The following is a 57671-nucleotide window of genomic DNA, read 5'->3' as shown; positions in this document are numbered from 1 at the left end:
ATTCTTTTATGTCGGTATGAATTAAAGGGGTAGGTTAAACATTTTTTCACGACGCCAGTCAGACGTTGTGAAGGTTTTAATGGATACCGCGTGAATGACACCTTCGTTGATAATTTTCGCTAAAGGGGCATAAATTGTTTGTTGTTTTTTCACTCGGCTTAAATCACCTAAAAAGTCAGCAATGGCAATTACTTTACATTGTGAACCATCAAATGCTACATGAATCTCATCTAATTCAACGGCATCGGTAATTAATTTTTCTATCTCTTTTACTTCCACTTTTTGCTCCAAATAGCGTGTAGATTAAGGGGTTTCTATCGGCAATAACGTATCAACTGCACTTAACGTTGCCAGCTTTAATAAATCTTCAGGTAAATTAATCAAACTGATATGACAAGCTTTGCTAGTCGCCAGTTCAATTAATAATAAAATCCATGCTAACCCTGCGGTGTCAACTTGACTCACCTTAGCTAAGTCAATAATAATTCGTTTATTATTGACTAATTTACGATACTTTTTATCAAATGCAGGCGTTATTGTAGCACGGGTTAACGCACCACTAAAAATCGCTTTTTGCTCTGCTTGTTGGACTTCTATCATTTTAATCTGCTAACAACCTTATCATATGCTACTTTGTCTGTATGCTTGGCAAAAATTAAATTTTATGATTTAAAAACAATACTTTTTGCACTTTTTTCTTTCAGCATTTCAGTGACATAAGCTAGCCCTTTTTGACGGATCAAACCACTTAACTCTGCTTGTTTGCTGTCAAGTAAGCTAACACCTTCTGCTACCATATCATAAGCTTTCCAGTCGCCGGTTTTTTTATGCTTGCGCACACGAAAGGAAATATTAATGGGACCACGGCCTGGCTCCATTACACTAGTATCAACAGACACTACGCGATGTTCAGCAAAATTTTCTGCCGGTGCAAATTCGACCTTTTGGTTATCATACAAGGTAAAAACCTGCGCATAAGCTGTGATAAGATACTCACGAAATGCCGGTACAAACTCAGCTCGGTCAGCCTGATTGGTTTTCTTAAAGTTACTACCAATGACTTTATAGGCGGCATATTGATAATTTATGTACGGCATTAATTCTTCACGAACGATCGTTTTCAATAAATTAGGCTCTGCACGTATCGCCACTTGTTCATTGGCAAAGCGCTTAAAAGTGATCTCGGCAACCGTTTTAATCATTTGATAAGGGTCTTTTTTATCAACATCTCCTGTCGCGCTAGCCGGTATCGACAAACCTAGCAGTGCTAAACAAAAAAAGCATTTTTTCATTGCATTATTTATCATTATTAATCACCACTGCCTTGGCTAAATAAAAACTGACCAATCAGTTCTTCTAATATCAATGCAGGCTTGGTATCTTCAATATAATCACCTGGTTTTAAAATTTCAACCGAGCTGTGAATAAAGCCAGGTAACAAACCTATGTATTGTTCACCTAATAAACCCGCCGTTAATATTGACACTGAAGTCGCTTCTGAGAAGTTATTATACTCAGTAAAAATCTCCAAAGTCACTAAAGGCGTATAATCTGCACTGTCTAACGAAATTGCACTGACACGGCCGATGACAACACCCCCCACTTTGATTGGCGAGCGAACTTTCAAGCCGCCAATATTGTCAAATTTGGCATATAACTGATATGTGTTGCCAGTGCCTGTAATACCGCTGTCAGCTACTTTTAGTGCTAGCATTAACAATGCAGCAATACCAATTGCAGCAAATAGTCCGACCAATAATTCTATTTTTTTCGACACCATGTCTTCCACCAAATTCAAATAATATTTAACTAAATAACCGCTATAAGTTTTTTACAAAGATTAACTTGTAAACATTAACGCGGTTAATACAAAATCTAATCCTAAAACTAATAGTGACGATTGCACTACGGTTGACGTTGTTGCTCGGCTAATACCTTCAGAGGTTGGCTCGCAAGCATAACCTTTATAAACTGCGATCCAAGTCACCACAAAAGCAAAGACTAAGCTTTTAATAATGCCATTTAAAATGTCTTTTTCGAATGACACTTGTGACTGCATTACCGACCAAAACGTACCGCTGTCAACACCTAACCAATCAACACCAACTAGATGAGCACCTAGAATACCCACCGCAGAAAATATAGCAGCTAACAGTGGCAAACTGATAAAGCCAGCCCAAAAGCGTGGGGCAATAACACGACGCAAAGGATCTACTGCCATCATTTCAAGACTAGAAAGTTGCTCTGTTGCTTTCATCAAACCTATTTCAGCAGTCAGTGCAGACCCAGCTCGACCAGCAAAAAGTAAGGCGGCAACCACTGGACCTAACTCACGTAATAACGATAAGGCTACCATGGGTCCTAAGCTGGCTTCAGCGCCAAAATCAACCAGAATAGTATAGCCCTGTAAAGCCAACACCATACCGATAAACAAACCCGAAACAACGATGATAACTAAAGATAATACGCCAACAGAGTACAATTGGCTCAACAACAAAGGAAAACCTTTGCGTGGGTTCGGAATATGAAAGAGTGCTGATGCTAGCATCAACAAAGCTCTACCTAAGCCTGAGATTTGTTCGATAATGCTATGACCCAATATTTGCAGCTGATTCACTTCTCAACACCTCGACCAATTAACTCTTCACTGTATGACGCCGCAGGATAATGAAATGGCACAGGGCCATCAGCTTCACCTTTAACAAACTGCTGCACTAAAGGTGAGGTGTGCGCGTAGATTTCTTCCGGCGTGCCTTGGCCAATAATTTTTTGCTCAGCAATAATATAAATATAATCTGCAATACTCATCGCTTCTGGGACATCATGAGAAACCACCACAGAGGTTAATCCCAATGCATCACCTAGTTGATGAATGAGCCGGACAATCACGCCCATAGAAATAGGGTCTTGGCCAGCAAAGGGCTCATCGTAAAGAATAAGTTCAGGGTCAAGCGCAATTGAGCGAGCTAATGCTGCTCGACGCGCCATACCACCAGAGAGCTCGCTTGGACGTAAATTTCTTGCACCACGCAAACCCACCGCCTCTAATTTCATTAGCACCATTTTTTCAATGATGTCTTCTGATAACTGAGTATGCTCGCGTATAGGAAAGGCAATATTGTCGTAAACACTCATGTCAGTAAACAAGGCACCGCTTTGAAATAGCATACTCATACGTTTACGTATTTCATATAACGCACTACGAGACAATTTTGGAATGTCGTGACCATCGAAAAGGATTTGCCCAGACTCTGGTTTAATTTGACCACCAATTAAGCGCAATAACGTTGTTTTACCAATACCACTTGGGCCCATTATCGCGGTAACTTTACCTTTAGGAATAGACAAACTAATGCCATCATAAATAACACGCTCGTTACGCTTAAAGGTCATGTTTTTGATATCAACTAAAATTTCAGACATATCGCTTGGAATAACATCACTGTTAATTATTGTTTTATGTAGTAGAATTCTACCGCAGCACAACACCTCAGTCATCACAAATTCACAACTATTTGGTGCGAAAAGAGTAACCAAAAGTATATAAGTGTAACGCAAGTGTAAAGTTAGCGTAATGAATAAGCCTTTTTTTTAGCTTAGTTATTTTATTGTCAATCCACGTGCCAATAATATCAGAAAAAGTTTATAATGCTTTTCGCTCACGTAATGTTAGCAAAATGAGTATTAATTGAGTGTCATCGGTTACCATCAGTGGTTTATAATTCCTCTTTGTCTTTCATCAATTAGCACAAACACTATTTATTTATCTTAGCCAAACAGGAGCTTTGAATGTTCATCCAAATTTTGATCTTATTACTTTCACTAATTACTTTAGTGTGGAGTGCAGACAAGTTTGTATTTGGTGCCTCAGCATTAGCACGAAATCTGGGTATTTCTCCCATGATAATTGGCTTAACTATTGTTGCTATGGGCTCTTCAGCACCTGAAATCATGATAGCGGTCACCGCTTCTTTACAGGGTAATGTAGATACTGCCGTTGGCAATGCCATTGGCTCAAATATTACCAACATTGCCTTAGTGTTAGGCTTAACGGCACTGTTTCATCCTTTATCGGTTTCCTCAACGACCATTAAACGTGAAATCCCGCTTATTTTAGTTGTTACGGCTATCGCGACATATATGCTAGCCAACAGCAACTTTAGTTTTAATGAAGGCTTAATACTGATTATCGGTTTTGTACTTTATATCGCTACCTTGCTTATTGTCACGTTAAGGCGATCAAAACAAAACCCTATCGACGATAAAATGGTGTTAGAAGCAGAACAAGAAGTGCCTGATGGGGTCAGTACCAAACACTCGGTAATTTGGTTAGTGGTCGGTATGATATTACTGCCACTCAGTGCTAGTTTTTTAGTTGACTCATCGATATTTATAGCCAAAGCTTTTGGTATTAGTGATTTAGTCATCGGCTTAACGGTCATTGCTATTGGCACTAGCCTACCTGAGTTAGCGGCCAGTATTATGAGTATCATTAAAAAAGAAGATGATTTAGCGCTTGGTAATATTATTGGCTCGAATATCTTTAATATACTTGCGGTTTTATCGCTAGCTGGCTTAATTGCGCCGGGCGATATCGATCATGCCGCCGCGGTGCGTGACGCACCATTTATGCTGGCAACAACCTTCTTATTATTTATACTTTGTTTTAGTCGAGGTGGAAAATTTCGCATCACGCGGGCGAAAGGGTTACTATTATTAGCCGTATTTATTGGTTATCAAGTACTACTTTTTAGTCAAATTAACAGGTAACAAGTGGTTTATAGCAATGAAAAACTTTAAACAATTAGCACTAAATGTCATTAACATTGAGCAGCAAGCTATTGCACAATTGTCGCAATTTATTGACGACGACTTTGCTCAAGCTTGTGAGTTAATGTTTAATTGTCGAGGCCGCGTTATCGTGATCGGTATGGGAAAGTCAGGGCATATTGGAGGCAAAATTGCCGCAACCTTAGCAAGTACCGGCACACCGGCATTTTTTGTTCACCCAGGTGAGGCAAGCCATGGCGATCTAGGTATGGTGACTGTTGATGATGTGGTACTGACCATTTCTAATTCGGGTGAAACTGGCGAAGTCTTGGCGATTATTCCGGTCTTAAAGCGTATTGGCACAAAACTCATCGCCATGACGGGTAATCCTGACTCTACGCTGGCTAAACTTGCCGATAGCCATGTTTGTGTAAAAGTAGCACAAGAAGCTTGCCCATTAGGCTTGGCACCGACCTCTAGCACCACAGCAACCTTGGTAATGGGCGATGCCCTAGCGGTGGCTTTATTGAATGCGCGCGGCTTTACTGCAGATGATTTTGCCTTATCTCACCCCGGTGGTAGCTTAGGTAAAAGACTATTATTACGCTTGGCCGATATCATGCACAAAGACGAACGCCTACCAAGAGTAAGCCAAGTAGCTAAAATAAAAGATGCCTTAGTTGAAATGTCACTAAAAGGCTTGGGTATGACCGCTGTTGTTGACGCAAACAATAGCTTAATAGGCCTGTTTACTGATGGTGATTTACGCCGTATTTTAGATGAAGAAATTAATATTCACCAAGACAGTATTACTAGCGTAATGACAAAAAATCCTTTAGTGGCTAAGCAGGATATGCTGGCGGCTGAGGCATTAAAGATCATGGAAGATAAAAAAATTAACGGTTTAATTATTGTTAACGATAATAACCAACCCATTGGCGCTATGAACATGCATGACTTATTAAAATCTGGAGTGCTCTAAAGTTGAACAGCTTATACGGAAAAGTAGCGCCAAGTATTTGGCAAAAAGCGCAAAAAATCAAACTCTTGGTTTGCGATATAGACGGCGTTTTTTCAGATGGTCGTATTTATTTAGGTAATAATGGTGAGGAATTAAAAGCCTTTCATACTAAAGATGGTTATGGCGTTAAAGCCTTAGGTGCAAGTGGCGTTGATGTAGCCGTGATTACGGGCAGAACTTCATCCATCGTGCAAACACGTATGAGCGCATTAAATGTTAAGCACATAGTGCAAGGTGAAGAAAATAAGCTACCCGCTTTAAAAACTATGCTCGCCACATTAAAGTTAATACCTGAACAAGTGGCTTATATCGGCGACGATATGCCAGATTTTGACTGCCTTAATTATGTTGGTTTTAGTATTGCGGTTAATGACGCCCACCCCGCCATTTTGAAATCTTGTGACTACATCACCTATACCCGAGGTGGGTTCGGTGCCGTGCGCGAAACTTGCGATCTTATTATGCAAAGCCAAAATACCCTAGCTGATGCTACGGGTGCTAGCGTATGAATCGCATATACCTTGTCAGTCTAAGCTTATTTCTATTGGCCTTAACCACTTATGGCTTACTTGAATGGTATGGCGCGAAGGAAGAAACCAGCAACATCCTCGATACCGCTAATAACCCTGAATTTATTGCTGAAAACCTTAACAGTGATGTTTATAAAACCACGGGGGCATTATCTTATAATGTAGAAGCAAAACGCATGGAACATTATGCTGAATTAGGGGTCACACACTTTGAATATCCACGCTATACCTTATATCCAAGGAACAACAAACCTACTTGGCAAATAACCGCCAATGAAGGCACCTTATATAATAACAATCGCGTAAAATTAGCAAACCGCGTACGTTTAATCGCCACTGATCAAGAAAGTTTGATACAGGAAGTGCATGGTAAAAATTTAGAAATGGACTTAAAAACTAATATTATCAGCTCAGAGCAAACTATCTTAATATTAGGTAAAGGATTTACTATGTATGGCTCAGGATTAATTGTAGACTTAAACACAACACAGATGACATTGACCGAACATGTACAAACTATTTATAAAAAAATTAAAAAATAACTTATATTACTTCACTACTTTAGCATTATTAGTGCCTGTGGCAAGTGCAGAAAAATTTGACGTAGAACAAGAGATTAAAATATCTTCTTCACGCCAAGCGGCCGATCTCAAAAATAAAATATTCAGTTATATTGATAATGTCATTATTACTCAAGGCACACTAACCATACATGCCGAGTTAGTCCAGGTTATTACCCAAGAAAAAAGTGACAACAAAATTTATATTGCCAAAGGCTCACCGGCGACCTTTGAACAAACGCTTCAAGATGGTAGTCCAATCAATTTGCAAGCCAATGAAATTCGTTATGAACCGAGTATGAATAACGTCGTTATTTCAGGCAATGCCCTCCTTAGCCAAGAAGGCAGTAAAGTGAGTGGCAGTAAAATCACCTACAATTTTGCCACAGAATATGTCAATGCCGAAAGCCTAGAAAACGCTAAAGTTGAAACTGTCTTACAGCCAAAGAAAAAAATTGAATTGCCTATAAAATCAAAGGATAAGCAAGAGTAAATGTCAACTTCTACATTATCAGCAACCGGCCTTGCCAAGTCTTATAAAGGCAGAAAAGTTGTTAAAAACGTTAGTATGCACGTCTCAGCTGGACAAATTGTTGGCTTATTAGGGCCAAATGGCGCAGGTAAAACCACCTCTTTTTATATGATTGTTGGCTTGGTAAAGAACGACAGTGGTGCAATTGTCTTAAATGATGAAGATATAACCTTACTGCCGATGCACGAGCGCGCGAGAAAAGGTATCGGTTATTTACCACAAGAAGCGTCTATTTTTCGTAAGTTATCTGTTCATGACAACATTATGGCTATTTTACAAACACGTAAATCACTTAATGATGTTGACCGACAAGAAAAACTTGAACATTTATTAGAAGAGTTCAACATAGGCCATATAAAAGATAACTTAGGCATGAGTTTATCTGGCGGTGAGCGCCGACGAGTTGAAATAGCACGGGCATTAGCCGCAGATCCTAAATTTATACTACTGGATGAACCCTTTGCCGGTGTTGACCCAATTTCGGTAGGTGATATAAAAAAAATTATCCTACACTTAAAAGATCGTGGCATAGGTATTTTGATCACAGATCACAATGTGCGAGAAACACTCGACGTTTGTGAACATGCCTACATTGTTAGTCATGGCGAGCTTATCGCTGAAGGTAATTCAAAGCAAATTCTTGCAAATCAACATGTAAGAGATGTATACCTTGGCGAACAATTCACGCTATAGTGAATAAAGCCAATTGAATTAATGAATTTGAATAGGGAAAAGAAAACGTAAATGCGTCCTACTCTGCAACTCCGTATCGGACAACAGTTAACGATGACCCCGCAATTGCAGCAGGCGATCAAACTGTTGCAATTATCAACTTTGGATCTGCAACTAGAGATTCAAGAAGCACTTGAAAGTAACCCTTTGCTTGAGGTTGACGAAACACACGATAACAATTCAGAAAGTACCCCTGACCATTTAGAAGCAGGATATTCGGTAACTGCAGGCGAAAAATCTGCAGCATCCTCTGATGGTAGCGAAGACTCCACTCCCTCGATAGACGAAATTAGCTCCTCTGAAGGTTTAGCAAAAACAGACATCCCCGAAGAACTCAATAGTGATAGCACATGGGATGATAACTTCAGTGCCGGTGTCAGTAGTGGTGGTGTCGGCCATGCCTCAGAAGATTATACTTATCAAGGTGAAACGAAAGACTCATTACAAGACCATCTAATTTGGCAGATGGAACTAACGCCTTTTAGTGACACTGACAGAACCATTGCCATTGCCATTATTGAAGCCATAGATGAAGCCGGTTATTTAACCGTTTCAGCCGAAGAAATCTTAGAGAGTGTCGGTATTGATGGTGTCGAACTTGATGAGATTGAGGTAGTGTTAAAGCGTATTAACGTATTTGACCCCGTTGGTGTTGCCGCCCGTTCAATTCCAGAGTGCTTGCGTATTCAGCTCAATCAATTTGCTACAGATACCCCTTGGTTAGCAGAAAGCAAAATCGCTGTCAGCGAGTATATTGACTTGCTCGGTAATCGCGATTATCGTCAATTGATGCGTAAATTACGCTTGAAAGAAGAGCAATTACGCGAAGTTATTCGCCTAATACAAAGTTTAGATCCCCGTCCAGGTGATAGTGTCATCAAAAGTGAAGAACAATATGTTATCCCAGACGTGTCCGTTGAAAAGAAAAACGGCCGGTGGACAGTAGAGCTCAATCCTGACACTGCACCTAAACTATCGGTTAATCAGCAATACGCCGCTATGTCTCGTTCAATGAAGTCATCTACTGATAATCAATTTATTCGCTCTAACTTGCAAGAAGCTAAATGGTTTATTAAAAGCTTAGAAAGCCGTAACGAAACGCTTTTAAAGGTTTCAAATTGCATTGTGCAACGCCAACAAGGCTTTTTTGAACACGGACCTGAATCGATGCGTCCTATGGTATTGAACGATATTGCCGAAGCTGTAGATATGCATGAATCAACCATTTCTCGTGTTACAACACAAAAATATATGCACACGCCTAGAGGAATTTTTGAGCTTAAGTACTTTTTTTCTAGCCACGTAAGTACCGAAAACGGCGGTGAATGTTCATCAACTGCTATTCGAGAATTAATTAAAAAGCTAGTGGCTGCCGAAGTGCCTGCAAAACCACTCAGCGACAATAAAATGGCAGAAATTTTAGCAGAGCAAGGTATACAAGTGGCAAGGCGTACCATTGCTAAATATCGAGAGTCACTTTCTATACCGCCATCAAATCAACGTAAAAGCCTATTGTAGGCAATTTTATTTAGCCAATAAAGAGGATTGAAATATATGCAAATTAATCTTACTGGACACCATGTCGATGTTACCGATTCATTGCGTGATTATGTCAATGGCAAGTTTGAAAAACTAGAGCGTCATTTTGATCATATCAATAATGTACATGTGGTGTTAACGGTAGAAAAACAGAATCAGATTGCCGAATCAACAGTGCACTTAAGTGGCACCGAAGTTCATGCTAAGGCACAACATAGTGACATGTATGCATCGATTGATGCATTAATTGATAAGCTAGATCGCCAAATATTGAAATATAAAGGCAAAATCAACAAACATTAGCGTCATTTCGCTATAGGTCTTAGAAGTTTATGAAGTTGCAAGACATCTTAACCCCGGACTGCACTATTTGTGCAGCACCGGGTGCCAGTAAAAAACGTATATTAGAATATTTAAGTCGCTTGGCCGCCGATAAACTCGACAGCCATGATACTTTTCAGCTCTTAGAAAGTTTAGTTAAACGCGAAAGAATGGGCTCAACAGGCATAGGTAATGGCATTGCTATACCACATGGCCGCCTAGAAAATGCTACGCCTACGAAACCTATTGCTGTCGTTATTACCACAGAACAAGCGATTAATTTTGACGCTATTGATCATCGCCCTGTTGATATTTTTATCGCCTTATTCGTGCCTGAAGAAGAATGCCAGAGCCACTTGAGTACGCTGCAAAGTATCGCAAAAATCTTTCGTGACAAGCAATTTTGCAAGCAAGTGCGTAAATGCAAAAGTAATCAAGAACTGTTTCAGTTAATACAACAAGCGAGTTAAACACGGATGAAATTAATTATTGTAAGTGGCCGTTCAGGCTCAGGGAAAAGTGTTGCACTGCGTGTTTTAGAGGATTTAGGTTATTATTGTGTTGATAATATCCCTGTCAACTTGTTACCCGCACTAACCCATACGGTGATTAATGATTATGAAAATGTTGCCGTAAGTCTCGATGTTCGTAACCTGCCAGCCGATCCTAACGACGTACCCGAAATTATTGAATACCTGCCCAATGCAGTAGAATTGAGCATACTGTATTTAGATGCTGATGATAGTGACCTTATTCGCCGGTTCAGTGAAACGCGGCGTTTACATCCGTTAATCAAGCAAAATATTGCTCTAGACCAAGCGATTGCCTTGGAGAAAAAATTACTTGAGCCCATCGCCAGTCGGGCAGACCTATACATCAATACCAGTCAACTGACACCGCACCAACTCGCTGATTTAGTTAGAGAGCGAATTTTGGGTAAAACGTCTGGTTCAATGGTGGTTGTCTTTGAATCATTTGGTTTTAAACATGGTGTACCACAAGATGCAGATTATGTTTTTGATGCACGTTTCTTACCTAACCCATTTTGGGATAAAGAGCTAAAAGGCTACACAGGTTTAGACAAACCGGTACAAGACTTTCTTGCTAGCCAGCCTATTGTGACTAAATTTGTTTGGCAAATTAACAGTTTTATGATGACCTGGTTACCCCACTTAGAACGTAATAATCGCAGTTATATCACCATTGCCATTGGTTGCACGGGTGGCAAGCATCGTTCGGTCTATATTGCCGAATTACTGGCAAATAATATGCGTAAAGAGCGCAAAGATGTGCAATCTCGCCACCGTGACTTAACCGTTGAAGGCACATAAGCTAAGATGAGCAAGCCTAAGAGCCGTAATGTACTCATCATCAATAAACTTGGGCTACATGCCCGAGCGGCTTCTAAGCTTGCCCAATTAAGCCAAAAATTTACCGCTAAAGTCATCATTGAATTAGACGAAAACCGAGCAGACGCGAATAGTATTATGGGGCTAATGCTGCTGGCAGGCGCCCAAGGTAAAACCGTCAAGGTTATTGCCTCTGGCCAAGATGCTGAACAAGCCCTAGCAGAAATTTGCCAACTCTTTAGTAACAAATTTAATGAAGCTGAATAGTAACAGAGAGCTTCTTCGTGGCTAAGCACGTGCTTAAGTCAATAAAAAAGCTGCTAAAATGGCTAGATTACGGTAAACTCTACGCGGATAATTATTAACGAACCCTAGTGACTAAAATAATATACTAGCCAATTTAGCGCTACATTAAAGCCTTTAGAACAAGCGAAATAACTCAAGCATACCCGTTTTCAACTTTGTCTCCTGAGTCGCACTACCGTCCAGATCTATCGATGCTTATATTTATTTGCTATAACAAAACTTAATAGTTATCTCTCATAATAGGATCTGTTTAACTTTCTGGGTTAACATTGAACTCGCTTCAGTGGCTTTAGATAAACCCAAAGATAATAGAGTTAGTTTGCAATGGCTATGACGTGCTCATACGTCTATGTAGCCAGCGACACATCATGTGTTTGCTGAGCCTACATACTAAACAAACTGCACTAAAGTAAGTTCAACAATCCCTAATAATTTTCAGTTTTCGTTTTACAACGGCAAAAGGTGAATATATGCCGGAAGTTTCTAAACAAGAATACAATCATCAGCGCCTTCAGCAGGTTAATGATGCCCTCGATAGTGGTATGTTTGTCCATGTTCGCAAGTTATTGCAAGACATGCCTGCTTACGATCTTGCCTTATTATTAGAGTCATCACCAAGCAAAAGCCGTGTCGCACTTTGGCAGCTTATTGATGCCGATCATCACGGTGATGTGCTCGAAGAGCTAAACGAAGAAGTTCGAAAAGGCATTCTGAAAAATATTCATCCAGAGAAGCTAGCTGTTGTTGCAGAGGGAATGGATGTTGATGATTTAGCTGAAGTTTTCAGAACACTGCCTGACACAGTTTATCAGGAAGTGCTTAATGCAATGGATTGGCAAGATCGCCATCGTGTTGAAGCTGCACTTTCATTTGAGGAAGACACGGCCGGCGGTATCATGAATACCGATACCATCTCTATTCGTCCTGATGTTACGGTAGATGTGGTGCTACGTTATTTACGACTACGCGGTAAATTACCTGAAGCAACTGACTCTTTTTATGTGGTTGACAGAGCCGATCATTTCCTCGGTTCAGTGTCTTTATCTGCCATTGTTACTGCCAAAGCAGAAACCATTATCTCAGACCTAATCAATAAAGATATTCAAGCCATTACCGCTGATATGCATGAAAAAGATGTCGCGCAGCTATTTGAGCGCTACGATTGGTTTTCTGCCCCTGTTGTCGATCACGAAGCACGACTACTGGGTCGTATTACCATCGATGATGTTATTGATATTATTCGTGAGGAAGCCGAGCATTCTATGATGAGTATGGCCGGTCTAGATGATGAGGCTGACACCTTTGCTCCAGTCTTGAAAAGTACCCAACGCCGTTCTATTTGGTTAGGTGTGAACTTAATCACCGCTCTTATGGCTGTCGCAGTGTCGAGCATGTTTGAAGGTATTTTAAATCAACTGGCTATTTTGGCGGTGTTAAACTCTTTGGTGCCTAGCATGGGCGGCGTCGCCGGCAACCAAACTTTAACCTTAGTTATCCGCGCTATGGCCTTAGGCCATGTCGGTGAAAGTAACTCGCGAATTTTGCTCTATAAAGAATTGGCCATTGGGTTTTTTAATGGTCTAATTTGGGCGGTGTTAATCGCTTCGGTTGTGGCGATTTGGCAGCAAAACTTAATGCTAGGCGCCATCATTGCCTTTGCCATGTTAATGAATATGACCGCGGCTGGCATTGCCGGTGTTACCGTGCCCTTAATGTTGAAAAAAATGAATATAGATCCTGCATTAGCTGGTAGTGTTATTTTGACAACGGTTACTGATGTCGTGGGTATATTTGCATTTTTAGGCACAGCGACCCTGTTACTTGGTAAGTAAGGACTTGGGCAGTAATCACTAGTTATTTAACTCTGTTAATCACTAAGCGATATTGACAAAAAAGCGAGCTACTTAAGCTCGCTTTTTAGATTTTATTCGAAGCAGATTAATAACGCTTAGCTGCCCGCTACTTGCATCTGGTTAACAATAATAGAGCCGGTGCGAATACTGCCTCGCATATCGGTATCCTCACCAATAGCAACAATACCAGCAAAAATATCCTGTAATTTACCCGCAATGGTAATTTCATCAACTGGATAAGCTATTTCACCATTTTCCACCCAAAAACCTGCTGCACCACGAGAATAGTCACCCGTCACTACATTCACGCCTTGCCCCATCAACTCGGTTACTAACAAACCTGTGCCTAAATTTTTTAGCATCGCATCAAAATCACCGCCTTGGCCTGCGTCTTTCATGCCGAGTTGCCAATTATGAATACCACCAGCATGACCGGTTGTTTTCATACCTAACTTACGCGCTGAATAGCTAGTTAACAGGTAAGTGGCTAAACAGCCATCCGTAATAATCTCACGATCTAGGGTAGCGACACCTTCGGCATCAAAAGCACTACTTGCCAAGGCCTTTTTCAAATGAGGGCGCTCACTGATGCTTAAAAATTCAGGAAAAACTTTTTGGCCAATGGCGTCCATCAAAAACGAAGATTCTCGGTACAAATTACCACCACTAATCGCGGCAATAAAATGGCCAAATAGGCTATTGGCAACATCAGCTCGAAACATCACAGGTACTTTAGCGGTCGCTAACTTACGAGCACCTAAGCGCGATAATGTTTCTTTAGCCGCTTGTTGCCCTATGTTGGCTGCACTTTCCATCGCGTCAAATTCACGACTCACAGTATAAGCATAGTCCCGCTGCATGTCGTCACCTTCTTTGGCAATCATCACACAACTTAAATTATGGCGAGTACTCGGATAGCCCACCAGCTGCCCCTGACTATTGCCGTAAACTTTAAAACCTTCAAAGCTCTCTAATGTGGCGCCATCTGAATTAGTAATACGTTTATCATAGCCAAGCGCGGTGTCTTCACAGGCTTTTGCTAAACTAATCGCTTGCTCTGTGGTTAACGCTTTCGGGTGATATAAATCTAAATCTTCAGGCGTCATCGACAATAAATCTTTATCTGCCATACCTGAGCATTCATCAACAGAGGTATATTTAGCAATATTTACCGCGGCTTCTATTGCTTGTTTTAAAGCTTTTTCAGATAAATCAGCTGTAGAAGCGCTACCTTTACGACCGTCTTTGTAAACGGTTATGCCAAGCCCACCATCACTGGTGAATTCAACATTTTCAACCTCGCCTAAACGGGTACTCACGCTCAGACCTTGTTGGCGACTCATCGCAACTTCAGCACCATCGGCTCCGAGTGATTTGGCCATTGTCATGGCGTCATTAACACGTTTTTTCACATGTTCTATTTGCATTTGAATACTATCTGAATCGCTCATAGGTAAATTATTTCTCACATTTTATCGATACATGCAACAGGAATGTTTTTGCTGATACTGCTTTGTTGTATACTATAGGTAATTATCACTTGATTGCTTAACATTATGCCCCACTCTGCCAACGATATCGATGAATTAGAAGAAGAATTACTGAGTAAATCAGAAATAAAACGAGAAATGCATCGACTGCAAGACTTTGGCCTAATCATAGTCAAAATGTCGAAGCACCAACGCAGCAAGCTACCACTGACCGATGAACTGAAAGCCGCTATGCTGCTAGCAGATAAAATAACCAATAAGCATGAAGCTTTGCGTCGCCATGTCCGTCATGTCGCGAAAATGCTGTCTGAAATGGATCTTGAGCCGATTAAACAGGCAATGGATGTTATGGCCAATAAACATCAACAAGAGTCGGTCAAATTTGAAAAGCTCGAAAAAATGCGTGACGACTTGATAGCAGACGGTAATGACACCATTGAAGCCTTGTTAGCTGAAGCCGACAGCATGGAAAGGCAAAAGCTGAGACAATTAGTTCGTCAGGCAAAAAAAGAGCACAGTGCTGAAAAAATCGGCAAACATTACCGTGACTTGTTTACTTACTTAAAAGAACACGTAGTTTTTAAGTAAGGCTTAAATCGCTATTAAAAAATAATAGCCGGGTAACGACACAAAAAAAGCGCCTTAATTTAAGGCTACATCAAGGCGCTTTTTTTGTTGAAATGCACGACTATAAAATATTAAACCTACTAAATACTTTATAGAGTTCAGTACCTTGATTGACACTCGCCGAAGCAAAATGCAAAATCGGTATGACACTATGATCTAACGTTATATAGTGCAATGGGTCACCATCACCATAATTATCCATACGTAGAATACGCGCTAAGGGCTCTCCTGCCGCTAAAGGCTGACCAAATTGAGCCAAGTAATCAACCATCCCGCCCATGGGTGAATATAGTGCCTTATAATCGGCTAACATACAGCTATAACGCATCATGGTTTTCGGCTGGTAATCTTGGCTATTGATCACCCCTTGATACTGTAGATAACTTAAAATACCTAAAGCATCTTCACGGGCAACCTCTAAATCAATCTGCTCTTGTGAGCCCAACTCAACGGTAAAACTCTCTTTGATAATAACACTTTGGTCTTGATTAGCCTCAGTTTTAGTTATAGGAAAGTCACGACCAAGGGCAGCAAAGGTCCGCTGTAACTGCCACCAAGGACAAAAAGTGGCTTCATCTAAGGCACCATCAAAGTCGTTAGGAATCAATAAAGTATGTGGAATATCAAAGTATTTTGCACTGGCTATGGCATATTCAGGGCAATACAAGTGTTTACTGGAAATCGGCCCAGTGTGCAGATCTAAAACAATATCAGCTTGATGTGCTAGGCGTTGCAGTTGAAAGGCAATACGTTGCCCTGTCGTCAGGCCATAAATATTATGATTTAACTTTTCAGTTATTTGCTGCAGCAGTAATACTTTAAACGCTCGCTCAATTTCAGCGCTAGTCGCGGTTAAATGCGCTTGTACAAACGGCGCAATAATATCAGCATCGAAATGAAACATCCGGTTCCAATTAACGCCGGTAATGGGATCAAATCGTCCTAAGGTATATTCCCCATTTTTATGATTACAAGCGACAGGGTTGGCATAAGGCACGAGCGTAATGCTACCATTTAATTCAAGGGTTTTTAATTGCTCTAACAACTGAAAAATAACCGCATTGCCCTGCACTTCTGCGCCATGCATATTAGCCTGTATATAAACATCAGGCCCCTGCTGTTTACCCTTAATACGATACACCGGCACGGTAAGCGCAGCACCACTGGCCATTTCACCCACATGCATCACTTCTTTACTGATTAAATTCATAAATAATCTCTTACCAATCGAACGACTTTATTGACTAGGTTAACGTAAATACCAAGCGGCAGGCTCTGCTGCACGTACTTGCTCAACTTTGCCTTGCTGTAAAACATATTCAGCCGCAATTTGATGACAAAGAAAAAACGGCATACTTTCAGTAAAGCCATAAGCGCCTGCTAAACCTAAAATTAATTGATCACCCACATCAACGTCACTGGCTATTGCCAAGGTACCCAATTTATCTAAACTGGTACAAAGCGGGCCATGTAGATCAAAATAACAAGGGCTTGCTGCTGACTCTCTCAGCATGGCGACAGGAAAAGGCTGTTCAGTAATTGCCGGGCGAATTAAATGATTAATGCCACCGGCAAGTACTAATTGTTGCTGCTGAAAGTTTTTTTTACGGTCAACAACCGAAGTCACGTAATAACCCATGTCAGCAACGGCAAAACGACCTAGCTCTAGCCAGAGTTCGCTAACACCTGCCTGTGCTTTTATTTTGGCTAAGTCAGCAACAATTTTTTTCCAGCTTAGGCCTTGCCCTGTTTGCAGGTAATCGACACCTAGGCCACCGCCCAAATCTAAGACTTCTAACCTCATGCCCAATTGTTCTGCGAGCGATAACAATGGCGTGACCATTTGTGACCAAAGCTCATACATTCGAGCATTGCAGAGCATATTTCCCCATTGGAAAATATGCAAGCCATTAATATTTAACGCCGGAAAGTGACTAACTTTTATGGTTTGCCACTCTTGGCAAGATAAACCAAAAGGCGTCACTTCATTACCTCCTAAAGGATTTTTTTCACCTTCTTGCCACTGTAATTGTACTCTTAATAATACTTGTGGTTGGCAAGCCAATTCTATTGCTGCTTCATTAAGCCATTGCAACTGGTTCAAACTCTCCACGACAAAAGTGCGCACACCTTGGCTTAAAAAGGCTTTCATTTGTCGCTTTGATTTGGCCGGACCGGTATTGAGAATGCAATCGGCTTGAACATTTTGTGCTAATACTTGCGTTAATTCGCCTTGACTCGCCACATCAAAATTAAAACCTTGCTGCGCTAAGGTGCTTATTACACGCGACAAGGGATTAGCCTTAACAGCAAACCAGAGTTTAATCACCTCTTGTTGCATTAACACCGACAAGTGTTGCTCAAGGTAGTCTAAATCATAAAGAAAAAAACCGTCTTCATCTTGCTCAGCTTCCACACTGTTTTTAAGTGTTTCACTGTGCTGTGCTAGCGCTGCAAGTACAGCAGGTCTAAGCCAGTTTGGCCTAGTTGTCGAATTTAACATGGCAGTCATTTTTTGATCCTAACGCAGTACAGATTCAAGTGCTAAAGCGGCATTACTTTTTTCATCTCGATATTTAACAATTAATGCGCAAGCCATGTTAAGTCCTTGCTGCTGAGCCCAATCACCCGCAACCGGTCGTGTACCCGGCACCACAACCGCATTTTCAGGAATGTCAGAACCTTTTTCCAATATCACATTATTAACACAGTCATAAACAGCTACCGAGGCCGACAAAGATACGCCTGGGGCTAACACCGCTCCTTTTTTCACGACAATGCCTTCGACAATAATCACGCCAGCACTTAAAAAGGCGTTATCTTCAATAATCACCGGACTAGCACCAATCGGCTCAAGCACACCACCAATTTGTACCGCGGCAGAAACGTGAACATTTTTGCCTATTTGTGCGCATGAGCCAATCAAAGCATGGCTGTCAATCATAGTCCCGCTATCAACAAAAGCGCCAACATTAATATAGGCCGGTGGCATAATAATTACACCTGGCGCCACATAGGCACCACAACGAACCGATGAACCACCCGGCACCATTCTTACCTTATCAGCAACGGTGAACTCGCGTGCAGGTAAGTTATCCTTATCCACAAAGCCACGATAAATACCATCGAACTCAGTGTTTTCTCCGGCTTTAAATACCGCTAAAATGGCTTGTTTAACAGCGGTATTGACTTGCCAAGTGCCATCGCTATTTTGTTCTGCTGCACGAACTTTACCGGTTTCTAAGTCTGTTAATGTTTGTTGCCAAGTCATGATTTTATTGCTCGTAAGTTAATTAAATCTAAAGGGTGAGGGGTTTGTGCACTTAAAAGGTAATCAGTAGTGTGATGCTGAGCTAGAGGCTTGCTGCTGTTACTCACTAACCATTGCTGAATTTGTTGATGAATGTCGAGTAAACCGTGTTGCGCTGAAAGTTCTGCTTGGCATAAGGGTAGACGAAGTTTTGCCGAGCCAATAATATTCAGCTCAGCCATTAACACTTTTACCGGGATCGGACTAGACACTTGAAATAATGCCGATATCGCTTTATGCCAAAGCGGAAAAAGTCCTTCATGTTGATGAGCTAAGGCCATAGCAACATATTGCCTAGTAGCTTCTGGCCAAACGTTAGCGCAAACGGACACCAAACCTTTAACATTGGCACTCGCAAGGTATGGCATCATGGCGTCTTCACCACTATACAAGTCAATGTTAGGGCAATGCTCTCTATAGGCCAGCAGTTTATTAAGATCGCCACTGGCTTCTTTCAGTGCCCAACAGTTTTTATGGTCTTGTAATTGTTGTAAGGCCGAAAAGGAAATTTCAACACTGCTACGTGAAGGCACGTTATAAAGCATACAAGGGACGTTTGCGGCATCGAGTAAACGTTTAAACCAAGCGGCTTGCCCTACGGGCCCCGGCTTGGCATAAATAGGGCTAGTAAGTAAGTAAGCCTTTACCGGCAATTTATTGCATTTAGCTATCCAGGCCAGTTGCTCATTAAGATTGTAGCCGCCAACAGCAACCATTATCGGCACTTGTAACGTCATCGCACAAACGTATTGCACTATACTTAAATGCTCTTGCGCGGTTAACGCTAAACCCTCGCCCGTGCTGCCCAGTAATAAAATGCCATTGTGGGCCGCATTTTGTTGTAACACTAGGTTACGTAAACTAACATAGTCAATGCCGCTATCATCAAATAATGGCGTGATCAATGCGGTCCAAACCAAAGGTCGGTCTGTTATCAGGTGATTTTCTATCAGTTTTTTTTGATTCATTTCTCTCGAACTCTTGTCGTTCGGAGAACTTTTAGGCGCTTGTACAGACAAAATTTCTAGGATGAAATTGGCCTTTACAAAGGCCAGAAGCTCTCCACCTAATTAGGTGACAGTTGCAAGGATTCAACCTAGTAGCCATCGAACGTATCCAATGACTATAAAACTTAATGGTTATATATTAACAACTAAGCCTTAACAACCGGCAATTGCCTTATCAAGCAAACAATTACCTCGGCGTTAAACCCCCTCATTATTGTTCACTAGAGTTTGATCTCTTCACAATAACTACCTGGTTAACGCTCCTCTTCTGGCCCTTTATTGGCGATGATTAATTTTTTACGATTAATTACACTGGAATAAGGGACAACAATATTAAAACATTTAAATATAAGCGCAGTCAATAGACGGCTAGACGTATGCCGATTTTTATATTTAATAGATTGATTTTACTGGTTTTATTTATTTTTATAATAAGTAAACACGATCTTGTCCCCAATAACTAGAGTGCCCATCACTAAAATAAGCTTCGCCCGATAAGTTGAACTGGGTCAAAATAGCTTACTCCCTGTGGACTAAAGATGGCGAGATAATTAAATTCGCGTAAACTACGCAGCACTATGACATATTCACTACGGCTGTATTAATGAATACTCGCTAAGTTTGCCCTGTCATTATTATAATTTTTTTTTAAAGTAACGCCGGTATTTTCAGATAACTCGACCCATAAATATCGTCAATAAATCGCCCCTATAAATAATAGTTAGCTTAATTACAGGTATCTTCATGGCAATAAGTAACATTAACCAATTATTAAACCGCAATATTGAAGCACTAGCCGCAACGAGACCTCTATTGGTTAATATCGCAGATGACGGTTTTATTAGCCATTACTTAAGTCAGCATAGCGCTGCTCATATTGATAGTTACCACACTAATTATGCTGAATATATAACTTGTCAGCAATTGAAAAATACCCGTGTACAGGCACATTTTGGCGTCGAGTATATCGCCAAAACTAAACATGATATGGCGATCATTCATTTTCCAAAAAGTAAGGCTGAATTTAGTTTTACCTTAGCTATGCTCGCTAACTCAATGACAGACGATGCGGCCATAGTCATTGTTGGTGAAAATAAAGCGGGGGTAAAGTCAGCCAAAAAACTTGGTATTGATTACCTAGAATATTGCCAAAATGTTGACGCTGCAAGACATTGCTTAATGTACATTGGCAAATTAAAACTCTCACTGCCTCGCTTTGATCTACAAAAGTTTTATAAATACTACCCAATACAGGTACAAGATAAAGTACTAAAAATTGCCACTTTGCCAGGCGTATTTAGCCAAAATGCACTAGATATGGGTACAGAGGTTTTATTAGCACACTTACCTGATTTTATTTCAGGTAAAGTATTAGACTTTGGCTGTGGTGCAGGGGTTATTGCCGCTTATATCGGCACAGTTTACCCAAAAACAACATTGACCTTGGTTGATGTGAGTGCGTTAGCCTTACACTCAGCGCAAAAAACCCTGTCTTTAAACCAGTTAACCGGGCAATATATTGCCTCAGATAGCTTATCTAATGTTCAAGAACGCTATGATTTTGTCATTTCCAACCCACCATTTCATCAGGGCGTAAAAACGCACTACGGCGCTACCGAACAATTTTTAGCCGAGATAAAGCAAAATTCAGCCAGCAAAGCCTGCATCACCATAGTCGCTAATAGTTTTTTGAAATACTTACCGATCATGGAAAAGGCTATTGGTAAAACAAAAACTTTAGCGATTAAAAAAGGATTTGCGGTTTATCAGTGTTATCTTAATGGGAAAAAGTAATTAAGCATGTGTGATTGTTCAAAGCCATAAGATTTTTGACAAGCACTTTATAGCAACAATTAATTGAGTTTAGTACTGTATGTCAACAATCAAACCTGATTGGTCTCTTCGTCGTATCTGCTTAAGCACCGTCATTAGTGCCATCACATTATTATCACTATTGAGTCTCTCAATCATTACCCAACAATTTAACAACAGTTATCATGACAGTGCAGCCACTGAAATAAAACACTGGGCCAATGTTTTAGCTGATGAAAGTCTACCCTATTTAGTTAACTCAGAACGATTAGCACTAAAAGATAATTTTTCATTACCCCAGCACATTCCTAATTTAAATTACTTACACCTTTATAAATTTAATAGCGACACTGAAAAATTGACCTCTTTTTATAGTTACAAACGTAATGAACAGCGGGCTAGCATTGCGAAAACAGCGCTTGAAGTTAAAAATTTATTGACACCAAGATTCAAAGAAAAACACCTTGATTACATGCAACCTATTAAAGTTAAAGAAAAAATCATCGGTTATATTTATTTGCAGAGTAGCAGCGAGTACCTCACACAGCTGACTGATAAATTATTAATCATCAGCATTATCATTGTTTTTATAGTATTTATTATCGCCATTTTTATTGCGCTCAAGCTTGAACACTATATCAGTGCGCCATTCTCTTCTTTAACTAACACCGTACAAATTGCCGCTCGACAAAAAAAATTTCAACAGCAGTGTGAAAGTATGCCATATCGTGAAGCTGACATTTTAGCTCTTAATATTAATATGTTATTTGCTCGAATAGATAAACACATCACACAATTAGATACCCAGGGGCGACAGAGTCTTGAGCACTCACAAGCATTAGAAAATAAAATTAACAAACGTACCGACGCCCTTAAAGAATCTAACCAAGAGTTACTCTCTACGTTAGAGAAACTCCATCAATTTCAAAGCCAATTGGTTGAAAGCGAAAAAATGGCCTCTCTAGGAGATATGGTTGCCGGCGTTGCACATGAAGTCAACACACCGATAGGTTTAGGGGTAACGGCCTCAACACTATTAGCGGATAGGCTAGATGAAATTAAATATGCTTTTGATAATAAAACCCTAAGATCGAGCCAATTAAAGAAGTTTTTGCATGACAGTTGCGAAAATGTCGCCATTATCTATCGTAATCTAAATCGTGCCGCCGACCTGATATCAAGCTTCAAAAAAGTCGCCGTAGACCAAACAAGTGAAGATCTACGTACTTTCGACGTTAAGCAACTTTTGAACGAAGTTTTACTCAGCCTCAAACCACAACTCAATATTTTACCCTATATTATTGATATTGATTGCCCTAATGATCTAACCATTAGTAGTAAACCAGGACCAATTAATCAAATTCTTATTAATTTGATCATGAACTCCATCATTCACGGTTTTGAAGGTAAAGATAAGGGCCTCATTTCAATCACAGTTATGCCACTGAGCAACCAACTCAACATCCTCTATAAAGATGATGGCATTGGCGTTGCTGAATCAATAAAGCATAAGGTCTTTGAACCATTTACTACCACAAAGCGAGGTGAAGGCGGTAGTGGTTTAGGTTTGCATTTAGTTTATAATTTAGTGACTCAAGCACTTGGTGGCTCAATAGTACTAAGCAGCGAATTAGATCATGGCGTTAACATAGAAATTAACTTTCCTATAAATAAGTAGCCAATTAACTCGCTATTGGTTAAATTTCAATATAGTTTATAGTTATATTGATGACAATCTAGGGCGTTAAGTGAACATTCATTCACTAGCACTTAGCATAATTTGGCGCCTCCATTATTTTAAAAGTGATAAAAAGCAGTAATTAGCCTGCTATTGATTGTTTTTTAACGATAGCTTCTATACCATGTGCCGATTATTTATTAGCCATCGAATAGTCTATAATTATATGGTCAGGAATAAACACTAATTAGTAGAAATAAAATTAAAATTTGAAAAAATCAAACCTTAGAGAATTGGACAATGAACATGCAAAAACCTCATATATTAATCGTAGAAGACGAAGACGTCACCCGCTTTAATTTAAGAAATTTATTTGAAGCTGAAGGCTATCAGGTCTCCGAAGCAATAGATGGTGATAGCATGGAAAGCGCACTAACCAACAACGTAATAAATTTAATTATTATGGATATTAATTTACCAGGTAAAAATGGACTATTGCTTGCGCGAGAATTAACTCGCCAGAGCGACTTAGGCTTAATTTTTCTGACCGGTCGCGACAGTGATATTGACAAAATTCTTGGGCTAGAAATTGGCGCTGACGATTATCTAACTAAACCTTTTAATCCACGTGAACTTACTATTCGTGCGCGCAACATACTCAGCCGTATGTTATCTAGCAATGTGGAAAAAAACGATGCACTTATTAGCTTTAATCAGTGGTCTCTTGATGGTAATGCTCGAAAAATGACCACACCTGATAATCGAGAAATATCTATTCCTCGTGGTGAATACCGCGCGCTACGTCTACTTATCGCTAATGCAGGGCAAATTGTTACCCGTCAACAATTGATAAAAGAAATGACCGGTCGAGACTTACGTATTAATGACCGAACAGTTGATGTGACCATTCGTCGCTTACGTAAGCATTTTGAATCAGTAGAAAGTTCACCAGAGTTGATCAACACTATTCATGGTGAAGGTTATCGATTTATTGGCCAACTAGATTAATAACGCTATTAGCAGGGTAAAAACTGATTCACCTACTAATATAGTGACTTGTCCGGTTATTGCTCAGTAAACCACTGTTGAAAAGCACTAATGGCTTGTTGGTTTAACAAGCTCAGTGCTTGCAAGTGCTGGGCCTTTATTTCACTGTCTTCAGCCGATTTTTCTATCAAGATAAGTTTCTGGTGCACTTTAGTTAAACCTGCGCTAGCCGCTGCCCCTTTCATTTTATGGCATTGCTCCTGCCATGCCTTTTGATCAACCGTAACAACGGCATGATTAATCGCCGTTAAATATAACGCAGACTGCTGAATATATAAATCTAACATTTGTGCAATCACAGCTAGGTCTAATGCTTCTAAATAGCCATTAATCAAGATCAAATCTATGTGCCGAGTTGTTGCCATGAAGTCTCCTTATGTGACGCCAGCTTCTCACTACGTCGAATTAAAATTTTAATGTTATTTATATAATATCAAACAACATTTCAACTTGAAGTTGTGACTTATACACCCCCTGTTTATAACAGATATTAAATACAACTACCATATACTAGAACAATATCAACATAGCTATGACAAACATTGCTTTTAGGGGGTATTTCGTTCAAAATAGCCGCCTTTTTCCGGACCAATGCATTAGATTCCACTTTGTTAACTACTTGTGGAGACTGTCACCATTTTTACGACAGTAATGCTAATTATAATTTTACTAGCTACTGAAGTTACCATAGATAACCCTTTACCTAGTGCACAGCGAACAGCGGAGTCAAAATGCCAACATTAATGCCTGATATAGCAAATCACACCACAGCACAAACTGAGGGGACTTTGGATTGGGTCGGCATGAGTAATATAGAAATGCCTATCATGATTGCCTCAAAAGGCCAATCAGAACGTATGGTATCAGCCTACGTAGATGCGTTTGTTAACCTTAAAGAGCCACAAGCGAAAGGCATACATATGTCGCGTTTATATCTGCTCCTTGATGAATTATCAAACTCAAATGTTTTAAACCATCAAAGTTTAGTGACCTTATTAGACGGCTTTATTAGTAGCCACCAAGAGCTAAGCGATAATGCCCAAGTTAAGTTTAGCTTTGACTATCATCTGCGCCGCAAATCACTGATTAGTGGTAAACAAGGCTGGAAAGCTTATCCCGTTACTATTACTGGGCGATTAAATAAAGGTAAGTTGGATATCGAGCTTTCTCTTGACGTGCGTTACTCTTCAACTTGCCCTTGTTCTGCAGCCTTGGCTCGTCAGCTTATTCAGCAAGCCTTTAAAGAAAAATTCATTGGTCAAGCTGATGTGGATTTAACCGACGTACACGAATGGCTTGGTACTACCGAAGGTATTATGGCAACGCCACATAGTCAACGCTCTGTTGCTGAAATTAAAGTTAAACTTAATCGATCAACCACTGAATTTCCCATTACAGATCTTGTCGACTTAATTGAAAATTCACTGAAGACACCCGTTCAAGCGGCAGTAAAGCGTGAAGACGAACAAGAATTTGCCCGCTTAAATGGTCAGAACTTGATGTTTTGTGAAGATGCGGCTCGTCGTTTACAACACACCATGAATGCCTCTGAGCAATTTGATGATTTTTGGCTGCGTATTAATCATTTAGAATCGTTACATGCCCATGACGCAGTGAGTGTGACGACTAAAGGTATTGTCGATGGTTATAAAGCTTATTAAAGATTAACCCAACAAGTTAAGCTTAAAATCAATCATCCCTAGTTATTTTTAAAATGGCTAGGGATTTTTGTTTCTACCGCTATAAAACCAACAAAAATTTTCTAATTAAACACAAGAACTGGCTATAGCCGAATTAAAATATAAGTATAAATAACGCTGCAGTGTTTTTTTAACCAGTAGAAATGGTCAGAAAATTAGTAAACTTGCTATTAATTCTCAATACCCAAATATTTATCAACCCCACCTACTAACCAGTGTTTATACTCACGGCTGCAACAACCACGGCTAAAATACTCAGCGCTAATTATAACGCTGAATAAATAGTGCATATGAAATACGATAAAGATTAGTGCCTTAAAAAATTAAAATGTAATAAAATTACAAAAAAATAAGGTGATATTAATCTGATTGGCTAAATACCGTGCATAAACTATCAAAGATGATGAAAAAAACCTAAAAATCAAGCTACCTGCTTTTATCTGCCAATAGTTATGTAAAATAATAACGAGTATTTACTCTATTCAGATTGACGTTTTAATTTTAAATGTTTAATCTGATAAGTCCTTAGCGACGAATGCTGGATTACTTATGCACTTAAAGTATAACTTTATTCTAATTTAACCAAGCTGAATTGCTGAGGTCTTTATTTAGGAGAAGATAATGCAACTTTACGACCATTCATATCAAAAAGACAATTGTGGCTTTGGGCTTATTGCCCATCAGCATGGCGAAACAAGTCATAAGCTCGTAAAGACTGCCATTCAAGCCTTGGACCGAATGCAACATCGTGGGGGTATCGCTGCCGATGGTAAAACTGGTGATGGTTGCGGTTTATTAATGCAAAAGCCTGACAGTTTTTTCCGCGCAGTTGCCGAAGAAAATAACTGGCCATTAGGCCGAAAGTACGCGGTAGGCATGATTTTTCTTAATCCAGATCCTATTAAAGCCAGCGCGAGTAAAAAAATTCTAGAAGAAGAATTAGCACGTGAAACCCTTACCTTAGTTGGCTGGAGAATTGTCCCTACCGATACCAGCACCTTAGGTGAAATTGCCAAAGGTAATTTACCGGCTATAGAACAAGTTTTTGTTGATGCGCCATCAGGATGGCGAAATCGAGATCTTGAACGCCGGTTATATATGGCCAGACGACGGGCAGAAAAACGCATCAGTGATGAACGTTTTTATGTCGCCAGTTTGTCGTGCTTAGTCACCATTTACAAAGGCTTAATGATGCCGGTAGATTTACCCAATTTTTATTTGGATCTAGCCGATATTCGTATGCAAACTGCTATTTGTCTATTTCATCAGCGCTTCTCTACTAATACCTCGCCCGAGTGGCACTTGGCACAACCTTTTCGTTATTTAGCACACAACGGTGAAATTAATACCATTAAAGGCAACCGTCAATGGAGTAGGGCGCGCACCCACGGTTTTAGATCGCCGTTATTACCCGATCTACAAGATGCAGCGCCCTTTGTTAATGAATGCGGCTCTGACTCTTCATCATTAGACAACATGCTTGAGTTATTTATGGCTGGTGGCATGGACCTTTACCGCGGCATGCGATTATTAATGCCACCCGCTTGGCAAAGTAACCCATTAATGGATGATGATTTAAAAGCTTTTTATGAATTTAACTCTATGCATATGGAGCCTTGGGACGGACCCGCAGGTGTTGTGGTCACCAATGGCCGGCACGTAGCCTGTAATTTAGACCGAAACGGTTTACGACCTGCACGCTATGTTATTACTCGTGATGGTTTTATTACCTTAGCCTCTGAAGTAGGTATCTGGGATTACGGCGAAGATGAAGTGGTTGAAAAAGGCCGCGTAGGCCCAGGCGAAATGTTAGCCATTGATACCTATACAGGAAAAATCTTTAACTCTAATGCTATCGACAATGAGTTAAAAGTTCGTCACCCCTATCGTCAATGGTTAGACAATAACATTCGTCGCTTAGTCCCTTTTGATACATTAGCAGCGAACTTGATTGGTCAACGGATATTTAGTGATCAAGAAATCGCTCAATATCATAAAATGTTTAACTTCAGCTACGAAGAAATACATCAGGTTGTCAAAGCATTAGCTGATAACGGTCAAGAAGCTACCGGTTCGATGGGCGATGACACCCCTATGGCGGTATTATCGAGTCAGTCGCGTTCGCTTTATGATTATTTCCGCCAACAATTTGCTCAGGTCACTAATCCACCCATTGACCCTTTGCGTGAACGCTATGTTATGTCGTTAGGCACTTGTATCGGCCGTGAGCATAATGTTTTTAATGAAACGACTGACCATGCCGACCGTATTCTATTTGCTACACCGGTATTAATGTATACCGGCTTAAAACAATTACGCGAGCTAGACCCTGAACATTACCGCTCAGACACCTTAACCTTAAACTATGATCAAGCAGAGGGCTTGGAAGCTGCTATCATTCGCTTGTGCGATGAAGCCGAGACATTAGTCAGAGATAAAAATACCGTAATCTTAGTGTTATCAGATCGCCATATAGATAAAGGTATGTTGCCTATTCCTGCGGCAATGGCGGTGGGTGCAGTGCAAAAACGTTTAGTCGATACGCAATTACGTTGTGATTCCAATATTATTGTCGAAACTGCTTCAGTGCGTGATTCACATCAGTTTGCCGTGCTGCTTGGCTTAGGGGCAACGGCGATTTACCCTTTCTTAGCTTATGAGACTATTGAACAACTGGTTGAACAAAAGCAACTTAACCTCACAGCCCGCGAAGCGATCGTAAATTACCGTGAAGGCATTAATAAAGGCCTATTAAAGATATTATCAAAAATGGGTATTTCCACCATTGCCAGCTACCGTTGTGCCGGACTATTTGAAGTTATTGGTCTTAATAGTAAGATTATGGCACTTTGTTTCCCTGATCTGCCTAGCCGTATTCAGGGCGCTGACTTTACCGACATTGAACAAGACAATATAAACCTAGCTCGCAAAGCCTTTATGCCACATCAAAAAATGAGTCATGGCGGTTTACTAAAATATGTCCACGGCGGTGAATACCATGCCTATAACCCTGATGTGGTGAGCACGCTACAAGCGGCGGTACGCAGCGGTAACTATAGTGATTACAGAATATTTGCTGACCACGTTAACAAACGTCCACCCGCAGCATTACGTGATTTATTAGCCCTAAAAGACGATCAAACCGCCATTGATATCTCCGCAGTTGAAGTAGAGTCTGCACTGTTTAAACGCTTTGATAGTGCCGCTATGTCAATTGGTGCATTGAGTCCTGAAGCACATGAAGCGCTAGCGATTGCGATGAATCGCCTAGGTGGCTTCTCAAATTCTGGAGAAGGCGGTGAAGACGAGCGCCGTTACGGCACAGTCAAAAACTCACGTATTAAGCAAATTGCCTCTGGGCGCTTTGGCGTTACACCGCACTATCTGGTGAATGCTGATGTGCTGCAAATCAAAGTAGCACAAGGTGCTAAACCGGGTGAAGGTGGTCAATTGCCCGGTGATAAAGTCACACCTTTAATTGCAAAATTGCGTTTTTCAGTGCCTGGAGTAACCTTAATATCACCACCTCCACATCACGATATTTATTCGATTGAAGATCTCGCACAACTGATTTTTGACTTAAAACAAGTCAATCCCAAAGCGATTATTTCTGTAAAACTGGTTTCAGGTCCAGGTGTTGGCACTATCGCCTCAGGCGTTGCCAAAGCCTTTGCTGACTTTATTACTATTTCTGGTAATGACGGCGGCACAGGTGCCAGCCCATTAACCTCAGTTAAATATGCCGGTTGCCCGTGGGAGCTTGGCCTAGCTGAAGCGCACCAGTCACTGGTAACAAACGGTTTACGCCACAAAGTGCGTTTACAAGTTGATGGCGGTCTAAAAACTGGCTTGGATATTGTTAAAGCCGCTATTTTAGGTGCGGAAAGCTTTGGTTTTGGCACCGCGCCTATGGTGACTTTAGGCTGTAAATTTCTGCGTATTTGTCATTTAAATAATTGTGCCACGGGTGTAGCAACACAAGATGAAGTACTACGTGAACAATTCTTTAAGGGTTTACCTGAGCAAGTGATGAATTATTTTAAATTTATTGCTCAAGATGTACGTGAAATTTTAGCCAGTTTAGGCGTTGAAAGCTTAACCGCTATTATTGGCCGTACAGATTTATTTGTCCCCTTAACCGGTATTACTGCAAAGCAAGAAAAACTAGATTTACGTCCCATTATTGCGCCGGTTGTCGCCAGTGATGATACGACCTTATATCAAACCGCTAGCAATGAACCCTTTGACAAAGGCGTGTTAAATCAGCGTTTACTCGCACTTGCCTCACATGCTATTGCCCACAGTAGTGGCGGCGAATATCGTTTAACGATTCAAAACACCGATCGATCTGTCGGTGCTTCATTATCGGGTGAAATTGCCGCTAAACATGGTGACCAGGGCATGGCAGCTGACCCCATTAAAATATTTTTCAATGGCACTGCCGGTCAAAGCTTTGGTGTCTGGAATGCTGGCGGCTTAGAAATGACCCTAACAGGTGATGCCAACGACTATGTCGGTAAAGGTATGGCCGGTGGCAAATTAACCATTAAGCCACCTAAAGGCGTGGAATATTTAAGTCATAAAACCATGATTATGGGCAATACCTGTTTATACGGAGCAACCGGCGGTAAGCTATACGGTTGTGGCCGTGCAGGTGAGCGTTTTGCGGTGCGAAATTCCGGCTGTCATGCTGTTATTGAAGGTACCGGTGATCATGGGTGTGAGTATATGACCGGCGGTATAGTGACCATTTTAGGTCAAGTTGGCGTTAATTTTGGTGCCGGTATGACTGGCGGCTTCGCTTATGTTTTAGATGAGCAAGACGACCTAGCCATACGGCTGAATAATGAATCAATTGAAATGTTAGCGATAGATAAGCTTAATATTCACCAAGAACATTTACGTGGCATTATCAACCAACACTTAGATGAAACCGGCAGCTTAAGAGCAGAAGAAATTTTAACTAATTTTGCCACTTACGCCCCACTATTTAAGCTAGTTAAGCCAAAGGCCGTTGATGTTAAAACCCTATTGGGACATCGTAGCCGTTCATCTGCAGAACTTCGTGTTCAAGCACAATAATGAGTTCACACATGGAGAAGCTATTTTATGAGTAAAAATATTTATCAATTTATCGATGTTAAACGCATCGAACCGCCTAAAAAATCAATAGCACAGCGCAAAATAAATTTTGTAGAAATTTATCAACCTATGAGTAACGAGCAAAGTGCAGGCCAAGCGGATCGATGCTTAGATTGCGGTAACCCTTATTGTGAATGGAAGTGTCCTGTGCACAATTATATCCCACAATGGTTAGAGTTAGTTACTGATGGCAAAATTATGGAGGCTGCAGACCTTTGTCATGAAACCAACAGTTTGCCTGAAATGTGTGGTCGTGTTTGCCCACAAGACAGACTTTGTGAATCAGCCTGCACGCTCAATGATGAATTTGGCGCCGTTACTATTGGTAATATTGAAAAATATATTACCGATACCGCTATAGCTCAAGGTTGGAAACCTGATTTATCTCAAGTCGTTGCAACCGGTAAGCGTGTGGCCATTATTGGCGCTGGCCCTGCTGGCATAGCTTGTGCTGATGTCTTAACTAGAAACGGTGTTCAAGCTGTTGTTTTTGACAAACATGCGCAAATTGGCGGCTTACTCACTTTTGGGATTCCCGCCTTTAAATTAGAAAAAGAAGTTATTCAAACCCGTCGAGAAATTCTTGAAGGTATGGGGATTGAGTTTCGTTTAAATATCAATGTCGGTGTCGATATCAGCTTTAGTGATATCAGTAATGAATTTGACGCAGTGTTTTTAGCCCTTGGCACCTACACTGACATGACAGGTGATTTTGAACATGAAACCGCGCCAGGTGTATACAAGGCATTAGATTTTTTAACGGCGAACACGCAAAAATTAATGAAAATCTCTCAAGAGGATGGCAATGTTAACGCCAAACCTTATGTTAACTTTTCAGCTAAAAAAGTACTTGTGCTTGGCGGTGGTGATACCGCGATGGATTGTGTCCGTAGTTCAATTCGCCAAGGCGCAAGCGAGGTAACTTGTGCCTATCGTCGTGACGAAGCTAATATGCCAGGCTCACCACGTGAAGTAAAAAATGCCAAAGAAGAAGGCGTAGATTTTCAGTTCAATATTCAACCAATCGATATTGCAACTGATGATAACGGTCATGCTTGTGGCGTTAAATTTATCAAAACACAACTTGGTACACCAGATGTTAAAGGTCGAAGAAACGCTGAAGCTATCGCCGACTCTGAGTTCATTATGCCTGCTGATGCCGTGGTTATTGCTTTTGGTTTTATGCCAAGCCCACCACAATGGATGAAAGATGCTGGTGTTAAAGTTGATGCAAAAGGACGAGTAATTGCAACAGATAATAGCAGTTTTGCATTGCAAACCACTAAGGAAAATATTTTTGCTGGTGGTGATATGGTGCTAGGCTCAGATCTTGTCGTCACCGCTATCGATCAAGGTCGAAAAGCCGCTATGGGCATGCTAGATTTTGTTTTAACCGCTCAAGAAAAAGAAGCATAGTATTGCCTAAAAAATCAGCCTAATAACAAGCGGGCTAATAACAGTCAGGCTAATATTTTGCTGACTTAACTAAGGTGAATCTGTTTGGCATAAATCACTTTAAAGTATGGCTTGGCCATATTTTAAAGTGAAATTGATCAGCAAGCACCTTGACGCATAATAACCATAACTTCAAGCTTACGACTTATCTTTTAATACAAATTTGAACACTATTATTACCCTCAAATGGCGAGCGTTTTTTTGTTATCAAACCCAGCAGACTACTTACCGAGCTTGTTATTCTGCCGTATTTATTGCGCAAAAAAGTCTCACTATTTTTATTGACGTAATTTATGTTCATATTAGTGATAACTCAGCTTAGTTATCACTAATATGAACTAACTGATTTATCGATAATTGATTACGACCATTGTCTTTTGCTTGATAGAGTTGTTCATCAGCAAGTGTGATCCAATCAGTAATTTTTTCAGAATATGTCGCATTAACCGTCACCACGCCAATAGATATAGTGACACTTATAAACTCCCCAGTGTCATGTTCAAAGTGATGCTGGGCTATTTCTTGACGTAATTCTTCAAGCTTGTCTAGCATAATGCCTTGCTCATCATGTTGCGCAACAATAATAAATTCTTCACCGCCAAAGCGTGCCACAATATCACTGCGTCGAGGAAACTTATTATTCATGACTTCAGCAATATATTTTAAACAGCGATCACCCATTAAATGACCATATTCATCGTTAAGCTTTTTAAAGTGATCAAGATCTAGCATAGCCACCAACATAGTGGCATTATTTCGAGCCAGTATCGCTTGTAACTCAATAAATTTATGGTTCAGATAACGACGATTATATAAACCGGTTAAACTATCTTTGTTGACTAATTTTTTTAGGGCCCTATTCGCTTCATTCAATGCTTGGGTACGTGTTTCTACTTTATCTTCTAAAATAAATTGCTGCTTAAGTAAACGCTCTTTCGACTGCTGTAATTCCTCATACAAGATTAAAAAATCAGTAGGCGCCGCGTAAGGTATAGTTTTATAACCGCTTTTACCTCCACCGTGAGCAAGCTCTTTTAAAGCAAATGCTAATGGTCTACTCAAAGTGCGAGCAAATTGGTTTGCTAAACTAACCACGAAAATAAAAATAACAAATAACGAGATAAAAATAGTCAAATATTGTTGCTCTACTAAGGCTAAAATTTGCCTATGCTCAATTAAAACAAATATTTTCCAGCCATTATTAAGTACTGATTGACGGTATAAATAATGTTGTTTATTGGCACCATAAGTGTCAATCGTCAGTAGTTGGTTTTTAGCATCCGCTTGATCCAAAGAAAAATTAAATTTCGACAATGTCGCCAGGGCTAAATTTGCATCAGCATAAATAATATTGTCATTTTCATCAGTTAATACCAGATCAATTTCGCGATCATTGGCAGCATAACGATTAACCTGCTCAAACAAATTAAGATTTAGCGAACCTTCAACAATACCAACAGGTTTATTGTTCTTATCAGCATTATCGTTAGCATAAATTGGCGCACTAATAGCAATAATAGGGTCAGCACCAAAACCTCGACCCAAAAAAACTGAGGAAACATAAAGCGATTGCTGAAAAAAGGCTTGGGAAAAATATGAGCGGTCGGCAACACTAAAGCCACTTTTAGGCAGTTTTTCCATTAAAGCACGCGGTGAAGACGTCGCTAAGTTACCATCCTGATTGGCAATCAGCATGGTCAAAAAACCAGGGTAAACTTGATGTACTTTAGTCAAGGCATCATCATAATGATTGGGCTCAATAACCGATAACTTATTCGCTACTTGGGCAATGGCCTTCTTATGCTCATCAACATAATTTTCAATAATACGCCCCGCGTACTGACTGCTAATATCAAGCTTATCTTGAAATTGTTGGTCTTGAATATTAGTTAAACTTCGACTTAAAAATAAACAAACGCCAACCACAAAAAAAGCCGACATGACCCATAAAATATACTGCAAGTATTGTTTGAGATTTTTCACTAGCGGTGGTTGTTGTGATTTGATCCAACCACTCAATTTATCACCAAATACAAAAATCAAGATAACAGCCAAAGCAGTATAAAAAATCCCATTGATACTTTGTTTAAACAAAGAAAATATTAAATATTCTGGTGCATTAGTCGTAGTGAATTGAATTAATAATGCGGTCAGTGGCATACCAATAACCAACCAATACAAAAAGTCTGCTGTCGGTAAATACCAACCACGACTTCGCAAATAAGAAACAAAAAGCGCTTCGCAGCCAAAAGTTAAAAAACCAAAGGGATGACCCCAAATAATTAACAACGGCGCGACACAAATCAAAGCACATAGTAGGGTCAATGCGGGGCGAAGATAGGCGGCAGCAATAATAAACACAAGGTTACCAAGCACTAAGAAAATACTATAGGCGAGCTCTATTGGGTAACTATTGAGCAAGGCGCCCGTTAAACCTAAAACTAAGGCGAATAAGATCGGGCCAATTTGAGGAGGTTTAGGCTCAACAATATCATGATCATTGTCAAGCTTTAGAGCAATTTCAATAGGCGCTATAGCCATATATAATCTACCATTTCAATAGTTATTAAATTACTATGATGTGCACTGTATAGTGATAAAAGCTGCGAAAGTGATTAAAGTTACTAAAGTTACTAAAGTTACTAAGAGCATCTCCTCAAAGCAAAATATGCTCTATCAATCATAAAATATTAACAACTTCATACCAATATAACCATAATTTATAGTGCATTAAATACAAAAGCCCTGTCAATATTATTGCAGGGCTTTTGGCAAACTTTCTAGATTTTTATTAAAATTAAACCATATCAGCAAACGGATTCTTTGCAGGCAGCACTATTTTATTAGTAAAGCCGCTGACACTAATATCTTCATCCGTAATCGTAAGATCGTCATCCATTAACGTACCATCGCCAAAACGGTAAATAATTTGAAAATCCCCACTATCGGCTTGCGCTTGATATTTAACTCTTGCTTGTTCTACCACAGTGGTTTTATCACGGTAAGTGAGCATCGCAGCAGCGCCGTGGCGTTTTTCCATCATCGCTAAGGTTACCGCTGGAGAAAACAAGGTCGCTGTAGCGTTGTTGCCACCAAAACCTTTCGAGTTAATAAAGGCGACATCCATATTTTGGCAATGCCAATGCTCAGTAGCAATATTTAAACGCTCGTTATAAACATCATCGGCAACTTTATCAATGGTGGTAATACCTGGCATAATATTGTGAGAAAATATTCCTAGCGCCATAGCCACCTGATCGCCACTGGCTGGGCCAATAGTATGGCCCACAAAGGCTTTAGGTGCTGCTACAGGCCAATTATTAATATCAAAACTCTTGGCAATACGATCATAAATTAACGATTCAGTAACACGGTTTTGCGGGGTACTCGAGCCGTGTGCTAAAATAAAGCTACGTTGCTGAACTGACTCCGCGCCAATAATCGACTTAGCCAATGAAACTGACTTTGCCATAGTAATATAATTACCGGGTCCTGGTGCTGTAATTGACTTTTTAATACCGTCGGCGTTAGTAAAAACATCCGCCACTGACCCTAAAACATGCATACCAAGCTCTAGCGCTAAGGCATCATCCACTAAAACAATAAACTGCGCGGCCTCACCAATGGTAAAACCACAGTTATCACCAAACGGGCGACTAGTGCGACGATGATCAGCGACACCATTACCATCAATTTTTTTCAACCCTTCTTCATTTGCCAGTGCACTCATGTTGCCAAAACCTTCCACAACTTCAGGCGTAATAGCACAGTCATTACTCCCCACAATTGCCAAGCGAATGCGCCCTGCTTGAATATCTTGTACTGCCGCTTTTAAGTTATATAAAAAAGTGGCACATGCGCCGGTAGAGGTAAAGGTTGTTCCGACACTGCCAGTAACATAAGCATTGATAAAGTCAGTCGACATGGTGTTTAAACCAAGGGCTAAATTTTTTGTTGAAACACGCTCACCTTTTTGGCGATTTTGCATCATGCCACCCAGGCCTTCCGCTTGAGTTTGACCAAATACCGATGCTGAGTATGTACCTATTTCATCAGGACAAATTTTATCAACAATTTCATTCCAACTATAACCCGTTGAATGAATAGCATCGGCGGCGCCAAAAATAGTCGCTTGTAGACCACGAGGCTGATAACGACTGTTATATAAACTGGCGGGTTTAAAACCTGTTGGAAATTGGCCCGCAGCTTTAATGGGATTATCACGAGTTGAGTCATGTTTGACTTCAATTTCACCGGCAATATCAACACGAACACGTTTATCTGCTAGTTCAGTGATTTGCCATGTACGCGGTAATGGCTTTGGTAAGTCACGAGCACGGGTTTCAAAACTAATACCCTTTTCGCCAGTGTCCATCGTCAATTTTTGCTGCCATGGCGTCGCATCAGGGTCAAAATGTTCATTTTCAATTTTGCGGATTAAGGTGCCCGCTAAAATTTCTTCACCGAAACGTTTTTCAACCTCAGATTTATCAACTACCTTACCTTGGGCATCAAGCAACTGTCCGTCTTGACTGGTCAATAAATTCATTAATGTTGCTAAACCAACAAAAGTTTCCTGGCGAGCTTCCGCATTTAATTTATCAATAACAATGCGGCGAAAGCCCTGATGAAACGAAGTTCTACCCGCGGCATTAATACCGCCCATGCCAACTATAATAGGTAACGCAGTCATGAAAAAATCTCTTTAAAGTCAAACAGTAATATTTATGTCAATCAGTGTAAGAGTTAGCGAAAATAAATAATATTCATTTACAGCCATAAAATATGTCAAAATAGCCAAATAAGTAGAATAAAGAGTGATGAGGTTAATGAAGACAAAATTTAAACGCCGTAAAGACAATACCATCAACATTGCCTTGTTACTTTATGATCACATGCTAGCAACCAGTGTCAGCCTGCCGGTTGAAATGTTACGTGCGGGCGAAGCGGTGGCTTTGCAAGCAAACCGCCATGCACCGCGTTTGTCTATTCAAATGGTTGCTGAAAGCATTAAACCGATATCAACTCGTGCTTTGATTAAACTACTGCCTGATATAGATATTGACCATGCTCAACGGCCTGATTTTGCCTTTATTCCTAGTTTGTGGCGCAATCCCAGACCGACCATTGCTCAACAACCAAAAATGTTGCGGTGGTTAAGTGAGATTTGGGGCAAAGGATCAACCTTAATTGGCGGTGGTACCGGTGTTTGCTTAATGGCTGAGGCCGGTATTTTAGACTATCACCCAGCAACAACCCATTGGCACTATGTTGAGCAATTTAAACGTGATTATCCCAAAGTGGATTTGAAGCCAGATTTTTTTATTACCCAATCGGAACGCACCTATTGTGCGGCCAGTGTAAATGCCTTAGCGGATATTGTTGTGCATATTATTTTTCAGATTTATGGCCAAAATGCCGCACAACAAGTAGAGCGAAATTTTTCCCATGAAATTAGAAAGCCTTACGAAGAACAGCGTTATTTGGAAGGTGCGGTAGATCGCCACCCTGATGAATTAATCAGCCAAATTCAATTTTGGTTAAAAACCAACTTAAATACTGAGTTGAGCTTAAATGACATCGCGCAGCAGTTTGGTATTAGTCAACGCTCATTTACCCGCCGATTTAAATACGCCACCGGTATTAATGCGACACAATATTGGCAACAATTAAAAATACAAACCGCGAAGGAATTATTAGCCGCGAGTAATTTATCCATTCAAGAAGTGGCTTTTCAAGTTGGTTATCAAGACCAAGCAAACTTTACTCGCCTGTTTAAGCAAAGACTAAATATAACGCCAAAAGCTTACCGAGCAATGGTGAGAAGAAAATTATTTAGTAACGACTAAGCGGCTAATATCAGGAAATTTTTTATTGTCCTATCTTAGTGCTTGAGTTCTAGGGCTTTAGTGCTTAAGTAATCCCCTGTGAGTTTTAGTATTGGGCATAGTAAAGTTTATGCGCAAAATTCACTATGCAACAAACTAATCAGTTTCACTACTGAAGGGTTGGCGATACTGTAAAATATGGTTTGTGATTCGCGTCGCGTTTTAACTAAATTATCTTGACGTAATCTGGCTAAATGTTGCGATAGGCTTGATTGGCTCAAATCGACAAAATTATTGAGTTCATTCACTGACATTTCTTTTTCGCCCAAATGACATAAAATCAACAGCCGATGTTCATTACTCATTGCTTTCAATAAGTCCGCAGCTTGCGAAGCATTATTACGCATTTCTTTTATATCAATTGAGGCTAACTCAGCCATTTATTACTCGCTATTCATTATCGCAAAAAAATCGTTTTATCGCGTAAAATTATTTATAGTTGGATATTACATTAGACACTGCTAATATAAAAGTACATTACATTTTTCTAATATACCTTAACGTTGTAATGAACGTTATAATGTAGACAAGGAAGCATTTTGAACTACCAACGCATATTAAACTTTGCCATTGCAAAGCCAAAAGTTATCTATAGCTTACTATTACTGATCACACTATTGAGTGTGGCAATGCTACCCCGAATAGCCATTGATACCGATCCTGAAAATATGCTCAGCCAAGATGCACCGGCGCGGGTATTTCACAATCAAATAAAAACTGACTTTTTAATGCGCGATATGATTGTTGTTGGCTTAGTCAGTAAAAATACTATCTTTACGCCTGAAATCTTAAGCGTTGTTGAGCAATTAACTAACCAAATCCTGCAACTTGATGGCGTAATTAAACAAGATTTACTGTCGCTCAATGTGGTCGACAATATTCGCCAGTTAACTAACGAGCAAGGTGTTAACCAAGGTGTTTTATTTGAATACCTGATGAAACAAGCGCCAACTACACTTAAAGCAAGCCAAGACATTCAGCAAGCAGTGAAACGTTTACCTATGCTGAACAACACCTTGGTCTCTGGCGACAACAAAGCGGTCGCCATTTATGTGCCTATTATCGCCAAAGATCAAAGCTATATTATTGCTGAACAAATTCGTCACTTAGCCGCTAATATCAGCACTATTGAGCAAGATAATTTAGCCATTCACATCACAGGTTTGCCTGTGGCTGAAGACCAATTTGGCTACGAAATGTTTGTCCAGATGGGTGTCGCAGCGCCATTAGCGGGTTTAGCGATATTTTTATTACTGTGGTTTTTCTTTCGCAATTTTGCCTTGATCATTGCCCCTATGGTGGTGGCTATGGCAACAGTATTAATTATCATGGGCAGCTTAATTGGCTTAGGTTTTACCGTTCATATTATGTCTTCGATGATCGCGATATTTTTGATGCCGATAGCCGTGGTTGATTCGGTGCACATTTTATCAGAATTTGCTGATCGTTTTAAAGCTGGTGATGACGGGTCAAAAACCATTAAAAAAGTGATGGGGCATTTATATAAACCCATGCTATTTACCTCAATTACCTCTGCCGTTGGCTTTTATTCCTTGATGTTAACCCCTATTCCACCAGTAAAAGTTTTTGGCGCCTTTATCGGTACCGGCATTTTATTAGCCTTTGTGTTAACCATTACTTATATCCCCGCCTATATCGCCCGCATGAAGCCTGAAACCTTAGCCAAATTACAGCGCGCTATCGCACTGATGGAACAAAAAGGTAAATTAGCCACCCGCCTAGAGAAATTAGGCGCTTTTTCAATTAAACGTGGCAAACTTATTTTGATCGCTTTTATCACTTTATTTGCGGTCAGCCTAGTCGGTGTTAACCGCATTATCATTAATGACAACCCAGTGAATTGGTTTAAAGCGGATCATGAAATTCGTATCGCTGATAAAGTCCTTAATCAACACTTTGCCGGAACCTATGATGCTTGGATAGTGTTTAGTAATAACCAACCACCACCACAAACCGCCCTTAATAGCTTTAGGGAAATACTTGACGGTGCGAATGAGAGCGAAGCAAAAACCACTATTGCAGAGCGTTATAAACAGTGGTTAAAGCATAATAACCATGAGAAAGTCAGTTTTTTCACGCAAGATTTATTAATACAGCTTGATGACTTTCGCTTTAGCGCAAGTGCGCTAGAGCAACCTTGGCTTGAACAACTTTATAAGGTCAGCGCGCAAGCGAACAATGCCCAAAAAATATTTACCGACCCTGAGATGCTTAATTGGCTCGCCACATTACAAAGCGCTATTGTCAATGCAGGCGATGTTGGCAAGGTTAATAGTTTGACCGATATCATTAGTACCGTTAACCGTGAATTAAACTCAGGTGACGATAAAGACTTTGCTATTCCTAGTAGCAGTAATGGTGTCGCACAAACCTTATTGCAATTTCAATCGTCTCATCGCCCACAAGATTTATCACACTTTGTTAGCCAAGATTATCAACGGACACTTTTATGGCTGCAAATGAGCAGTGGCGACAATCAGCATATGGCTAGCGTGGTGAGTTGGTTAGACGATTACATAGTTACCAATCCGCCCCCTATCGACGTTCAGCATCAATGGGCTGGTAAGTCATACCTCAATGTTGTTTGGCAAGACGCCATGGTTAGCGGCATGATCGATAGCCTACTGTCGTCATTTGTTGTGGTGTTTTTTATCATGGTGCTACTCTTTAGATCGATAAAATATGGCATATTAGCCATGCTGCCCCTGACCTTTACCATCACCATGATCTACGGATTAGTGGGTTGGTTTGGCAAAGCTTATGATATGCCTATCGCGGTGCTTTCAGCATTAACACTGGGCTTGTCTATTGATTTCGCCATTCATTTTCTTCAGCGTGTGCGCGAACTTGAAATTGAAAAGCAAAGCCTAAGTTTGGCATTACAAGCTATGTTTCAAGAACCTAGCCGTGCTATCGCCCGCAATGCCATTGTTATTGCTATTGGTTTTACGCCATTATTGTTATCGCCACTGATGCCCTATATCACGGTGGGCTTGTTCTTAGCCAGCATCATGATTTTATCCGCCTTAGTCACCTTAGTATTACTACCGGCCATACTGACACTATTAGCTCGGCGTAATAAGACTAAAACAACAAAAAATTTAGCACAATCATAAGGACACCCTAATGAGTATTAATCTAAGTAATCATCTAATAAAAGCAGCAAAAGTTAGTGGCCAAGTTGCCTTGTCGTTTAGCTTACTTTTAGCAACTAACTTTACCTTACCGGCCGCAGAACTCGCGCCGCTAGGCAATGAAAGTGTTACGACGAAGGTCACAACAAAACCAGTGCGCGATATTATCGATCAAGCCAACCTTGCTTCATATTATGCCGGTGACGATGGCCGCGCTGAAGCACGGATGATTATTGTTGATGAAAACGGTAACCGCCAAATGCGCCAATTCACCATTTTACGCAAAGATGAAAAAGATCTGGGTGATCAAGATATGTTGGTATTTTTTTCCCAGCCAAGCAATGTCAAAGACACAGTGTTTCGCGTCGAAAAACAACTTGAATCTGATGACAATCGCTGGTTATTTTTACCGGCACTCGATCTCGTTAAGCGTATTTCTGCTGGCGACAAACGCACGTCTTTTGTTGGTTCACATTTTTATTATGAAGATGTTTCTGGCCGCAATCCTAAAGAAGACAACTTTACCTTAGTCAGCGAAGATAAAGACAGCTACCTCATTAACGCAGTAGCAAAAGATCGACAAAGTGTCGAATTTAGTCGCTATACAGTGAAAATTGATAAAGCTAATTTTTTACCGATTGAGACTATCTATTTCGACCAAAGCAATCAAGCAGTGCGAAAAATGACGGTACTGCAAGTCAAAAACATTGACGGTATCGCCACCGTGATGAAATCACGCATTATCAACCTAAGCAATAATAGTTATACCGAAATGCAATTTCGACATGTTAAATATAACCTCGGCTTACCTGACAATATTTTTAGTGAGCGCAGCATGCGCACGCCACCTAAAGCTTGGTTAGAATAATCGCTAAACTATTTACCTAAAACCATCATGCCTATGCCATTCGCACAGGTATTATGATTAGTCAGATTTTAGCCCGGAAAGTTAACCGCATAAATCTGACCCCCGCTATTCATTGCCTCCTTAGATGCAAATAATAAGGCGCTAAAGACAAAACCATTGATTTAAAGAAGGTGATGACCATTAATAATAGTTTATTAAGCAAAAGGTTTTTATGCAATACGCTGCTACCTAGTCTACTGATTTTAGCTAATACCTCCGCTATGGCTAATAATGAAAATATCACCAAGGCGCAGCAGATAGCTGACTCTAGTGATGAATGGGCAGATGCCTGGGTCGAAGCTCCACCTCCGTCACCATGGCAACTAACCGGTTTTGTTGAGGCCGGCTATGGGCAATTTTTACAAAATAATATTGTCGACAATAGCGCGTCACTGAGTGAGGTTAGCGCCAGAGTCAATCTCGATTATAGCCATGAACTTTTCGAGGCCAGTGGCAAACTTGACAGTTACTATGATGCCGTACTGGCCAACACAATTTTTCACACCCGAGAATTGAGCATTAGCGCCAGCCCGTTTAGTTTTGTTGATATAAAAGTGGGCAGGCAAGTATTAACTTGGGGCACTGGTGACTATCTGTTTCTCAATGATTTATTTGCTAAAGATTGGCAGTCTTTTTTTTCTGGCCGAGCAGATGAATATTTAAAAGCGCCGTCGAACAGTGTTAGAAGTAACTGGTTTTTTAACCAAGTTAATTTCAGCTTAGTATGGACACCAGAATTCACCCCTGATAACTATATTACTGGCGAACGTTTCTCATTTTATTCGCCGCAAGCACAGCAAATAGTCGCGCCAGAACAAGGTTTTTCCGTCGATAAAACCTATAAAGCACAATGGTCTGCTCGCTTAAAGACCCGTATTAATGATGTTGAGTTTTCACTTTATGGTTATCAAGGCTTTTGGCCAACACCTGTGGGCAGTAAAATCTTAGTAGAAAACCTAGCGGGGAATAGCTATTCAAGCCAAAATCAAAATCAAGCTTATTTTCCAAAGCTAAATTCATGGGGCGTTAGTGCCTTAGCGCCGTTTAAAGGCGGCATCGTCAACTTTGAATACGCGACGTATAATAGCATTGAAGATCAGCACGGAGATAAGGATCTGATCGCCAATGGCCAACACAGATTGTTAATAGGTTATGAGCGCGAGTTAGCGAAAAATTTCACCGCAGGCCTGCAATATTACCTAGAGCGCACTAAGCATTATCAAGCTTTAGTTGATAATAGCCTAGTGCCTGAGCAATTAGTGGCTGAAAATCGCCACTTATTAACCCTGCGTTTAAGCTATCGCGCGCAACGACAAACACTGCTTTATTCACTCTTTACTTTTTATTCGCCTAGCGATAAAGACGGTTATGTTAAACCTGCTGTTAATTATCAATATAATGACCAATGGTTATTAAGTGCTGGCGCTAATGTTTTTTTTGGCCAGCATAAGTATTCTTTTTTTGGCCAACATCAAGATAATAGTAATGCTTGGTTGCGCGTGCGTTATCAGTATTAATACCAATCTCACTAATTATCTGATCATTTTTACTGGTTAAAATAACCCACTACTGCGTTATTTATTTAATAATTAGAACAACTAGTTATTAAAATAAATGCCTTATATTTGGCCATTTTTCCTACGTATAAAGTAGACCACCTAATTAATGAAATTGGTATAACCTAGCAAAGCCGGTAATGTAAGCAGATGATATGACTAAAACACTCATCTGCTGGTCACTGGTTTACAGCAAAAGAAAGTAAGCCCAGCTCACCAACAAGAGTAACCAAGGTAAAGCCGATAGTGCTCTAGCGCTATTGGCTGAGCTTTCTGGTGTAATGCTTTCAGTGGCTATGGCCTCTGTTGATTCATTCGCTTTCGCTGCGACTGTTTTTTTACGTTGCTTGTCGCGCTCGCGGCCCTTAATTTTTTGTTGCTTCTTATATTCACTGATACCTTTTTCAATACCCTGAGCAATCAATTTTGTTTGCTCTTTGGTTTGTGCTTTTTTTTGTGTGCCTTTAGCAACACGTAACGCTTCATTTTGCACTTCGTTGGAAACTTTTGTCGTGACTTGAGCTGTCAAAGTTAAACTCCCTTAATTATTTTTAATCATTATCTAATGATTGTATAATGCCATCATTAACACAATACTTTAACCACAAAGCGTATTAGTTTATGGCTGCTGCGGTAGACTATCGGCAACTAATTTGATTAATACCTATAATATTGAGACAAGCATGAGCGATTTACTTAGCACCGCAAAAAACCAAATTACACAAATGTTATCAATGCAAGATGCGATGAATTCACGGGTTAGCGAAACCTGGCGAGATAACAATTATCAATGGTATCGTGCCATTTGGGTTGAATGTGCAGAAATGCTAGATCACCATGGTTGGAAGTGGTGGAAACACCAAGAAATTGACATTGCACAAGTACAATTAGAACTGGTTGATATTTTTCATTTTGGCTTAAGTTTACGTTTAATGACTGGCGACTCAATTGAAGACATTAGCCAGACCTTAGCCACTCAATTAGGCCAAAACAGTGGCGAGCAAGATTTCAAAATTGCTTTAGAAGCATTGGCATCGAAAGCCCTTAGTGATAAAGCCTTTGATGCCTTCGCATTGGCGGATTGCATGCGCTTAATGTCGATGGATTTAAACGAGCTGTTTCGCCAATATGTTGGTAAAAACACCTTGAATTTTTTCCGTCAAGATCACGGTTATAAAGAAGGTAGCTATATTAAAATTTGGCCTGGTGGTGAAGATAACGAAGTGTTGGCAAACTTAGTTAATACCCTAGACGCTAGTGCGGTTGATTTCCAGCAACAACTTTATGTCGCATTAGAAGCTAAGTACCCAAAGTAGCACAAGTAAAAAAATTAAAATAAAACAATATAAGTCAGTGAGTTGCTTGTAACTTTAACTGTGATGAATTTTATTAATTCACTACTCAGTAGATAACACCATCTCTGGCTCATTTTTTGCTTTATCTAGCTAACTAAGATAAACGTCAAAAAATTGAACTGCCGGAGATGTATATGGAACTCATTCTATTTGCCATGATCAGCCTAATTGTTATTGTTGGTGTGCTTGTTAGCCGCTTAAACGATAATAGTTTTCCCTTTCCTTTCGATCGTAAAACTGCCCTGTTTACGCCCGCAGAAAAAAACTTTCAAAACCTGGTTGAACAAGCCATGGGCTCAAGGTATCGCATTATTAATCGCGTTAAACTTGCTGATATAGTTAGCATTCGCAATGGCGTATCAAATCGAGCAGGCCAAACGGCAACAAATAATGCTAATAGCAAATATTTAGATTTTGTTATTTGTGAACGCGATAGCATGAAATTACTCGGCGTCATTGATTTAGTTGACACCCAAGGTAAAGGCTACAAAATTAAAAAAGACTGGTTTGTTAGCGGTACACTTGAAGCCGCAGCCATCCCACATATTCGTATAAAAGTGAAACCCAATTACACTATCGATGAAATTCGCAGCTGTATTAATAGCCGGATATTAGGTAATAATGCACCTACACCGGCGCCAAAAGTAAAAGGTCGAATTATTCCTGCGCCTTTAGTGAAAGCTCGTCCAAAACCATCCGGTGTATTCACCTCTTCAGCTGCACAAGCAATGCTGGCAAAAGATGCGCCAGCTATGGCTAGACAGGTTTCTTCTGCTCAAGTAGCGGCATTACCTCACTAAGTTTATTTATTGCCTTGGTATCAGGTGCTAAATAAAAGCTAAAGCAGACCTTGTTGTCTGCTTTTTTGTTGATAACTACCCGCTCCACTTAAAGCGCTGATTCCAACGTTAAGCGAAGAAATCAGCTTAAGGCGCAAGACTTGATGAGAGCTATACTATTTTCAAATATTGTTAAAAGATTTTATGCGCAAGTCGCGCTATAATCCGCCCATAAACCTTGGCGAAATCTGTTCGCTAAAATCTTTACAGGATAAAAGTTAATGAAAGCAGGCATTATCGGCGCAATGGAGCCAGAAGTTGCAATTTTAAAAGCAAAGTTAGTCAATGGCCAAACATCCACCCATGCTGGATACACATTTTATCAAGGGCAGTTAAACGGTTCTGACGTGGTTATTGTACAATCAGGTATTGGCAAAGTAGCGGCCGCATTAGCAACCGCGATACTTATTGATAAATTTCAGCCCGATTACGTGGTTAATACTGGCTCTGCTGGTGGCTTTGACCAAGCACTTAAAGTGGGTGATATTGTCATCAGCTCAGAAGTGCGTTACCACGATGTTGATGTGACCGCTTTCGGTTATGAAATAGGTCAATTACCAGCGAACCCACCAGCCTATATTCCCCACCCTGAACTTGTTGCCGCGGCAAAAGTGGGTATAAGCTCACTTGATAATGTGCAAACTTTGGTTGGCTTAATCACCACAGGTGATACCTTTATGACTAAAGATGAAGACATTGCCAAAGCTAGAGCTAATTTCCCCACTATGGCGGCAGTGGAAATGGAAGGAGCTGCTATTGCACATGCTTGCCATCAGTTTAATATTCCTTTTGTGGTTATTCGCTCAATGTCTGATATTGCCGGCAAAGAGTCGCCAAGCTCATTTGAAGCTTACCTAGAAACCGCATCGATTAATTCTTCTCAGTTAGTCATTAGCATGGTAGATGCCTTAAAAGGCAAAACACTAAACTAATGGCAAACCTGAGTAATATACTAACCAGCTCAGAGCTGTATTCTGCCGTTATAACGCTATTATTGCTCATAGCGTTAAAAGCGTTAATCAGTCAGTTTGTTACTCAGCAACCGTTAGTTTTTTTCAATTTTTACTGTCAGCGCCTAGCCGACAAAGTGAATCAACAAAGTGGTAGTCCACGCCAACAAAAAATTTCAGGCTTAATCGCTATCTTGGTAACTTTAGTGCCATTAATTATGATCTTATGGCTATTTGAAATGTTTATTGAGGTGCCTTGGCTTTGGCAAGCGTTATTACTTTACTTTGCATTAGGCAGCTTGGGTTTAACTAAAACCTGCAAAGGGGTGGCACGGGAGTTAGTTGCCAATAACCATTACCAAGCAAAACAAAAAATAGCGCCATATTTATTACGTGATACCAAGCAACTATCGCCGTTAGGCGTGAGTAAAGCCTGCATTGAAATGCAAGTGTTACGTAGCTCACAACTGCTGGTTTGCGTGGGCTTTTATTATCTGCTGTTTGGTCCATTAGCGGCATTAACTTTTCGTTTATTACTTGAAATGCATTATGCTTGGAATATAAAACTTGCGCGTTTTTCGAACTTTGGCGCGGCGGTAAATTATATCGTTAAACTACTACAATGGTTGCCGTCACGCTTATTTTCCTTGCTGCTTTTACTTGGCACAGTTGGTCAAAATACCTTGCTGTATTGGCGTTTAATCAGGGGCAAGTTTTTTCAAACAAACAACGCCATATTATTACATGTACTGGCCTTAAGTTTAGAAATAAAATTGAGCGGTGTCGCTATGTATAATGGTGATAAAGTCCGTAAAAACAGTTTTAATGACCAAGCAAGGCAACCGCAAGTCACTGACATTATTCATGCTAGCAAACGGATAAATTACGCATTATATCTGTTTATTTTATTGCTGATGCTATTGGCCATAATTTCCTATTCTGTTGCTGGTCAGGGTAAGTAGTGTTTCAGTTTCAAATCTAATACTAAGTTATTCAAACTCAGATAACGTGATAGCAATGGGTATGACAACTGTTTGCTATGTTAAATGACGATTAAATGGCGATTAAAAACCTTTGCTATCACCGCAATTTTGCTAAACTATCAAGCCTAAAACACAAGTCACTTTAAAATACCTTACTTTAAGTAAAGGCTAGATTTTTACTACATTATAGGAATTTATTATGAAATTTATCACCACAACATTAGCTGTTTTATTGAGCGCATTCTCACTTTTTACTTTTGCTGAGCAAACCGCCACTATTTCACAGCAAGCATTGTTAACCTTAATGGCAACGCCTGCGAATAAAACCGTGATATTAGATGTGCGTGCGGCTGAAGAGTTTACCAAAGGCCATATTGAAGGCGCAATTAATATCAGCCATAAGAAAATTAATGCAAATATGAATAAAATTATCGACTTGAAAGATCAAACTGTAGTGGTGCTTTGTCGCTCAGGCCGTCGTGCACTAAGTGCTGAAAATGATTTACGTGCTGCCGGCTTTAGTGATCTTCGCCATCTCGATGGCGATATGAATGCTTGGCAAGCTGCCGATCTACCTCTAATAAAATAAGCAAATAAGTACTTTAACAAATGTCAGAATTACTCTATCGGCTTGATCTGTTTGGCGTTATTGTTTTTGCCTTTTCAGGGGCATTAATGGCCGGGCGCTATAAACTTGACCCATTTGGTGTGGTGGTGTTGTCTGCGGTTACCGCGATTGGCGGCGGCACCATTCGCGATGTAATTCTACAAACGCCAGTATTTTGGGTAGAAAATCCGGTTTATCTTTATGTCATTTTGGCTACTGCGGTACTGACTATTATTTTTATTCGTTGCCCAAAACGCATTCCCAAACGACTATTATTGGTTTCTGACGCCTTTGGTTTAGCATTATTTGCTGTACTGGGTACTGAAAAAGCACTCAGCCTTGGCGCGGCAGTTCCTGTCGCCATTGTTATGGGCACAATGTCAGGCGTTGCTGGCGGCATGATACGCGACGTATTGTGCAATGTAATTCCAATGATTTTAAGAAAAGAAATTTATGCTACCGCCGCTATCTTAGGGGGCACATTATATACCTTATTGCTATATTTTGACTTACCCCAGCATATCGCTATTATTGGCTCAATATTGGGTGCATTGTCGTTACGTTTAGCGGCTATTTATTGGCGCGTAACCTTGCCAGCTTTTGATATAATTGATCAAGAAGACAGCAAGAAATAGCGCTAATTATCGTTAGTGAACTGAGTTAACAGCGAGTTTAGTTCACCTAAAAATTTAAATTCAGCATTAACATCCCTAGTTGAAACTTAGTTAAACCCTATAAACCTAAGTTAAAAACGCCCCTGTAGAATGCTATTAATTAGCTCTGGGAAATAAACCTTGTCGCCTACTTTTTTCGCCTAACTGTTATATTCAATTTTATCCGCCTGTTAGCCGTTTAGGGTCGAGCAATACAATAAGCTCGGTTTCATTAATATCGGTTAGCTCTAGCGCAACATCTAATACGGTTCTTTTTTCTTGATTCGCTTTTTTGGCTATCTCAGCGCTTTTATCATAACCAATCAAATTTGTTAATGCCGTTGCCAGTATCGGGTTTCTGACCAAGTTTTGAGTGATCATTGTATGGTTGACTTGCATGTCTTTGATCACTTTATCAGCAAGTGCTGTGCTGCTTGAACTCAATAGCTGAATACTTTGTAGCAAAGTATGGCCAATTAAAGGCAACATGGTGTTGAGTTGAAAATTGCCCGATTGTCCTGCTAAGGTAATGGTGGTGTCATTACCAATCACCTGAGTGCAAGCCATTAGTACCGCTTCAGGGATCACCGGGTTAACTTTGCCAGGCATAATACTGCTGCCTTTTTGTAGTTCGGGTAGCTGTAATTCATTTAAGCCATTTAAAGGCCCACTGCTCAACCAACGAATGTCATTACTGACTTTACTCAAACTAACCGCTGTAGTTTTGAGTATACCACTGACCTGCACCGCTGTGTCTTGAGCACTTATGGCTCGAAAATAATTATCTGCTGGGCTCAGTTTTAACCCAGTTCTTTCGCTTAATACCCGCGTTACAATCGCAGCAAACTCAGGATGTGTATTAACACCTGTACCGATAGCCGTACCACCAATAGCCAGCTTGCATAAGCTAGGTAAGCTACTTTTAAGCTGGTCGTGTGCATAGCTCATTTGGCTACTCCAGCCACTTATTTCCTGAGCGAAACTCAATGGCATAGCGTCCATTAAATGCGTTCTGCCAGTTTTAATCGTGTTGTGATGTTCACTTGCTTTTGCATCCAAGGTATCGCTCAAATGTTGTAGTGAGGGTAACAATTCATCAGAGATAAGCTTGGCTGCACTTAAGTGGATACATGACGGGATAACGTCATTAGAGCTTTGCCCCATATTAACGTCGTCGTTTGAGTGCAGGTTAATGCTCTGCTGACTATTTTTCTTAACTAACGAGGCAATAACTTCATTCACATTCATGTTAGTGCTGGTGCCCGAGCCAGTTTGAAATACATCAATTGGAAACTGATTAAGGTGAAAGCCATCAGCCACTTCTTTGGCAGCCAATTGAATAGCAGCAGATTTATCGCCATCAAGCAGCCGTAACTCTTGATTAGCTTGTGCACAAGCGCTTTTTATTGTCGCGAGCGCCCAAAGAAATGCCCGCGGCATTTTTAGCTCGCTAATGGTAAAATTAGTCAGGGCTTTGGCCGTTTCGCTGCCATATAATATATCGGTACTCTCATGATGCTTTGAGGTTTCATTATTGTTGTTATTTTGCATTTCGTTATCCTTACTGGTTGCTCACCAACATTTACAGCGAGTAGATATTGCATCAATTTAAATTTCTTTGATCTTAATTTACCACTAACAAGCGACTTAAAGACAAAATTAATAGGGAAGCAGAGACGTTGATAGGCAATAGTAAGCCCGTTTATCGCGTGAATTTACCCTAAGTTTGCTGTGCATTGTGGGCACTTAGACGCTTTAATATTGATAACCGAATAACAAAATTGGCAGTTTTTCGTTACCTTGCCTACTTGCTTCGACTCTGTGTCCTTTATACGATTGATCCCCTTAACTAAAATGAAGGCAAACCAAGACACTATCATAAAACTGAAGACACTATTAATAAACAAACCATAACTGAGTGTTACCGCACCGTCTTTATTGGCAAGTGCTAAAGTAAGATATGGACCACCCTGTACACCATTTTTTAGCACCAAGAACAAATCAGCCAGATCAACACCACTGGTAAATAAACCTATGCTTGGCGCAATAACATTAGCCACTAAACTACTGGTAATGGTAGCAAAAGCACCACCTACAACAATACCAATAGCTATATCTAGCACATTGCCTTTCAAGGCAAATGCTTTATATTCCGCAAATATTTTCTTCATATTGTCTCAGTTTTAATGATTAACTGTAGTTATATCAATAGTCATATCAATAGTTAACCGTTAAATATTCACTTTGTCTGCTTTTTCTTAGGCATAGCAAAGTTCGCGTAAATTGTCGTTGCTGTGCCCACAATAAGAGACAACATAGCGACACCAAACATGGCATTATTTTTAGCTTCAAAAGCCAAAAGATATAAACCTAAGGCAACAAAGAGCAAACCAACAGAAATAAAAGCTTTTGGGTGTAACGTTATCAAACGAGATGATAGTGCATATTTTGCTGCTTTAGGTTTAGCATGAGCAGCGGTTTTTCGTTTATGTTTATTTGTTGGCATCACCAACTCCTTAGGTTAACACCCGCAAATGCGAGGCTTTGACGGTATAAATCAATTAAGTTCACACGGAAGAATCATGAGCAGTGGCTTTATTGAGATCACCACACAATGCTCATCTGCTTCTTGTTGGCAAAATAGTGTCATTGGCGAGTTAAATATAGTGGCTTAAATATAAACGATGCATGAGAAAGATTCGACTTTTTTATCCTTTTAAGGCACTTATAAGCGTAAATTACACCTGTCGGCAATAGCTGATAAATTGTTGGCTGTAAGGTTAGTGAGCTGAGGTGTTTATTGTGTACCTAAAAGCCATCAGAATTTGAGATAGTTACTTACTAGAAATAGTTACTTACTAGAAATAGTCACTGACTATTTGAATCTAAGAGGGACCTAAGCAATGAGTACACTAATAGTGTTTAACTTGATGACTCATGCTGGTGTTTTTACGCTAGGGCTAACATGAGATTATTAACTATACCAAGAAGGGTGTTGAGCTGGTAAGCAGTCGAATAGGTGTAGACTGTGCGACACCTATTCTTCTGGGTTATGCTTTTGTAGTCGCTCTTAGCATCCAAGCTGTTTTTTCATGTAAACGCATACGGTCAGAAACTAACGATGCCGTTGATTCATCATCAGCACTTTGGGCAATTTTTAAAACTTTACGGCAAGTTTTAATCACTTGTTCGTGACCTTTAGTGAGCAATTCAACCATCTCAGCTGAGCTTGGCACTCCATCTACTTCTTTAACAGAGCTGAGTTTTGCAAACTCTTTATAAGTAGCAGGTGCTGGCACATCAAGTGTTCTAATACGTTCAGCAATATCATCAACAGCAATTGCCAATTCTGTGTAATGCTCTTCAAACATTAAATGTAATTCACGAAATTGTAAGCCCGTTACATTCCAATGAAAGTTATGTGTTTGTAAATATAACGTGTAAGAGTCTGCTAAAAGCTGCTTTAAACCATCTGAAATTTCTGTTCTATTTTCTTTATTTATACCAATATTTATATCTGTCATTTTATTTCCTCATGTTGAACATTGTGAAAATCATAGCTATGCCGATTCAACGGCGAAAGATAGCTGGCTATAATTGCGAAAAACGAACGCTAGTAAGATCTTTGGCGCCCGCTTGAATAAATTACATCGTGCCATTTTTGCAGTACAGGTAGACAAAACCACCATAGCTTATACCTAAATATGTATCTGTAGGTGAATATTTTTATATGCTAAATCTACAGCCTAAATACGTAATTGACCCGCAATGAGATCAATTAATTTTCCTGTATCGCCATCACGTCTCGAACTAACCATTAGCGCAATAGTTTCATTCATGCTCAAACCTGCTAACACTATAGACAAAAAACACACTCATAAGGCTAACTTACAACCTGTGGGTTAGTTAAAAATAGCACGGTGATCAGTCGATTAAACAACGAAAAACCTATATTAGCTACAATAACCATAACATAATTTTTATTGCTTTAGATACCGAATCAATCCTTTGTATTAAACGCAGACATCAATAACGACAAATTATTTCAAGGCTCAGCGCTTATTTTAGACCTAATAATAATGGTGTTAAAAATTTTTCTACTGAGTTGATTTTCAAGGTAAATAAAGAGATGGCGAGCATAAACTAATACAGTGATAGCAAGCACTACAGATTAGTCTACTAGGTGTTTACTGGCGGTATTTTTAAAAACTGCTAATTTCACTGGTTTACTGAGGCGAGTAGAGCACTGGATATTTCTCAAATAATTGTCGATTTCTGAGTTAATTTTAGTTGTTTATTCAACTTCGCAAAAAGCAATAAAACTATTACAATGCAATAATTTAAAATCGCAATACAGGCTATTTAATTGAAACTCAGTAAAAGATTACAGCATATTGAGCAAATGGTAACCGTGGATTATACCCACATTTGGGATTGCTGCTGTGATCACGGTTTTTTAGGGGCCAGCTTATTGTCTCGACAAGCGGGCCAAAATATACATTTTGTTGATATAGTGCCTAAGCTAATAGCAGGAATAGAAAGTAAGTTACAAGAGTTTTTCCAGCATTCGATTTCAGCGTGGAAAACACATTGTCTTGATGTCGCCAATTTACCCTTACAAGAATACCAAGGCAAACACTTAGTCATCATTGCGGGTATTGGCGGTGACTTAATGATCCAATTCATTGATGCTATTCAGCAAAAACACCCCGACATGAACATTGATTTTTTGCTCTGCCCCGTTAACCAACAATTTGCACTACGTGAAAAATTAATCGCGCTAAAGTTCAGTTTAAAAAACGAAGTGTTAGTTAAAGATAATCACCGTTTCTATGAAGTGATTTTGGTTTCATCAACCAGCGATACTCATAAAGAAATTAGTCCTGTAGGACATGACATTTGGCAATCAGTAACCGCTAAACAAGCAAGTATCGTTAAACAGTATTTAGATAAAACACTTCAGCATTACAACCGAATTCAGCAAGGAAGCAGCCAGAACATTGAACACATCATTAGTGCTTACAATAGCAAAGCCTAACCCACTGATTTATTGCTTTAAAATTTGAGTGCAGCAAAAATAACAAGGGCTATATTACGCCCAAATCAATGCTGACATGCTGATTGAAGCTAGCTTAGTTCGTATGAAAAACTATCAAGGTTAACCCTATAACTAACCTTAAAAATATGACATAGCACCAGTTGAATGACTCGGTTGATAGATATTTACCAACAGAAAGCCAGTCAGCGTGCTTATTTAGCACATTTTTCTGACTCACAGGATCAATCAATACCTAACACTTTAAAATTTTTCTTTTTTCTCCACCAATCTCTTGCAAACATCAGTTCTATGACGCTAAACCTTTCACAACCAAAGCTATCGAATAGTTCAGGTATGTGCTTTACTCTTATTATGCGCTCACTTTTAATACATAGTGCAGTCATTATTAAAAGCGAGCGTATGCATTTTTTGCAAAAAAATATTAATGGAGGCTTTGATGGCGAGCAAACTTTCCGATAAAGGAAACGATGCAAATAGAGTGTCAAGTAGACAAAATTTGTTAGCCTTTTTTCGAGGTACTTACTTCCCTTGGCTAATATTTTTATTAACCCTGTTTATTACCTTTATTGCTTGGTCGATCACTGACAAATCTCATCAACGTCATGCTCAAGATTTATTCATATTTGAGGTCACCCAAACCCTTCAATCGATCGAACAACGTATGCAAGGATATCAGCAAGTCCTGCGCGGCGGTATAGGATTATTTAAATCAAGTTCTCATGTTACCCGTCAAGAATTTCATGATTATGTCACTAATTTGGACGTTGATAAACATTGGCCTGGCATTCAAGGTATCGGTTATGCTGTTATGTTGAAGCCAAAAGAAAAAGACTTATTTGTCAATGCACTCAGGCTAGAAGGCTTTAATGAATTTACTATTTTTCCAGCAGGTCAACGTGAAAAATACAGTAGCATTCTCTATCTTGAGCCATTCACAGTTAGAAATCAGCGCGCCTTTGGCTACGATATGTACTCAGAAAATTCTCGTCATATCGCCATGGACATTGCGCGCGACAATGGCAATGTCGCATTTTCCGCTAAGGTTAAGCTAGTTCAGGAAAATGGCTCTGATTTGCAGAACGGATTTCTCATGTATCTCCCTTTATATCGAAATGGAGCAGTCATTGAAAATATAGCCCAGCGCCAAAAAGAACTCATCGGCTATGTATACAGCCCATTTCGCATGGATAATCTGATTAAAGGCATTCTTTTAAGTACTAAAAAACACCAAATAAATTTTTCAATCTATGACGGAGATTCACAAGCGGTAGAAGATCTTCTTTACAGCCCCAAAATTAAGCCACACTCTGTATCTAATGCTGACATAAAAGCATTTACACCTCGTTTTTCTGTTGTTAAAACCATTGAGTTTCCAGGCCGAAATTGGACTATACACCTTCGCAGCACCTACGTTTTTGAAAGTATAGTTAAAGACAACTTAGCGACATTAGTCGGTTTTACTGGCACAACTTTATCGTTACTTTTACTGTTTGTACTGCTAAATATTGCCATTAGCAGTAAAAAAGTGCGCGAGGCAAGCGCAGAATTAAAAGTATTGATCGACCGATTAAAAGCCGGCGCTTCAGCTGGAATTGTTGGGATTTATGATTGGGATGTTAAAAATAACATTTTGAATTGGGACTCTGTCATGTACGAATTATATGATATAGACAAGTCAAATGTTGAAGATTTACAACAGGCATGGCTTGCCAGAATACATATAGATGACCAAACGTATGTCACCAGTGAAATAAAGTCAGCCCTTAAAAATGAGCGAGAATATTGCCTCGAATTTCGTGTTTTGTGGCAAGACAACTCAGTTCATCATATTAAAGCGGTATCAAAAAGCTCTTTTAACGATGCCGGTAGAGCGGTTCGGATTGTTGGCGTAAATTATGATATTACTGAGCAAAAAAAACTGCAAATACATCTCGATAAGCAAGCCTCGTATGATCAGTTAACACAGCTTCCTAATCGTCGTTTGATCAATGATAGATTAAAGCAAGCGATAGCATTTAGTGATCGCAATGAAAAAAGTATGGCTGTTATTTTTATTGATTTAGACGGCTTTAAACAAATAAATGATAGCTATGGGCATCATGCTGGTGATTGGTTGTTAATCCAAGTATCCAACCGTATTCAATCTTGCTTGCGCGCTACCGACACCGTTGGACGTTTAGGTGGAGATGAGTTTGTAGTGATTCTCCCTACTATATATCAGCACGCAGAGGATGTAGCCAATAAAATACGAATGACTTTGGAAAATGATTTTGTCATGGATAATCATGAGGTACTGAATATTTCCTCAAGTATTGGTGTGGCAATTTATCCTCAGCATGCAACAGAGCAAGCTATGTTGATGGAGTGCGCCGATAAGGCAATGTATGAAGCAAAGAAAAGAGGACGAAATATGGTGATAATTTTTGGAAGTTTTTAATTTTACATTTTTAAAACTTGAAAACTTGAAAACTTGAAAACTTGAAAACTAAACAACACATTTTTCTTTACTGCGTTACAAGATAATGAACACACTCAAGCATGCCTGCGTTCAAAAATTTTACCACTGAGTTCATCTTTGCCGCAGAAAAAGGTATAGCGAATACTGACTGAAATAAGGTGTTCATTAAGCGTATCAATTCAATGTATGAGCTGTTTTTGGCCATAAGCATCAAGAAATATTTCTGCTGTCACTAGACTAATAATGCTAATAGAGCGACTAATAACTTTCAATTAACTAGTGATATTCAAGTTGATTGTTTAGTCGCAAATAACTCAATACCCTCACCTGCTTACGCTATGATTTTAATAGCTTTTGGTGCTATTATTACTGTTGATTTGTACCTTGGTTATTAACCACTCTCCAACATAATAGTCATAACCCAGCTATATTTTGTCTTTTTATACTCGTCTTTTTATACTCGTCTTTTTATACTCGTCT

51 protein-coding genes and 1 riboswitch are annotated in these 57671 nt (G+C 39.9%); of the genes, 31 read left to right on the top strand and 20 right to left on the bottom strand.

All coding sequences use genetic code 11. From position 1 onward, the window contains the following. Window positions 1–21 precede the first annotated feature (21 nt). From H4J46_RS14170 to mlaF, 6 genes are all read right to left on the bottom strand, one after another. The gene (locus H4J46_RS14170; RefSeq protein ID WP_182136679.1) at window positions 22–279 is read right to left on the bottom strand and encodes a BolA family protein; all 258 of its coding nucleotides are present in this window, start codon (window positions 277–279) and stop codon (window positions 22–24) included. Window positions 280–303: 24 nt separating this feature from the next. Next, window positions 304–600, bottom strand: coding sequence for a lipid asymmetry maintenance protein MlaB (locus tag H4J46_RS14165; RefSeq protein ID WP_182234110.1), 297 nt, complete (start codon window positions 598–600; stop codon window positions 304–306). 62 nt (window positions 601–662) lie between these two features. Continuing rightward, window positions 663–1307: an ABC transporter substrate-binding protein gene (locus tag H4J46_RS14160; protein WP_220463038.1), complete on the bottom strand. Its 645-nt coding sequence runs from the start codon at window positions 1305–1307 to the stop codon at window positions 663–665. Window positions 1308–1309: 2 nt separating this feature from the next. After that, the gene (gene mlaD / locus H4J46_RS14155) at window positions 1310–1780 is read right to left on the bottom strand and encodes an outer membrane lipid asymmetry maintenance protein MlaD (RefSeq protein WP_182234109.1); all 471 of its coding nucleotides are present in this window, start codon (window positions 1778–1780) and stop codon (window positions 1310–1312) included. Between the two features lie 60 nt (window positions 1781–1840). After that, on the bottom strand, window positions 1841–2617 hold the full coding sequence (gene mlaE / locus H4J46_RS14150; RefSeq protein WP_182234108.1) for a lipid asymmetry maintenance ABC transporter permease subunit MlaE: 777 nt from the start codon (window positions 2615–2617) through the stop codon (window positions 1841–1843). Continuing rightward, window positions 2614–3423: a phospholipid ABC transporter ATP-binding protein MlaF gene (gene mlaF / locus H4J46_RS14145; RefSeq protein WP_146879638.1), complete on the bottom strand. Its 810-nt coding sequence runs from the start codon at window positions 3421–3423 to the stop codon at window positions 2614–2616. The genes mlaE and mlaF overlap by 4 nt, the downstream gene beginning before the upstream one ends. A gap of 366 nt (window positions 3424–3789) precedes the next feature. Here mlaF and H4J46_RS14140 point away from each other — a divergent pair, with 366 nt between their 5' ends. From H4J46_RS14140 to mgtE, 12 genes are all read left to right on the top strand, one after another. Further along, window positions 3790–4770 carry a calcium/sodium antiporter gene (locus H4J46_RS14140; RefSeq protein ID WP_182234107.1) on the top strand — a complete coding sequence of 327 codons (981 nt, stop codon included), beginning with the start codon at window positions 3790–3792 and terminating at the stop codon, window positions 4768–4770. Window positions 4771–4786: 16 nt separating this feature from the next. Further along, entirely contained in the window at window positions 4787–5752 is a 966-nt protein-coding gene (locus H4J46_RS14135; protein ID WP_182234106.1) for a KpsF/GutQ family sugar-phosphate isomerase, read from the top strand. 2 nt (window positions 5753–5754) lie between these two features. Then, window positions 5755–6300, top strand: coding sequence for a 3-deoxy-manno-octulosonate-8-phosphatase KdsC (gene kdsC, locus H4J46_RS14130; RefSeq protein ID WP_182234105.1), 546 nt, complete (start codon window positions 5755–5757; stop codon window positions 6298–6300). After that, window positions 6297–6863 (top strand): LPS export ABC transporter periplasmic protein LptC, encoded by a 567-nt coding sequence (gene lptC / locus H4J46_RS14125; RefSeq protein ID WP_182234104.1) that lies wholly within the window; start codon window positions 6297–6299, stop codon window positions 6861–6863. Before kdsC ends, lptC begins: the two co-directional genes overlap by 4 nt. Then, complete coding sequence (gene lptA / locus H4J46_RS14120) at window positions 6829–7374, top strand: lipopolysaccharide transport periplasmic protein LptA (RefSeq protein ID WP_182234103.1); 546 nt, start codon at window positions 6829–6831, stop codon at window positions 7372–7374. The genes lptC and lptA overlap by 35 nt, the downstream gene beginning before the upstream one ends. Beyond that, complete coding sequence (gene lptB, locus H4J46_RS14115; RefSeq protein ID WP_182234102.1) at window positions 7375–8106, top strand: LPS export ABC transporter ATP-binding protein; 732 nt, start codon at window positions 7375–7377, stop codon at window positions 8104–8106. Window positions 8107–8157: 51 nt separating this feature from the next. After that, complete coding sequence (locus tag H4J46_RS14110) at window positions 8158–9663, top strand: RNA polymerase factor sigma-54 (RefSeq protein WP_182234101.1); 1506 nt, start codon at window positions 8158–8160, stop codon at window positions 9661–9663. A gap of 36 nt (window positions 9664–9699) precedes the next feature. Beyond that, complete coding sequence (hpf, locus tag H4J46_RS14105; protein ID WP_146879615.1) at window positions 9700–9987, top strand: ribosome hibernation promoting factor; 288 nt, start codon at window positions 9700–9702, stop codon at window positions 9985–9987. Window positions 9988–10016: 29 nt separating this feature from the next. Then, the gene (ptsN, locus tag H4J46_RS14100; protein ID WP_182191487.1) at window positions 10017–10475 is read left to right on the top strand and encodes a PTS IIA-like nitrogen regulatory protein PtsN; all 459 of its coding nucleotides are present in this window, start codon (window positions 10017–10019) and stop codon (window positions 10473–10475) included. A gap of 6 nt (window positions 10476–10481) precedes the next feature. Next, window positions 10482–11336 carry an RNase adapter RapZ gene (gene rapZ, locus H4J46_RS14095; protein ID WP_182191486.1) on the top strand — a complete coding sequence of 285 codons (855 nt, stop codon included), beginning with the start codon at window positions 10482–10484 and terminating at the stop codon, window positions 11334–11336. A gap of 6 nt (window positions 11337–11342) precedes the next feature. Then, window positions 11343–11621 carry an HPr family phosphocarrier protein gene (locus tag H4J46_RS14090; RefSeq protein ID WP_182234100.1) on the top strand — a complete coding sequence of 93 codons (279 nt, stop codon included), beginning with the start codon at window positions 11343–11345 and terminating at the stop codon, window positions 11619–11621. Between the two features lie 509 nt (window positions 11622–12130). Then, window positions 12131–13492 (top strand): magnesium transporter, encoded by a 1362-nt coding sequence (gene mgtE, locus H4J46_RS14085; RefSeq protein WP_182234099.1) that lies wholly within the window; start codon window positions 12131–12133, stop codon window positions 13490–13492. Window positions 13493–13608: 116 nt separating this feature from the next. On the opposite strand, the gene pmbA is transcribed toward mgtE, so the two are convergent. Next, a complete protein-coding gene (pmbA, locus tag H4J46_RS14080; RefSeq protein WP_182234098.1) occupies window positions 13609–14964 on the bottom strand; it encodes a metalloprotease PmbA in 1356 nt (451 codons plus the stop codon). Between the two features lie 105 nt (window positions 14965–15069). On the opposite strand from pmbA, the gene yjgA reads away from it, so the two are divergent. Next, window positions 15070–15591 (top strand): ribosome biogenesis factor YjgA, encoded by a 522-nt coding sequence (gene yjgA, locus H4J46_RS14075; RefSeq protein ID WP_182234097.1) that lies wholly within the window; start codon window positions 15070–15072, stop codon window positions 15589–15591. 100 nt (window positions 15592–15691) lie between these two features. Here yjgA and H4J46_RS14070 read toward each other — a convergent pair whose 3' ends face one another. From H4J46_RS14070 to dapA, 4 genes are read right to left on the bottom strand one after another with little or no spacing between them, the layout of a single operon-like run. Then, window positions 15692–16840 (bottom strand): succinylglutamate desuccinylase/aspartoacylase family protein, encoded by a 1149-nt coding sequence (locus H4J46_RS14070; protein WP_182234096.1) that lies wholly within the window; start codon window positions 16838–16840, stop codon window positions 15692–15694. A gap of 39 nt (window positions 16841–16879) precedes the next feature. Continuing rightward, window positions 16880–18142 (bottom strand): PLP-dependent decarboxylase, encoded by a 1263-nt coding sequence (locus H4J46_RS14065; protein WP_259365880.1) that lies wholly within the window; start codon window positions 18140–18142, stop codon window positions 16880–16882. Between the two features lie 9 nt (window positions 18143–18151). Then, a complete protein-coding gene (locus tag H4J46_RS14060) occupies window positions 18152–18901 on the bottom strand; it encodes a 2,3,4,5-tetrahydropyridine-2,6-dicarboxylate N-succinyltransferase (RefSeq protein ID WP_182234095.1) in 750 nt (249 codons plus the stop codon). Then, window positions 18898–19893, bottom strand: a complete 996-nt coding sequence (gene dapA / locus H4J46_RS14055) for a 4-hydroxy-tetrahydrodipicolinate synthase (protein WP_404851801.1) — start codon at window positions 19891–19893, stop codon at window positions 18898–18900. Before dapA ends, H4J46_RS14060 begins: the two co-directional genes overlap by 4 nt. Window positions 19894–19987: 94 nt before the next feature. Beyond that, a riboswitch (Lysine riboswitch) is annotated at window positions 19988–20223 on the bottom strand. A 468-nt stretch (window positions 20224–20691) separates the two neighbouring features. On the opposite strand from dapA, the gene H4J46_RS14050 reads away from it, so the two are divergent. The 3 genes from H4J46_RS14050 (at window position 20692) to arcA (ending at window position 24445) form a co-directional block, all read left to right on the top strand. Then, window positions 20692–21741: a methyltransferase gene (locus H4J46_RS14050; RefSeq protein ID WP_182234093.1), complete on the top strand. Its 1050-nt coding sequence runs from the start codon at window positions 20692–20694 to the stop codon at window positions 21739–21741. Window positions 21742–21820: 79 nt separating this feature from the next. Next, window positions 21821–23437 (top strand): sensor histidine kinase, encoded by a 1617-nt coding sequence (locus tag H4J46_RS14045; RefSeq protein ID WP_182234092.1) that lies wholly within the window; start codon window positions 21821–21823, stop codon window positions 23435–23437. Window positions 23438–23743: 306 nt separating this feature from the next. After that, window positions 23744–24445, top strand: coding sequence for a two-component system response regulator ArcA (arcA, locus tag H4J46_RS14040; protein ID WP_182234091.1), 702 nt, complete (start codon window positions 23744–23746; stop codon window positions 24443–24445). A gap of 56 nt (window positions 24446–24501) precedes the next feature. Here the strand turns inward: arcA and H4J46_RS14035 are convergent, their stop codons facing one another. Further along, window positions 24502–24849, bottom strand: a complete 348-nt coding sequence (locus H4J46_RS14035) for an Hpt domain-containing protein (RefSeq protein ID WP_182234090.1) — start codon at window positions 24847–24849, stop codon at window positions 24502–24504. 366 nt (window positions 24850–25215) lie between these two features. On the opposite strand from H4J46_RS14035, the gene folE2 reads away from it, so the two are divergent. From folE2 to H4J46_RS14020, 3 genes are all read left to right on the top strand, one after another. Beyond that, the gene (gene folE2, locus H4J46_RS14030; RefSeq protein ID WP_182234089.1) at window positions 25216–26145 is read left to right on the top strand and encodes a GTP cyclohydrolase FolE2; all 930 of its coding nucleotides are present in this window, start codon (window positions 25216–25218) and stop codon (window positions 26143–26145) included. A gap of 660 nt (window positions 26146–26805) precedes the next feature. Further along, complete coding sequence (gene gltB, locus H4J46_RS14025; RefSeq protein ID WP_182234088.1) at window positions 26806–31266, top strand: glutamate synthase large subunit; 4461 nt, start codon at window positions 26806–26808, stop codon at window positions 31264–31266. A 27-nt stretch (window positions 31267–31293) separates the two neighbouring features. Then, window positions 31294–32742, top strand: coding sequence for an FAD-dependent oxidoreductase (locus H4J46_RS14020; RefSeq protein WP_182234087.1), 1449 nt, complete (start codon window positions 31294–31296; stop codon window positions 32740–32742). Between the two features lie 357 nt (window positions 32743–33099). Here the strand turns inward: H4J46_RS14020 and H4J46_RS14015 are convergent, their stop codons facing one another. Both H4J46_RS14015 and H4J46_RS14010 read right to left on the bottom strand, forming a co-directional pair. After that, window positions 33100–35322: a diguanylate cyclase gene (locus H4J46_RS14015; protein WP_182234086.1), complete on the bottom strand. Its 2223-nt coding sequence runs from the start codon at window positions 35320–35322 to the stop codon at window positions 33100–33102. A 256-nt stretch (window positions 35323–35578) separates the two neighbouring features. After that, window positions 35579–37474 carry a beta-ketoacyl synthase gene (locus tag H4J46_RS14010; protein WP_182234085.1) on the bottom strand — a complete coding sequence of 632 codons (1896 nt, stop codon included), beginning with the start codon at window positions 37472–37474 and terminating at the stop codon, window positions 35579–35581. A 136-nt stretch (window positions 37475–37610) separates the two neighbouring features. Here H4J46_RS14010 and H4J46_RS14005 point away from each other — a divergent pair, with 136 nt between their 5' ends. Continuing rightward, window positions 37611–38630 carry a GlxA family transcriptional regulator gene (locus H4J46_RS14005; protein WP_182234084.1) on the top strand — a complete coding sequence of 340 codons (1020 nt, stop codon included), beginning with the start codon at window positions 37611–37613 and terminating at the stop codon, window positions 38628–38630. 107 nt (window positions 38631–38737) lie between these two features. Here H4J46_RS14005 and H4J46_RS14000 read toward each other — a convergent pair whose 3' ends face one another. Then, entirely contained in the window at window positions 38738–39049 is a 312-nt protein-coding gene (locus tag H4J46_RS14000) for a metalloregulator ArsR/SmtB family transcription factor (RefSeq protein ID WP_182234083.1), read from the bottom strand. A 159-nt stretch (window positions 39050–39208) separates the two neighbouring features. Here H4J46_RS14000 and H4J46_RS13995 point away from each other — a divergent pair, with 159 nt between their 5' ends. The 3 genes from H4J46_RS13995 (at window position 39209) to H4J46_RS13985 (ending at window position 44248) form a co-directional block, all read left to right on the top strand. Continuing rightward, window positions 39209–41806 (top strand): RND family transporter, encoded by a 2598-nt coding sequence (locus H4J46_RS13995; RefSeq protein ID WP_259365879.1) that lies wholly within the window; start codon window positions 39209–39211, stop codon window positions 41804–41806. Between the two features lie 10 nt (window positions 41807–41816). Continuing rightward, entirely contained in the window at window positions 41817–42692 is an 876-nt protein-coding gene (locus tag H4J46_RS13990) for an outer membrane lipoprotein-sorting protein (RefSeq protein ID WP_182234082.1), read from the top strand. A 173-nt stretch (window positions 42693–42865) separates the two neighbouring features. Continuing rightward, entirely contained in the window at window positions 42866–44248 is a 1383-nt protein-coding gene (locus H4J46_RS13985) for a hypothetical protein (protein WP_182234081.1), read from the top strand. A 226-nt stretch (window positions 44249–44474) separates the two neighbouring features. On the opposite strand, the gene H4J46_RS13980 is transcribed toward H4J46_RS13985, so the two are convergent. Further along, window positions 44475–44816, bottom strand: a complete 342-nt coding sequence (locus H4J46_RS13980) for a DUF2956 family protein (RefSeq protein ID WP_182234080.1) — start codon at window positions 44814–44816, stop codon at window positions 44475–44477. Between the two features lie 154 nt (window positions 44817–44970). On the opposite strand from H4J46_RS13980, the gene H4J46_RS13975 reads away from it, so the two are divergent. From H4J46_RS13975 to H4J46_RS13950, 6 genes are all read left to right on the top strand, one after another. Then, window positions 44971–45603 carry a dUTP diphosphatase gene (locus H4J46_RS13975; RefSeq protein ID WP_182234079.1) on the top strand — a complete coding sequence of 211 codons (633 nt, stop codon included), beginning with the start codon at window positions 44971–44973 and terminating at the stop codon, window positions 45601–45603. A 173-nt stretch (window positions 45604–45776) separates the two neighbouring features. Then, window positions 45777–46442: a DUF2726 domain-containing protein gene (locus H4J46_RS13970; RefSeq protein ID WP_182234078.1), complete on the top strand. Its 666-nt coding sequence runs from the start codon at window positions 45777–45779 to the stop codon at window positions 46440–46442. Between the two features lie 260 nt (window positions 46443–46702). Beyond that, a complete protein-coding gene (mtnN, locus tag H4J46_RS13965) occupies window positions 46703–47413 on the top strand; it encodes a 5'-methylthioadenosine/S-adenosylhomocysteine nucleosidase (RefSeq protein WP_182234077.1) in 711 nt (236 codons plus the stop codon). Beyond that, a complete protein-coding gene (locus H4J46_RS13960; protein ID WP_182234076.1) occupies window positions 47413–48393 on the top strand; it encodes a cobalamin biosynthesis protein in 981 nt (326 codons plus the stop codon). The genes mtnN and H4J46_RS13960 overlap by 1 nt, the downstream gene beginning before the upstream one ends. A 220-nt stretch (window positions 48394–48613) precedes the next feature. Then, window positions 48614–49003, top strand: coding sequence for a rhodanese-like domain-containing protein (locus H4J46_RS13955; RefSeq protein ID WP_182234075.1), 390 nt, complete (start codon window positions 48614–48616; stop codon window positions 49001–49003). 20 nt (window positions 49004–49023) lie between these two features. Then, a complete protein-coding gene (locus tag H4J46_RS13950) occupies window positions 49024–49656 on the top strand; it encodes a trimeric intracellular cation channel family protein (RefSeq protein ID WP_182234074.1) in 633 nt (210 codons plus the stop codon). 198 nt (window positions 49657–49854) lie between these two features. On the opposite strand, the gene H4J46_RS13945 is transcribed toward H4J46_RS13950, so the two are convergent. The 4 genes from H4J46_RS13945 to H4J46_RS13930 form a co-directional block, all read right to left on the bottom strand. Continuing rightward, complete coding sequence (locus tag H4J46_RS13945) at window positions 49855–51225, bottom strand: lyase family protein (protein WP_182234073.1); 1371 nt, start codon at window positions 51223–51225, stop codon at window positions 49855–49857. 164 nt (window positions 51226–51389) lie between these two features. Next, window positions 51390–51845 carry a large conductance mechanosensitive channel protein MscL gene (gene mscL / locus H4J46_RS13940; protein WP_182234072.1) on the bottom strand — a complete coding sequence of 152 codons (456 nt, stop codon included), beginning with the start codon at window positions 51843–51845 and terminating at the stop codon, window positions 51390–51392. A gap of 68 nt (window positions 51846–51913) precedes the next feature. Further along, window positions 51914–52180 (bottom strand): hypothetical protein, encoded by a 267-nt coding sequence (locus H4J46_RS13935; RefSeq protein ID WP_182234071.1) that lies wholly within the window; start codon window positions 52178–52180, stop codon window positions 51914–51916. Window positions 52181–52724: 544 nt separating this feature from the next. Next, window positions 52725–53198, bottom strand: a complete 474-nt coding sequence (locus H4J46_RS13930; RefSeq protein ID WP_182234070.1) for a Dps family protein — start codon at window positions 53196–53198, stop codon at window positions 52725–52727. Window positions 53199–54040: 842 nt separating this feature from the next. Here H4J46_RS13930 and H4J46_RS13925 point away from each other — a divergent pair. Continuing rightward, window positions 54041–54712 (top strand): tRNA (adenine(22)-N(1))-methyltransferase TrmK, encoded by a 672-nt coding sequence (locus tag H4J46_RS13925; RefSeq protein ID WP_182234069.1) that lies wholly within the window; start codon window positions 54041–54043, stop codon window positions 54710–54712. 457 nt (window positions 54713–55169) lie between these two features. Next, the gene (locus H4J46_RS13920; RefSeq protein ID WP_182234068.1) at window positions 55170–57170 is read left to right on the top strand and encodes a GGDEF domain-containing protein; all 2001 of its coding nucleotides are present in this window, start codon (window positions 55170–55172) and stop codon (window positions 57168–57170) included. Window positions 57171–57671: the final 501 nt, after the last annotated feature.

Source organism: Colwellia sp. MB02u-6, from assembly GCF_014077095.1.
Taxonomy (GTDB): domain Bacteria; phylum Pseudomonadota; class Gammaproteobacteria; order Enterobacterales; family Alteromonadaceae; genus Cognaticolwellia.
Note: the sequence above shows the minus strand (reverse complement) of the source record. Positions and strands in the feature narration are given on the sequence as shown.

Bases quoted from the DNA above. Each gene is read 5' to 3' on its own strand.
- H4J46_RS14165 (WP_182234110.1), bottom strand. From the start codon at position 600: ATGATAGAAGTCCAACAAGCAGAGCAAAAAGCGATTTTTAGTGGTGCG.
- H4J46_RS14160 (WP_220463038.1), bottom strand. From the start codon at position 1,307: ATGATAAATAATGCAATGAAAAAATGCTTTTTTTGTTTAGCACTGCTA.
- mlaD (WP_182234109.1), bottom strand. From the start codon at position 1,780: ATGGTGTCGAAAAAAATAGAATTATTGGTCGGACTATTTGCTGCAATT.
- mlaF (WP_146879638.1), bottom strand. From the start codon at position 3,423: ATGTCTGAAATTTTAGTTGATATCAAAAACATGACCTTTAAGCGTAAC.
- H4J46_RS14140 (WP_182234107.1), top strand. From the start codon at position 3,790: ATGTTCATCCAAATTTTGATCTTATTACTTTCACTAATTACTTTAGTG.
- H4J46_RS14135 (WP_182234106.1), top strand. From the start codon at position 4,787: ATGAAAAACTTTAAACAATTAGCACTAAATGTCATTAACATTGAGCAG.
- lptC (WP_182234104.1), top strand. From the start codon at position 6,297: ATGAATCGCATATACCTTGTCAGTCTAAGCTTATTTCTATTGGCCTTA.
- lptA (WP_182234103.1), top strand. From the start codon at position 6,829: ATGTACAAACTATTTATAAAAAAATTAAAAAATAACTTATATTACTTC.
- lptB (WP_182234102.1), top strand. From the start codon at position 7,375: ATGTCAACTTCTACATTATCAGCAACCGGCCTTGCCAAGTCTTATAAA.
- H4J46_RS14110 (WP_182234101.1), top strand. From the start codon at position 8,158: ATGCGTCCTACTCTGCAACTCCGTATCGGACAACAGTTAACGATGACC.
- hpf (WP_146879615.1), top strand. From the start codon at position 9,700: ATGCAAATTAATCTTACTGGACACCATGTCGATGTTACCGATTCATTG.
- ptsN (WP_182191487.1), top strand. From the start codon at position 10,017: ATGAAGTTGCAAGACATCTTAACCCCGGACTGCACTATTTGTGCAGCA.
- rapZ (WP_182191486.1), top strand. From the start codon at position 10,482: ATGAAATTAATTATTGTAAGTGGCCGTTCAGGCTCAGGGAAAAGTGTT.
- H4J46_RS14090 (WP_182234100.1), top strand. From the start codon at position 11,343: ATGAGCAAGCCTAAGAGCCGTAATGTACTCATCATCAATAAACTTGGG.
- mgtE (WP_182234099.1), top strand. From the start codon at position 12,131: ATGCCGGAAGTTTCTAAACAAGAATACAATCATCAGCGCCTTCAGCAG.
- pmbA (WP_182234098.1), bottom strand. From the start codon at position 14,964: ATGAGCGATTCAGATAGTATTCAAATGCAAATAGAACATGTGAAAAAA.
- yjgA (WP_182234097.1), top strand. From the start codon at position 15,070: ATGCCCCACTCTGCCAACGATATCGATGAATTAGAAGAAGAATTACTG.
- H4J46_RS14070 (WP_182234096.1), bottom strand. From the start codon at position 16,840: ATGAATTTAATCAGTAAAGAAGTGATGCATGTGGGTGAAATGGCCAGT.
- H4J46_RS14065 (WP_259365880.1), bottom strand. From the start codon at position 18,142: ATGACTGCCATGTTAAATTCGACAACTAGGCCAAACTGGCTTAGACCT.
- H4J46_RS14060 (WP_182234095.1), bottom strand. From the start codon at position 18,901: ATGACTTGGCAACAAACATTAACAGACTTAGAAACCGGTAAAGTTCGT.
- H4J46_RS14050 (WP_182234093.1), top strand. From the start codon at position 20,692: ATGGCAATAAGTAACATTAACCAATTATTAAACCGCAATATTGAAGCA.
- H4J46_RS14045 (WP_182234092.1), top strand. From the start codon at position 21,821: ATGTCAACAATCAAACCTGATTGGTCTCTTCGTCGTATCTGCTTAAGC.
- arcA (WP_182234091.1), top strand. From the start codon at position 23,744: ATGCAAAAACCTCATATATTAATCGTAGAAGACGAAGACGTCACCCGC.
- H4J46_RS14035 (WP_182234090.1), bottom strand. From the start codon at position 24,849: ATGGCAACAACTCGGCACATAGATTTGATCTTGATTAATGGCTATTTA.
- folE2 (WP_182234089.1), top strand. From the start codon at position 25,216: ATGCCAACATTAATGCCTGATATAGCAAATCACACCACAGCACAAACT.
- gltB (WP_182234088.1), top strand. From the start codon at position 26,806: ATGCAACTTTACGACCATTCATATCAAAAAGACAATTGTGGCTTTGGG.
- H4J46_RS14020 (WP_182234087.1), top strand. From the start codon at position 31,294: ATGAGTAAAAATATTTATCAATTTATCGATGTTAAACGCATCGAACCG.
- H4J46_RS14015 (WP_182234086.1), bottom strand. From the start codon at position 35,322: ATGGCTATAGCGCCTATTGAAATTGCTCTAAAGCTTGACAATGATCAT.
- H4J46_RS14010 (WP_182234085.1), bottom strand. From the start codon at position 37,474: ATGACTGCGTTACCTATTATAGTTGGCATGGGCGGTATTAATGCCGCG.
- H4J46_RS14005 (WP_182234084.1), top strand. From the start codon at position 37,611: ATGAAGACAAAATTTAAACGCCGTAAAGACAATACCATCAACATTGCC.
- H4J46_RS14000 (WP_182234083.1), bottom strand. From the start codon at position 39,049: ATGGCTGAGTTAGCCTCAATTGATATAAAAGAAATGCGTAATAATGCT.
- H4J46_RS13990 (WP_182234082.1), top strand. From the start codon at position 41,817: ATGAGTATTAATCTAAGTAATCATCTAATAAAAGCAGCAAAAGTTAGT.
- H4J46_RS13985 (WP_182234081.1), top strand. From the start codon at position 42,866: ATGACCATTAATAATAGTTTATTAAGCAAAAGGTTTTTATGCAATACG.
- H4J46_RS13975 (WP_182234079.1), top strand. From the start codon at position 44,971: ATGAGCGATTTACTTAGCACCGCAAAAAACCAAATTACACAAATGTTA.
- H4J46_RS13970 (WP_182234078.1), top strand. From the start codon at position 45,777: ATGGAACTCATTCTATTTGCCATGATCAGCCTAATTGTTATTGTTGGT.
- mtnN (WP_182234077.1), top strand. From the start codon at position 46,703: ATGAAAGCAGGCATTATCGGCGCAATGGAGCCAGAAGTTGCAATTTTA.
- H4J46_RS13960 (WP_182234076.1), top strand. From the start codon at position 47,413: ATGGCAAACCTGAGTAATATACTAACCAGCTCAGAGCTGTATTCTGCC.
- H4J46_RS13955 (WP_182234075.1), top strand. From the start codon at position 48,614: ATGAAATTTATCACCACAACATTAGCTGTTTTATTGAGCGCATTCTCA.
- H4J46_RS13950 (WP_182234074.1), top strand. From the start codon at position 49,024: ATGTCAGAATTACTCTATCGGCTTGATCTGTTTGGCGTTATTGTTTTT.
- H4J46_RS13945 (WP_182234073.1), bottom strand. From the start codon at position 51,225: ATGCAAAATAACAACAATAATGAAACCTCAAAGCATCATGAGAGTACC.
- mscL (WP_182234072.1), bottom strand. From the start codon at position 51,845: ATGAAGAAAATATTTGCGGAATATAAAGCATTTGCCTTGAAAGGCAAT.
- H4J46_RS13935 (WP_182234071.1), bottom strand. From the start codon at position 52,180: ATGCCAACAAATAAACATAAACGAAAAACCGCTGCTCATGCTAAACCT.
- H4J46_RS13930 (WP_182234070.1), bottom strand. From the start codon at position 53,198: ATGACAGATATAAATATTGGTATAAATAAAGAAAATAGAACAGAAATT.
- H4J46_RS13920 (WP_182234068.1), top strand. From the start codon at position 55,170: ATGGCGAGCAAACTTTCCGATAAAGGAAACGATGCAAATAGAGTGTCA.